Raw genomic sequence first — 55,689 nt, forward strand, 5'->3', positions numbered from 1 at the left:
CTGGGGTCGACATTGTTCGGCACGAAATTGGTCGCGCCCGGCAGGCCGTTGGCGATGGTCGCGGCCGGAAGCGCCGCCGCCGTCGCGCTGCCCGAGGCCTGGGCTTCGTCGGTGGCGGTCCGGCTGGTCTCGGTCAGGATGGCCTTGCCCGCCGCATTGGCCTCGCCCGTGCCGGTCTGTCCGGTGCCGTCGGCATCCTGCCGCGTGACCGCGCCGGTCTTGACATTATAGCATTCGACGCCGTCACAAATGTCGCCGAACTTGTTGGTCGGATCGTTCGCGAGGCCGAGGCCGGGCGAGGTGGGAACGCCATTCGTCAGCTGGCCGTTCTGGATGATCTGATAGGCCGGGTCGGTCGTCGTCACCCAGTGCGTGCCATCCTCCCAGGCGCCGTCGCCGGCCTTGGCGGCGGCATAGCGATAGGGATTGTTGGCGGCGATATAGTCCCAGAAGAGGTAGAGCGGTTGGTAGAAGGACGAGGTGCCGTAGCTGGACGAAGCCTGCGCGTTGTAAAAGCGGCTGCCGCCCGACAGCACGCCGATCACGACCTGTCGCGCAAAGGTGCGATCGAGGATCAGCGGCCCGCCCGAATCGCCGCCCGCCGTCGTGCCTTCGTTGGGCAGTGCCTTGTCGCGGAACAGGTTGAAGTCGAACCGGCTGGCCGACGACGTGCCGCGACGGGGATCGTCGAAGTCGATCTGATAGAGATTCTGCGGCAGGTTCGCGCCCTGGCCGAACAGCCACAGATTGCGGTCGTCGAGCGAGCCCAGCATGCCGATATAGTTTTCCGCGACACGACGGCGGAAATCGATGCCGTTGGTGTCGCCCTGGTTGCCGACGCCGCTGCGGCCATAGCCGGTGACGGTCACGTGATAGCCGGTGCCGCTGTCATTGCTGATCGACGCGGGCGCGGGCAGGGCGGAGAACAGCAGCGCCCAGGTCGGAATGCCGGTCGCGGGCGTATCGAGCGTGGCGAGCGCGACGTCGCCTTCCAGGAAGCCGGTCCGCTGCGACGCGGGATTCCAGCTGACCTGATTGACATTATAGAGCGCGTTGGCGGCCTTGGTCTTGAACTGGTCGGAATTGGCGCGACCGCCCAGCGTGTCGAGCAGCCATTCGCGCACGCCGGTCAGATTGTCGGTCTTGAACCCGAACGAGATCGGCGTGCCGCCGCGCGCCGTGCCATAATCGGCGGCGGCGCGGGTGTTGACGCAATGCGCGGCGAAGATGACGGTGCGCGGGTTGATCAGCGTGCCGGTGCACAGGCTGAGGCTGCCGCCACCTGCGGAGACGAACATCTGTCCGACCCCGTTGACGCCCCCGGCATTGTCGATCGCGCTGGTCGTGGTGCCCGGCTGGGAGATCACGATCTGCGGCTCGTCGGTGACGCGCAGGCCCGGTACGGCCTCGATCGCGTTGGCGGCGCTGGCATAGTCCTGCGCGATCTGCGGGCGCGGTGTCTCGGCCGAGCTTTGCGCCTGTGCGGCGGCGGGCAGCGCCAGCAGCGCGCTCGAAGTCATCAGCGCGCGGCGAAGCCGGTCTGTGGCGGGCAGAGTGAGTCCCTGCATCATCATTATCATTCCCCTGTAGTCCGGCGTCGTCCTTACGCCGCTCCGATAACGGAGTTATTCGGGAAGATGGTGCGATACAATGACAAATGTCTGAAATGACGACATTTTGTTGTCAAGTTCGACGCGTAATTGCCGCGCCAACATAACAAAGGAAAGAACATGTCGAGCCGACGAAAGAAGCTGTGTCTGGTAGCGTGCAAAGTCTTGCCGTTCATTGCGTCATTGGGCGCGGTGCCCGCTGCGGCGCAGGAACGCGCGCCCTTGATACTGGCGGCCGCCAGTCTTCAGGAGTCGATGACCGCCGCCGCCGATGCCTGGGCCAGGCGGGGGCATGTCCGTCCCGTCATCTCCTTCGCGGCCTCCTCGGCGCTGGCGCGGCAGGTCCAGGCGGGGGGCAAGGCCGACCTGTTCGCCTCCGCCGACGAGGAATGGATGGACGTGCTGGAACGCGACGGCCTGCTCGCCGCGCGGACCCGGAGCGCCTTTCTGCGCAATCGGCTGGTGGTGATCGCCCCGGCCGGGCAGGGCGGTCATGTGACGACGCGCACGCTCGGCCGGACGCTGTCCGCCGGGCCGCTCGCCATGGCGGACACCGACAGCGTGCCTGCGGGCAAATATGGCAAGGCCGCGTTGGAGCGGCTAGGAGCCTGGTCCATGGTGGCCCCGCATGTCGTCCGTGCCGAGAATGTCCGTGCCGCGCTGGCGCTCGTCGAGCGTGGCGCGGCCCCCTATGGCATCGTCTATGCCACCGATGCCAGGGCAGCACCGCGTGTCCGCGTGGCCGGGATGTTCCCGGCGGCCAGCCATCCGCCCATCACCTATCCGCTCGCGCGGCTGAAATCCTCGACCAATCGGCAGGCCGAGGGGTTCCGGCGCTTCCTGCTGTCGGCCGAGGGCAAGGCGATCTTCCGACGCTACGGCTTTTCGACGCAATGACGGCATGATGCTGTCGGCCGAGGAATGGGGGATCGTCCGGCTGTCGCTGCTGGTCGGGGGATCGGCGATGCTGGTCACGGTGCCGGTCGCCTTCGTCATCGCCTGGGCGCTGGCGCGGGGGCGGTTTCCGGGGCGGGTGCTGCTCGACGGGTTCGTGCACCTACCGCTGGTGGTGCCGCCGGTGGTGACGGGCTGGGTGCTGCTGCTGGCCTTCGGCCCCGCCGGGCCGATCGGGTCGCGGCTGGCGGCGTGGTTCGGGGTGAGCGTGCTGTTCCGCTGGACCGGCGCGGCGATCGCGGCGGGGGTGATGGCGCTGCCGCTGGTGGTGCGCGCCATCCGCCTGTCGATCGAGGCGGTCGATCCCCGGCTGGAACAGGCCGCGCGGACGCTGGGGGCGGGGCGGTGGCGGGTCTTCGCGACCATCACCCTGCCGCTGTGCGCGCCGGGCGTGCTGGCGGGGCTGGTGCTGGGCTTTGCGCGCTCGATCGGCGAGTTCGGCGCCACCATCACCTTCGTCTCCAACGTGCCCGGCGAGACCGCGACGCTGCCGCTCGCCATCTACTCCGCGCTGCAACGCCCCGACGGCGAGGCGATGGTCTGGCGTCTGGCGGGGGTGTCGGTCGCGCTGTCGCTGGTCGCGCTGATCGCGTCCGAATGGCTGGCGCGGCGGATGGGCCGGGGGCTGCATGTCCTTTGATATCGACGTCTCGATCCGGCGCGGGGAGAGCGTCATCGCGGCGCGCTTCGCCACCGGGGCCGGCGCGACCGTGTTGTTCGGGCCATCGGGGGTCGGCAAGACCAGCATCCTGCAGATGGTCGCCGGACTGTTGCGGCCCGAAAGCGGCTTTGTCCGCGTCGATGGCGAGACATTGTTCGACGGCGCGGCGCGGATCGACCTGCCGCCCGAGCGGCGGCGGATCGGCTATGTCTTTCAAGAGCCCCGGCTGTTCCCGCATATGCGGGTCGCGGCTAATCTGCGCTATGGCATGCGGCAGGGCGATGGCGACCGGGATGGGGTGGTCGCGATGCTGGGCATCGGCCATCTGCTCGATCGCTGGCCGCGCACCCTGTCGGGTGGCGAGGCGCGGCGCGTGGCGATCGGGCGGGCGCTGCTCAGCGGGCCGCGCGTCCTGCTGCTCGACGAGCCGCTATCCTCGCTCGACCGGGGGCGGCGGGGCGAGATACTGGATGCGCTGGTGGCGGTGCGGGACTCGACCGGTATCCCGATCCTGATGGTGACGCACGACCCGGACGAGGCTGAGCGCATCGCCACCGCCATCGTCCGGCTATAGCGTCCGCGTCAGAACAGGGTGGTCAACAACACGCCGCCGACGATCGCGATGCCCGCCAGGATCTGACGCAGTTTCAGCGTCTCCCGGAACAGGCGATGTCCGGCCATGGCGGCGATCGGCGCTTCGATGATGCCCAGCGCGCGGACCGGGGCCGCCGGGGACAGGGCCAGCGCGACGAACCATCCCGCCGAGGCGCAGGCCCCGCACAGCCCCGCGCCCAGCGAGGGCCGCCAGCGGCGCAGCACCTCCGCCAGCACCGCCGGATCGCGCCACGCCAGATAGAGGCCGAGCGCGACCGTCTGCATCGCCTGCACCACCGCGACGCACACCAGTGCGGCGAAGATCGGATGCACCGGGTCGAGCGCCAGCGCGGCATGGCGAAAGGCGTTGAGCGAAAAGCCGAAGAACAGCCCCGACGCCAGGCCCAGCGCCGCTCCGATCAGCGACCCGCGCCGCTGGTCGGGCGCGGGCCAGGACAAGGCGACCAGCCCGGCGGTCGTGATCGCGACCCCGGCCCAGGCGATGCCGCTGATCCGGTCATGATAGACGATCAGGCCGAGCAGCGCGGCGAGCGGCAAGGAGCTTTGCTGGAGCGCGGTGCCCACCGCGAACCCGGCGCGGTCCATGGCGGCGAGCAGCGCGGCGGTGGCCAGCACCTGCGACGCGGCCCCGACCATGGCCGACAGCCAGAAGGCGCCGCCCCAATGCAGGTCGACGCCCGGCATCACGCTGTGCGCCACCGCGACGAACAGCAACGAGAAGGGCAGCCCGAACAGGAAACGCACCAGCGTCGCGCCCCAGGGCCCGGAGGAAGACATGACGCCGCGTTGCAGCGCGTTGCGGCCGACCTGGAAGACCGAGGCGGCGATGGTGGCGGGGATCCAGAGCAAGTTGGCCATGAACCGCTCCTACGCCGTCATGTTGCGACTGCGAAGGGGTTTGTCGCCCGGCCCGCGCGGAACGCGGGCGGGGGCGGTGTCGTTGATAGGCATCATGATGGTTATCGGATGCCTGTCGCTGATCATCCTGCCGCTGCTCGGCTTCGTGATCGGCGGCTATTATGGTGGTGTCGCCATCGGCATCTGGGCGGCACTGGCGGGCCTCGGCCTGGCGATCCTGGCCTGTGTCGTCCCGATCGTGGCGCTGATGAAGGCGCGGCCGTCACGGTAAGGATCACCCGGCCGGAATGCCAAAAGGGCGGCCCGTTGCCGGACCGCCCCTTCGTGCCGTGGCAAGTCCCCGGATGGCATGGGCCATCCAGGGCAGTCGCCATTAGCGCTTCGAGAACTGGAAGCTGCGACGCGCCTTCGCGCGGCCATACTTCTTACGCTCGACGGCGCGGCTGTCGCGGGTCAGGAAGCCAGCGGCCTTGACCGGAGCACGCAGAACCGGCTCGTACTTGGTCAGCGCCTGGCTGATGCCGTGCTTGACCGCACCGGCCTGGCCCGACAGACCACCGCCCTTGACGGTGCAGACGACGTCATACTGACCTTCGCGCTCGGTGATGCCGAACACCTGGTTGATGACGAGACGCAGCGTCGGACGCGCGAAATAGACTTCCTGGTCACGACCGTTGATCGTGATCTTGCCCGAACCCGGCTTCAGCCAGACGCGAGCGACGGCGTCCTTACGACGGCCGGTCGCATAGGCGCGGCCGAACTTGTCCAGTTCCTGCTGACGCAGCGGGGTGGTGTTGACGCGCTCGACGGGAGCGGCGGGGGCTTCACCGGCGACGGCGGCGGGCTGCGCCGAAGCGGCGGCGGCCTGCTGGTTCAGCGTGGCGCCGAGATCGGCGAGCGACTGGCGGTTGTCGGACATTATGCGCCCACCTTGTTCTTGCGGTTCATGCTCGCGATGTCGAGCACTTCGGGGTTCTGCGCGGCGTGCGGATGCTCGGTGCCGGCGAAGATGCGCAGGTTGCGCATCTGCTGGCGGCCCAGCGGACCACGGGGGATCATGCGCTCGACGGCCTTTTCCAGGACGCGCTCGGGGAAGCGGCCTTCCAGGACCTTGGCGGCGGTGATGCCCTTGATACCACCGGCGTAACCGGTGTGCTTGTAGTACACCTTCTGGCCCAGCTTGTTGCCGGTGAAGCGCACCTTGTCCGCGTTGATGACGATGACATTGTCACCGCAATCGACGTGCGGGGTGAAGGACGGCTTGTGCTTGCCGCGCAGGATGTTCGCGATGATGGTGGCGGCGCGGCCGACAACCAGGCCGTCGGCGTCGACGATATGCCACTTCTTCTCCACCTCGTGCGGCTTGGCCGCCTTGGTGGTCTTCATAAGCGCCTTCATGGGCGTGAGACCTTTCGGTTTGAAATGCAACACGCCGCCCTTTGTCTCGGGCGGCGCGGACGAGTGGCCAATGCTGGAGGTGGCCCAAAAAGTCAAGCAAAGCGCGGCTTTGCTGACGGGTATTATGATACCTTGAGGGCGCCGGGGTGGCTGCCTAGCCGGTGCGCGGCGGCGGTCGCGGCGATCAGCAGCAGCGCGGCATTGGCCTGATGCGCCACCGCGATGTCAATCTGGACGCCCGACAGCAGCGTGGCGATTCCCAGCCCGATCTGGACGACGACCAGCACGATCACCAGCCAGCCCGCGCGAAGGGCACCGGCACGGATGGCGCGCGCCGCCATCAGCACGAGCATCGCCGCCGCCGCAAAGGCGAACCAGCGATGGATGAACTGGACGACGACCGGATTGTCGAAGGCGTTGGCGATGGCGGGCGTCGTCATCGGCGTGCCTGCGGGGAACCAGGCATCGCCCATCAGCGGCCAGCTGGAAAAGGCATAGCCCGCATCCAGCCCGGCGGTCAGCGCGCCGAACATCAGCTGCACGAACAGCAGGACGAGCGCGCCCGCACCCAGCGCCGTCAGCCGCGCCGGAGCCGCCAGCCGGTTGCGATGAAGGGCCGCCAGATCGAGCGCGGTCCAGACGATCCCCGCCAGGATGAAAAAGGCAATCAGCAGATGGACGGTCAACCGGATATGGCTGACATCGGTCCGCTCGACCAGGCCCGACGCGACCATCCACCATCCGATCGCGCCCTGCAGCCCGCCCAGCGCCAGCAGCGCGACCAGGCGCGGCTTGTACCCGGCCGGGATCGCCTTCCTCGCCCAGAACCAGATCAGCGGCAGGGCAAAGGCCATGCCGATCACCCGAGCCAGCACGCGGTGCAGATACTCCCAGAAGAAGATCGCCTTGAACCCGGCCAGCGTCATGTCGCGGTTGAAGGTCCAATATTCGGGGATGCGCTTGTAATTGGCGAACTCCGCCTGCCACTGCGCCTCGGTCAGCGGGGGGACGATGCCGGTGATCGGCTTCCATTCGGTGATCGACAGCCCGCTATTGGTCAGGCGGGTGATGCCGCCCACGATCACCATCGTCACGATCAGCCCCGCCACGGCGAACAGCCAGCGGGCAATGGTGCGGGGGCGGGCGGTGATCATGAAGGCGGGGCTCGGCTGCAACATAATGCCATCATAGGAAGCGGCGGCGGCGGCGGATAGTGGACCGAATGCCCTGTTCGCGAAAGGATGCGCGCACCGGCATGACGGCGGACCTTGCTCCCCGTGTCGCCACCACCTAAATCAACGCCATGGCGCATGCGCATCAACATCAGGAACCCGAAGGCGCCGATCTGGCCGTCGCCGCGAAAGCCACGCTGGAACGCGCGGGCGAACAATGGACGTCGATGCGCGCCAGCGTGTTCGAGGCACTGGCCGGGTTCGAAAAGCCCGCCAGCGCCTATGACATCGCCGATGCCATGTCGAAGGCGCAGGGGCGGCGGGTCGCCGCGAACAGCGTCTATCGCATCCTCGACCTGTTCGTCGGCGCCAATCTCGCCCGCCGGGTGGAAAGCGCCAACGCCTATGTCGCCAACGCGCATCCCGACTGCCTGCACGACTGCATCTTCCTGGTGTGCGACAAATGCGGACAGACGATGCATATCGACGACGATCACCTGACCGGCGCGGTGCGCGATGCGGCGCGCGGCGCGGGGTTCCGCCCCGAGCGTCCGGTGATCGAGGTGCGCGGTCGCTGCGCGGACTGCGCCAAGGACTGATCCGGCCCGCTGCTCAGCGCAGCATCAGCCAGCCCAGCCCGGTCAGCAGCGCCAGCGCGTAGAGCCCGCCCTGCGTGCGCATCAGATAGGCCGCCCCCAGCACCCCCGCCGCCGCCAGCGCGCAGGTGGTCGCCGGGCGCGTGCCGATCCGCTCCAGGATCAGGACCCCGCCGACCAGATTGGCACCGGCATGGACCGCGATCCACAGATAGGATGGAAGCACGCCGATCGACCCCAGCAGCGGCATCTTGATGGTGGCATAGCCGCGCATCGTCGTGGGAAACAGGTCGGCCGCCAGGTGGAATCCGATCCCGAAACCCAGCCCCGCCGCCACCGGCCATGTCCGGGGATCGAGCATCGCGATATAGAGCGGCAGCACGCTGTGCACCACCGCGCTGCGATGCTGGAGCCGCAACGGGCTGTCGAGATCGGGAAAGGTCGTGCCCGATGCCGTCGCCAGCGCGACCGTCGCGACCATGGTCCAGGGCCCGCCTCCCCCGGCGAACGCGAGAATTACCGCCAGGAGAAGAAACAGGGAGGCTGCCATCCGTGGCGGCTACCTATTTGTACCCCTTTTGTCCAGCGTGTCGAATCGGCCGCGACTCGGCGGATTACAGCCATTTTCCCATGCGGATCAGCGGCACCGTGACCCCCTCGACCGGCGCGGATCGGACGGGCGCGATCACCTCATAGCCGCAGGCGCGGTAGAGCGGTTCGCCGGCCAGCGTCGCCATCATCTCCACCGAGCGGAAGCCCGCCGCCCGCGCGGCCTCCTCGCACCGCGCCAGGATCGCCCGACCCAGGCCCCGACGAACGAAATCGGGATCGGTGTACATCGCGCGGATACGCGCGGGCTGGGTCGCCGGATCGAGCAGCGCGGCGTCGCGCAGGCCCAGGCTGTGGTCGCCGCCATAAAGCGTCGCGCGGCGGCTCCATCCGCCACATCCCGCTAACCGCCCCTCGCATTCGGCCAGCAGATAGGTGCCGTCGGCGACCAATTGCGTGTCGAGCCCCATGACCGAGCGGCTGGCGCGAATTTCGGCCGGGGAAAGAAATCCGTGCTGAAGCGTTGCGATGGCGCGGTCCATGAGGACCGCAATGGGTTCGAGGTCCTTTGGTTCGGCCCAGCGAAAGGTAAACATGTCCCGTTTCTGGCGCGATGACCGCAGACGTCCATCAAGATCCGGCCGACGGATGCAATCGACACCACCGATTTGCTGCGATAAGCCGGTGTGATGGCAGATATTCCTCAGACCCCGTTGCTTGACACGGTCCACACTCCCGACGATCTGCGTCGACTGGCTCCCGAACAGTTGCGACAACTCGCCGACGAGCTGCGAACCGAGACGATTTCGGCGGTGGGCACGACCGGCGGCCATCTCGGCTCGGGGCTGGGCGTGGTCGAGCTGACGGTCGCGCTCCATTATGTGTTCGACACGCCCGCCGACCGGCTGGTGTGGGACGTCGGGCACCAATGCTATCCGCACAAGATCCTGACCGGGCGGCGCGAGCGTATCCGCACCATCCGCCAGGGCGGTGGCCTGTCGGGTTTCACCAAGCGGACCGAGAGCGAATATGATCCGTTCGGTGCGGCGCACAGCTCGACCTCGATCTCGGCGGCGCTGGGCTTTGCGGTGGCGAACAAGCTGGCGGGCACGCCGGGCAAGGGCATTGCGGTGATCGGCGACGGCGCGATGTCGGCGGGCATGGCCTATGAGGCGATGAACAATGCCGAGCAGGCGGGCAATCGCCTGATCGTCATCCTGAACGACAACGACATGTCGATCGCGCCGCCGGTCGGCGGCCTGTCGGCCTATCTGTCGCGCATGGTGTCGAGCCGAGAGTTCCTGGGCGTGCGCGACGTGCTCAAGAAGCTCGCCAAGCGCTTCCCGCGTCCCATCCAGAAGGCGGCGCGCAAGACCGACGAATTCGCGCGCGGCATGACCATGGGCGGCACGTTGTTCGAGGAGCTGGGCTTCTACTATGTCGGCCCGATCGACGGTCACAATCTCGACCATCTGATCCCGGTGCTGGAGAATGTCCGCGACGCTGAGGAAGGCCCGATCCTGATCCATGTCGTCACCAAGAAGGGCAAGGGCTATGCCCCGGCCGAGGCGGCGGCGGACAAATATCACGGCGTCCAGAAGTTCGACGTCATCACCGGCGCCCAGGCCAAGGCGCCGCCGGGACCGCCCGCCTATCAGAATGTCTTCGGCGAGGCGCTGGCCCGCGAGGCGGCAATCGATCCGACCATCTGCGCGATCACCGCGGCCATGCCGTCGGGCACCGGGCTGGACAAGTTCGCCGTCACCTATCCCGACCGCTTCTTCGATGTCGGCATCGCCGAACAGCATGCGGTGACCTTCGCGGCGGGACTGGCGGCGCAGGGGATGCGGCCCTTCTGCGCCATCTATTCGACCTTCCTCCAGCGCGCCTATGACCAGGTGGTCCACGACGTCGCGATCCAGAACCTGCCGGTCCGCTTCGCGATCGACCGGGCCGGACTGGTCGGGGCGGACGGGGCGACCCATGCGGGCTCGTTCGACGTCACCTATCTCGCCAGCCTGCCCAACATGGTCGTGATGGCTGCCGCCGACGAGGCGGAGCTGGTCCATATGGTCCATACCTGCGTCCATCACGACAGCGGCCCGATCGCGGTCCGCTATCCGCGCGGCAACGGCGTCGGCGTGGCGCTGCCCGAGACGCCGCAGCTGCTGGAGATCGGCAAGGGCCGCGTCGTGCGCGAGGGCAAGAAGGTCGCGATCCTCTCGCTCGGCACCCGCCTGGCCGAGGCGATGCGCGCCGCCGACACGCTGGAGGCCAAGGGGCTGTCGACTTCGGTCGCCGACCTGCGCTTCGCCAAGCCGCTCGACGAGGCGCTGATCCGCCGGATGTTGACCACGCATGAGGTGGCGGTGACGATCGAAGAGAATGCGATCGGCGGCCTGGGCGCGCATGTCTTGACCATGGCATCGGACGAGGGGCTGATCGACGGCGGGCTGAAGCTGCGCACCATGCGCCTGCCCGATATCTTCCAGGATCAGGACAAGCCCGAGGTGCAATATGCGCAGGCCAGGCTCGACGCCGATGCGATCGTCGAGACGGTGTTGAAAGCGCTGCGCCACAACAGCACCCATGTCACCGAAGGCGCGCGGGCGTGATCCGGGGATGGACCGCCGTCATCGTCTTCACGACGCTGGCGGTGGTCATGATGGTGGGCGTGAATGTCCGCATGTGGCGGCGGATGAAAGCCGCCACGGCGGCGGCGAAGGCGGATGCCGAGCGGGAAGGGGAAGGCGATAGGGTTGATCGGGGCGAACCCGCTTCGACCTGACCCGAACCTTCGTTTGGCCTGATCCAAATCGCAGGCCGAGGACATTTCCCAAATGCAACCGTTCCCCGGCGAAGGCCGGGGCCCAGCTTCCACGTCATCGCGGTGGCGCGGGAAATTGGCGTGGGAGGCTATGCGACCGATTGGCATTGCCTCCCACTCGCCGTCTCTATTTCCTCTCGGCTTCACCGAAACTGGGCCCCGGCCTTCGCCGGGGTACCCCGAGTGGTGAGGGATTCCCTTGGCCTTCGACTTCGCTCAGGCTGAACGGTGCGCGGGAGCGAGTGGCCAGCGTTCCTTGTTCCGTTCACGCTGAGCGCAGTCGAAGCGCACGTCCCGCCACCCGCCGTCAGGACCGCCCCAGATAATGCGCTTGCGCCGCGTCGGTCGCGTTCACCGCCAGCACCGCGCGCGCCTCAGAGGGGGGTAAGGGGCCCGAGGGCGTCGGCCGGTCCATGCCGCTCGCCGCGATCACCCGGCCGAGCAGTTCCTGCCCTTCCTGCCACCAACCCAGGCCGCTGGCGGCATTGATATGCCCCTGATGCCCGGCATCGACGAAGTGGCTGCCCCAGTCGACCGCCAGGCTGTGCGCCCGCTCGATCGAGATCCAGGGATCGTCCTGGCTGGCGACCAGGATCGAGGGGAAGGGGAGCGGGGTACGCGGGCTGGGTGCGAAGCCCTTCAGGCTGTCGGGCGCGTCCGGCCGGTCGACATCGGCGGGCGCTACCAGCAGCGCGCCGGCGACCGGCCAGCCATAGGGTTGCGGCGACAATTCCGCCCACCACGCCACCGCCAGACAGCCCAGCGAATGCGCCGCCAGGATCACCGGCGCCTGCGCCTGCCGGATCGCCTCGTCCAGCCGAGTCACCCAGGCGTTGCGATGCGGGGTCGACCACATGCCCAGCTCGACCCGGATCGTGTCGGGCCGCGCCTCTTCCCACAAACTCTGCCAGTGCGATCGGCCCGACCCACCCAGGCCGGGGACGGTGAGGACGGTCGGCTTGCGCGCCTCATAGGATGCGAACGAACCCATATGGCATCTCCTTGGCTCAGGGCCGGGTTGCCGGTGGAGCGATGGGCATCGATCCCACGAGTCCCGATCCTTGGCATCAACATATTCCTATCAATCTAATAGGCAATAGGCTTTCCGCCGGACGGATCGCGGCTTGCGACGGACGGAGGCGCGGGATAGGGGCGCTTATGGCCAAGCAGCGTGTCGACCAGATGCTCGTGGATCGCGGACTCGTGGAATCGCGTTCGCGCGCCCAGGCGATGATCATGGCGGGGCTGGTCTTTTCGGGCGAAACGAAGATCGCCAAGCCGGGCCAGCAACTGCCCGAGGATGCCGCGCTCGACGTGCGTGGGCGCGATCACCCCTGGGTCTCGCGCGGCGGCATCAAGCTGGCACACGGTCTCGACCATTTCGGCTGGGACGTGGGCGGCGTGGTGGCGATCGATGTCGGCTCCTCGACCGGCGGCTTTACCGACGTCCTGCTGCAAAAGGGCGCGGCAAAGGTCTATGCGGTGGACAGCGGCACCAACCAGCTCGCCTGGTCGCTGCGCCAGGACCCGCGCGTCATCGTCCATGAACAGACCAGCGCGCGCATCCTGACCGACGCGCACATCCCCGAGCCGGTCGACATGATCGTTTGCGACGCCAGCTTCATCGGCCTGGCCAAGGTGCTGGAGCGCCCGCTGAGCTTTGCCGGGCCCGAGGCGCGGCTGCTCGCGCTGATCAAGCCGCAGTTCGAGGCGGGGCGCGACGAGGTCGGCAAGGGCGGTGTGGTCCGCGATCCCGCGGTGCACCAGCGGGTGTGCGAGGCGGTCGTCGCCTGGCTGACCGGCATCGGCTGGCACGTCGTCGGCGTGACGCCCAGTCCGATCACCGGGCCGGAGGGGAATATCGAGTTTCTGGTCGCCGCATCCCGAAATTGAACGGTGCTGTGACGCATTCGCGGCAGCTTTTCGTTTACTGTTGTGTGGCACTGCGGCAGACCGACCGCCATCATGGGAAGAGAGGCACGCTTGGGCACGATCGCATCAAAGGAACAGTTGCGGATGTCGTTCCTGCGCTGGGCCATCGTGATCGTGCCGCTGATCCTGCTGCTGGGCTTCGCCTCGGGCCGCGCGGTCCCCTCGGGTAGCGAGAATCCCTGGTATCAGGCGCTGACCAAGCCCGAACTCAACCCGCCCGGCTGGGTCTTTCCGGTCGCCTGGACGACGCTCTACATCATGATCGGGCTGGCGCTGGCGATGATCGTCCATGCGCGCGGCGCGCGGGGGCGGGGCGTGGCGATCGGCCTGTTCGTCGTCCAGTTCGCGCTGAACCTCGCCTGGACGCCGCTGTTCTTCGGCGCGCATCTGGTCGATGTCGCATTGTTCGTGATCGTCGCGATCCTGGCCGTCTCGATCGCCACGACCTTCGCCTTTGCCCGTATCCGGCGCGGCGCGGCGTGGCTGATGCTGCCCTATCTGATATGGCTTTCGTTCGCGGGCGTGCTCAACTGGCGGATCGGTCAGCTCAATCCGAATGCGGAAAGCCTTGTGCCGCGCGCCCAGACGTCCCAAATGCTGTGAAACGATTTTTGGGAATTTGATCATGCAGGCCGACAACAAGCTGTTCGACGATTTCGCCAAGGTGATGAACGGCCTGGCCGGCACCGTGGCGGGCATGGGGCGTGAGGCGGAGGCCAGCGCCCGTTCGCGCGCGCGCGAATGGATCGGCGGGCTCGACTTCGTGAGCCGCGAGGAGTTCGAGGTCGCCAAGGCGATGGCCGTCGCCGCGCGGGACGAGGCCGATGCGCTGAAGGCGCGGCTCGACGCGCTGGAAGCCCGGCTGGCGAGCGCGCCCGTGACCGGGGCGGAATCCTGATCCCGACGGATACCATCGGTTCGCTGCCTGTCCCCAGCGGGCGGGCAGCTATCCACAGTTTTCGTGGGGTCGCTGCTTGCGGCGGGGCCGGACAGGGTGCACCCTGTCACGGTCTGGTTTTGTTCGCAGGAAGCCACGATGCTTGAATCGCACGATCACGAAACCGAGGAATCGGCGCCCATCGACATGCTGGAGGCGTATTTCGCCGCGCATGGGTGGGAGCATGAGCGCCATGACGAAGAGATCGTCGCGACGGTCAAGGGCAGCTGGGCCAGCTATGAGTTGCGCGCGCTGTGGCGCGATGACGACAGCGTGCTGCAATTCCTGGCCTTTCCGGATATCAAGGTGACCGAGGATCGCCGCGCCAGCATCTATGAGGCGCTGGCGCTGGTCAACGAACAGCTGTGGATCGGCCATTTCGAGCTTTGGTCGAACAGCGGCATCCTGCTCTACCGCCACGCGGCGATGGTCGATGGCGGGGACGAGGGCACCATCTCTCTGTCCGCCACCGAATTGCTGGTCGAATCGGCCATCGAGGAATGCGAGCGTTTCTATCCCGTGTTCCAGTTCGTCCTCTGGGGCGGCAAGACCCCGCGCGAGGCCCTGGCCGCCGCTCTTATCGAGACGCATGGCGAAGCCTGAGGAGCTGGGACGTGAGCGGTTTTCCCGACGGGCCGATCTGGCTGATCGGTTGCGGCAACATGGCGGGCGCGATGCTCCGTCGCTGGCTCTCCGAGGGGCTGGATCCCGCCCAGGTCACGGTGATTACACGAAGCGGAACGCGCGCGCCCGGGGGCGTCCGTTCGCTGACCGCGCTGCCGACCGACGAGCGACCGGCGACCCTGATGCTGGGGTTCAAGCCGCAGCAGCTTGACGATATTGCGCCGACCCTGTCGCATCTGCGCCCCCGGCTCCTCCTCTCGATCCTGGCCGGGGTCGAGGAACGGGCGCTGGCCGAGCGCATTCCGGCGGACGCGGTCGTCCGGATGATGCCCAATCTGCCGGTGGCGATCGGGCAGGGGGTCACGGCGCTCTTTACCCGCTCGAACGATCCGGCCGTCCGCACGGCGGCCGAGGCGCTCGCCCGGCCGCTCGGCCTGGCACCATGGATCGAGGATGAGGGGCAGTTCGACGCGGTCACCGCGCTGGCCGGATGTGGCCCGGCCTTCGTGTTCCGCTTCATCGATTCCATCGCGCAGGCGGGCGTGGCGCTCGGGCTCGATCCCGATCTCGCCCGGCAACTGGCGCTGGCGACGGTCGATGGGGCAGGGGCCATGGCGATCGGTGCCGATGCGTCACCCGCCGTCCTCGCCGATCGGGTCGCCAGTCCCGGCGGCTCGACCCGCGAAGGGCTCAATGTGCTCGATGCCGGGGATGCGCTCCAGCGGCTGATGGCCGACACGCTCGCGGCGTCGGAACGGCGCAATCGGGAAATGGCGGCGGCGGCGCGGCGCTGATCTGGGGTTCTCGCGAAGGCGCGAAGCCTCGCTCGCAACACCTTCGCGCGAACCGGAATCAACCGTCGTTGGAACGCAGTTCCTCGATCCGGGCGCGCTCATTCTCGGGGATGAACCCCTCCAGCACCGTCCAGAACCCGGTCACCGCCTGCTGCCCCGCGCGGGCATAGGCCTTGGCCAGCTTTTCGCGCAGCGCGTCGAACAGCTCGGCCTCCATCGCCGCACCCGCCGGGGTCAGCCGCAGCAACCTTTGCCGCCGGTCGCGGTCGCCGGGCCGCGTCTCCACCAGGTCGCGGCTTGCCAGTTCGTTGAGCACGCGCCCCAGCGATTGCTTGGTGATGGCCAGGAGCGACAACAGCTCGCTGACCGTCATGTCGGGCCGCCGCGCCATGAAATAGAGCGCGCGGTGATGCGCGCGCCCCAGCCCTTGCGCGGCCAGGCCACGATCGATGGATCGCACGAGGTGGCTATTGCCGAAATACAGCAATTCCATACCCCTGCGGAGTTCGGGTTCACGAAGAAACTGTGCCGATGCGGACTGGTTCGAGGCAGCCATGTTGACCCGTCTACTCACAGCGCCTAGGCCACGGCAACCCAAAACAGAGAGTTGATCATGGAAGCGCATCAATCCCTTACGTTTCGGTTCGATCCTAGCCAGACCCCGGTCGAGGCGAGCGAGCGGACGGCGCGTTTGGTCGATCCCGGCTTCGGGCGCGTTTTCACCGATCACATGGCCCTGATCCGCTATAGCGACGACAAGGGCTGGCACGACGCGCAGATTACCGCGCGCGTGCCGCTCCAGGTCGATCCGGCCGCCTCGGTCCTGCATTATGCGCAGGAGATCTTCGAGGGGATGAAGGCCTATCGCTTGGCCGATGGCGGCACCGCGCTGTTCCGGCCCGAGGCCAATGCCCGCCGCTTCCAGGATTCGGCGCGGCGCATGGCGATGCCCGAACTGCCCGAGGAGCTGTTCCTGGAATCGGTTGAACGATTGGTCGAGGTGGAGCGCAACTGGATTCCCGAACAGGACGGCGGTGCGCTCTATCTTCGCCCCTTCATGTTCGCCAGCGAGGTCTTCCTGGGCGTGAAGCCCTCGTCCGAATATCTCTACATGGTCATCGCCTCGTCGGTGGGCGCCTATTTCAAGGGCGGCGCGCCCGCCGTGTCGATCTGGGTCAGCCAGGGCTATACCCGCGCGGCTCCCGGCGGCACGGGCGCGGCCAAGTGCGGCGGCAACTATGCCGCCAGCCTGCTCGCCCAGAAGGAAGCGATCGCCAACGGGTGTGACCAGGTCGTCTTCCTCGACGCGGTCGAGCGTCGCTGGGTCGAGGAGCTGGGCGGCATGAACGTCTTTTTCGTGTTCGACGACGGCTCGCTGGTCACGCCGCCGCTGACCGGCACGATCCTGCCCGGCATCACCCGCGATTCGATCCTGACCATCGCGCGCGCGCAGGGCCTGACGGTGCGCGAGGAGCCCTATGCCATCGACCAGTGGCGTGCCGACGCCGCCAGCGGTCGCCTGGTCGAGGCGTTCGCCTGCGGCACCGCCGCCGTCGTCACTCCGATCGGTAGCGTTGCGGAGCCCGCAGGCCGCTTCACCATCGGCAGCGGCGGTCCCGGCCAGCTGACCACCCGCCTGCGCGACCAGCTGGTATCGATCCAGCGCGGCCAGGCCCCCGATCCGCACGGCTGGATGCGCCGCCTGGGCTGACGATTTTCCCCGCATTAGGGGCTTTTCAAGAGCGGCGCGCCCGGTATAAGGCGCGCCTCTCCACTGGGGCGTCGCCAAGCGGTAAGGCAACGGTTTTTGGTACCGTCATACGCAGGTTCGAATCCTGCCGCCCCAGCCAGCAGAATCACTCGATTCGGCTGTAAAGTGAATACCTTGAGCGCGGTCCTACAAAATTCGGATGTGGACGAATGCGGCCTGAAATGGCCTCATGCGGACGCGTATTGTGCCCGATTTGTGCCCGCGTTTTTGTGTCGCTTCGCAGCCCGTGAGGGATTCGAAACGTGGCATCGAGACAGCCTTTCACTCCGGCCAGCCTGGATAATCTGAAGTCCGGCTCGCTCACCGATCCGCAGACGCCTGGCCTCGTCATCGAGGTCGGTGCCCGCGGTAAGAAGACCTGGAAGTATCGCCGTCGCCTTCCGGATCAGGATGTGACGGTGAAGATGACGCTGGGCAGCTATCCTGCGTACCGGATCGGCGATGCCCGCGAATGGGCGCGGCAACTCAATAATAACGTCGAAACCGGCGTCGACCCGCGTGAGGCGCTTCGCGAGGCGGCGGCACGGGCGGAGATGACCGTCGCCCGTGCGCACGCCCTCTACATGACGGCCGCGCGGGAAGGGCGCGCCTCGCGGGCCAAGCGCCTGAACAAGCCGCGCACGATCAAGGACAAGCAGGACATCTACGATCGCGATATCGCACCCATATTGGGTGCGAAGATCATCTACGAAGTGACCGAGAAAGACCTGATCAAACTGGTCTCGAAGAAGGGCGAAACCGCCAAGGTCCGGGCGAACCGGCTGGCCGCCGAACTGAAGGTGTTCTTCGGCTGGGCGGCGGGCTTGCGTGGATTGGTCGTCGGCCTGGAAAACGACCCGTCCCGGCGGCTGGGAGATTTGAAGTTCGTTGAAACACGTCGAACGCGTAAGCTCGACCTCGATGAGATCCGCTGGTTCCTACAGGCCGTAGCGCTGGAGAAACGCGATTTCCGGCGTGGCCTGATCCTATCCCTTCTGACCGCGACGAGGATCAACGAACTGGTCAAGGCTCGTAGCTCCGAGATCGAGAATGGCGTGTGGACGATCCCCGCCGCCCGATCCAAGAACTCGACGGCGCATGCCATCGCCCTGGGGCCCTGGGGGCAGCAACTATTCGCGAGTAATCACGAGTGGGTCTTTCCCGCCGAAAGGGTGGAAGGGCCGCGTACCACCGGCTGGTACAAGGCCAGGGATCGCGTGCTGGCCCGAATGGAGAAGATCGCCGACAGGTCCATTGAACGCTTTTGCCCGCACGATTTTCGACGAACGGCGCGGAGCAACACCAAGAGGCTGAAGATCGACTTCGAGACGGCCGAAGCGATGCTGAACCACCTGAAGGTTGGAATGGAACGGATTTATGATGGATATGAACTCGAAGAGGAGAAGGCAGCCTGGTTTCTCAAGTGGGAGCGTGAGATCATCCAGTTAGCTGAGAAGGCGGGGGTTGCAGCTGAACTCGAAGTCCCGGTTCAGCCGAAGCGAGCCATAAAGGCACCTTCCAGGCGACGCCGTTGTACGTGACGATCGTTGGCCGCTTGAAGCAGTCCGATCGAGCGGGATGCCTAAAGGTCACCTCCGAGTAACCGCTATTGGGTCGTCGCTACCGCGGCAGGTTTCGACCAGAGTCGGTCGTTCAGCCCCCACACGCTCAGCGTCCGGTTGTGCCGAAACTTGCCGTTGGCTTGAGACCGGTTATCTCGGTCGCAACCGCTGACAAAGGAGACATTGCCAACCCGAAGCTGCTCGTTGAAATCCGCCATTCGTTTCTCCGGTTATCGCGGCATTGCAATCGACCGGCTTTGGGATATTCCGGTCCTTCAAGCCGGATGCCCTGACCGACAGCTTGTGGACTAAAGGCCGTCATAAGTGACCTGCCGCTTGAGACAGCCGATCAGCCTTTCGCAATAGCGAGCGCCGGCTGTGAGCGGGGCCTCCTCGATCGACGTCCTATCTTGGCCGCATGCCAGGCGTCCGCGAACCTCGCCGCCGGCTACATGGCGTTGCCGATAGCCGATCGTCCCGTGAGGCATGCCGCGACATCCGTCTGCACCACATTGTAGAAAGCGAACGTCGCGAACAGCGCACCTATGACAGCCACCAATGCAATGATCGCGAGAACGATGCGGTGCCAGCACACCCGCCAACCGAGCGATTTAAAGACGTCGTCGAACTGTTCTGAAATAGCGGCATAATCGCTCTTCAGCTTGGCTTTCTGGCGCGAAATCTCTGTCGAGAGCACGCTTAGGGTGAGCCATTGGTTGATCACCCCGAACATGAGTAGTCCGACGAAGATCCAAGCGCCGGCCAGCACGGCAACGTCCGTCCAGAGGTCCAAGCTACAGGCCTTGGCGACCTTCAGTTGTGACGCAACGATCACGCTCGCCACGGGCAAGCCGAGCAGTTGAGCCTGTATGTCCACGATCGTCTTATGGATCTTGGTGGCAAAATCGATCCGAGCATCTTCCAGCTGACTGCGGATCTTAGCGTAGGAGAAGCTCGAGGCGAACAGGCGATAGCCGTCCTGCACGGCCTTGAGGACCGCGTTGAGATTGGCGACCAGATAGGAAAAGCGGAGCTTATGCGGATGCGCATGCGCTATGTCCATGAGCGCCCCGCCAAGAATCTCGAGCTTTTGTTCCCGGTGTTCGTCTCGGTCGAAGAGATCAAGCAGGGCGTTAGCATTGTCGATGGCCATCATCGTCAACTCGTGCACGCCGTACGTCACGGGCACGACGAACTTGCCGTCCTTGACGAACACGAGTTCGGCACGCGTCTCGTCAAAGTAGGATGCCGCCTCGCCAAACAAGGTCACCAGCTTGAGCATCGTCCGATAGCGCACGATAAGATCCGGAACGGGTGCGTCCCCTCGGGCGAAGTCGACATCTTTGACGTAGTAGGCCTGCGGCTCTGCGATGCAGACCCTGGGTCCCTTTAGTAGATCATCCGTCGTGCGAGCGAACAGGCCGAGGCCGACGCGCGGAGCATCGATGCGCACAAGCACGTCGGCCCCGGGCGCAACCTCGTTCCGCTCCGATCGCAGCACTAGGCCAGTCTCCGCGCCTTCCTCGGGGTCGCCGTCAATCCTAAGAAGCAGTTGCGCCATCACAGCGTCGCCCACGACGACGTGGCCGTCCCGTCCGGGTCCATCGAATACCGTAGCGCGATAGACCGGAATGAGATCGCCGAAGCTAAGCCTCGGCATCGAGACCGAACTCTTGGTGCAGGCGGGCCACAAGCTGCTCAGGCAGATTGCGGATCACGAGCGTCTCATCATCCTCGTTGAAGGTGATCGACTCACTGGTGATGGCATTGCGGTCAAACTCAATCGTCCAATCATCGGTTCGCGCCTTGAACCGCACCAGCGTAGTCAACACGGACACGTTCGGCACGAAACCGTCGGTCAGGTTCCGCTCCGGATCGTTGAGACGCTCGAGCAAATCATCCGGAGCGTCTGGCACGAGTTCGTTGGCCAGTGCCGTGAAGTCGAGTTCGGTTCGAGTGCGAGCCGACCGTTCGCAGATCGACCGTGCCCGACGCATAAAGTCCTCGCGCCCCTCCCCGGTTAGACCCCGGCTGTCGGCAAAATCACGGAAGATATCGACGAGGCCTTGCGTGTCGGCCTTTTCGAGAACCGTCTCCTCGCAGCCGAGCACCTCCTTGAAATACTCGGCCACGTTGCCGCGCCCCTTCAGGAAGCCGATATAGCGCGCCTCGCCTGCTTGCCATCCTGAGATGCCGATCCGACCGGCGAAGCGGAAGCCTTCCATGTCGATGTGCGGTGCTTCGTGCATGTCAAGATCCTGGGTCAGACGGGCGCCCCACTTCTCGTTGACGATGGCGACGAGCAGGAACTGGCGACCCTCGGTCTCGAAGTGAGCGAACAGGACATGTCCCCCGCCGGCATTCGGTCGGGTCCTCGCCCGCACGTCCAGCGTCGTCATCATGTCGCCGGTTAGCGCGGCGAACGCCTCCGCCGTCGTGCCCTCGTCAATGTATGTTTGAATGAAGGTCTGCGTCGGAAACTGTACGACGTCGGCGGCGAAGCGCCCATGAGCTTTAGAACTGCGTCGGCGATAAAGTTCATGCAAATCGTCGACGACCTTCTGCGTAAGACCACTGACCGGAAGCGGCGCCCCTCGAAGCCGGACTTCGAACCCGCCGTCGATCCTGCGATGTTCATGAACCGTAAGATTGATGATGTCGTTCGCCAAGAGCATATCTCCAAAGTCAGCGGCGTATTCTGCCAGAGCACCGCAGACGTAGTCTAGCCTGTTCCATTTCTGTTTCTTTTCCGCAAATCAGGCCGGTGATCGCCAGCAAGCGCCGCCTCGTTGCAGCCGGCCAGCGTTTAATCATTATCGTTTGCCCTGAAATCCTCGTCCGTACATCAATGAAGCCTTGACCCCTATAAAGTTCCATGTTTGTTCGCATTTGAAGTGCATCCTCGAACCCGGGGCGAAACTTATGACGAGAGCTATCCTGATCCCTGTACACGACATGCTTGACACCCTGCTCTTTTCTTGGGAGCCCAAGAGAAGGTGGTGGGGAGAGGGCATTTTTTTGATGCAGAGAGCGCTCGAGCTTTTGAGAGTACGATCCGTAGTCTGTTTTCGGTTTCCGCGAAGGCGGTCTGTCGTATGATCAATATCGCCTTCGAGACGCTTATAGACGATTCATTATCGAATATCACGAATGTCACCCAGCTGAAGGCGCTGTTGAACAAGCGTGTCTTGAGCTTAGTGAATGACTTCGAAGATGGGAAATGGCTCAGCAGTCGATTCCAAAGTTATCTTTGGGACAATATCGCTCAAACTGCCCTTTCTGAGCGGGAGCGATTGGCGCTGGTTGATCAGAGCCATTCGGCCTTGGTAGCTGCGGCTCGGAACCTCAGGCTTACTGACAAGGATGAGGTCGGCCAGGGAAGTGAAATCGCTGAAGTTTTTCTCTATGGAATCATGAAAAACCACTACAAGGCGCTGCCAGTTGTACCCAAGATATTTTATAAACAGAATGTACAGGATAATGCCAAGGGTGCCGATAGCGTTCATATCGTGGTCAGCAAAGATAGCGAAGACTTCACTCTGTGGTTCGGCGAAGCGAAATTTTATAATTCCATCGCCGATGCGCGCTTGGACGCGGTGGTAAATTCGGTTTACGCAAGTCTAGACACTGGCAAGCTGAAAAAAGAAAACGCAATCATCACCAACGTGTCTGACCTTGACCAGTTGGTTCTGGCTCCGGCGCTAAGATCAAAAATCAAGGCAGCCTTGAGCAGCCAAGTTTCAATCGATCATCTAAAGCCGAAGATTCACGTTCCGATCCTCATTATTCATCAGTGCGCCGAGACGGCGAAATGTGCTGAGCTTTCCCAAGAATATCGTAAGGCAATCTCTGCTCATCACAAAGAAAGAGCCGAGGCCTATTTCTCGAAGCAGATTTCCGGATCGTCCAAGGTCCATAAATATGGCGACATTCAATTCCACCTGATCCTCTTCCCGGTTCCGGATAAGAAGGCGATTGTCGACACCTTCTTGGGAGCAGTCTCTTTCTACAAGGGGGCGAAGTGATGGAGGTGTTTGCTGCATGCTCCGAGGTCAATGACCTCATCGAAGGCGGCAACGACCTAGCTGCGCGAAATATACTGATAAGGCTGTTGGGTGATCTAGACCGCAGCAAAACGCCATATCCTCAGGTCTTGAATCAGTTGGTTCGAGCAGCGGGGCTTTTCCCGTATCTGCAGCTTGAGAATGCGTCGTGGGATCAGAAATTCGTCCATGAGGCGTTCGCTGTGGATGTCGGTAACCGAACCGCCACATTGCATCGAGAGCAGGCCACCGTTTTGTCGAAGCTTCTCAGCGGCAAAAGTATCGCCGTGAGCGCACCGACGAGCTTCGGAAAGAGCTTCATCATAGACGCGTTTATCGCTTCGAAGCGACCGGACACGGTGGTGATCATTGTGCCCACTATCGCCTTGATGGATGAAACTCGCCGCCGCCTGTACAAGAAGTTTTCGCGCGATTACGGCATTATCACTGCGCCTGACGCACCTCTAGAAACTCGGAATATTTTGATCTTTCCGCAAGAGCGAGCGTTCGGTTACATTAAGAAGCTTAAGAAAATCGATCTTTTGGTCATTGATGAGTTCTACAAGGCAAGTATTGCCCACGATAAGGAGCGGGCTCCGTCACTCATCAAGGCAATTGTCCAGCTATCTCGCCGGGCTGAGCAGCGTTACTATCTGGCTCCGAACATCAAAAGACTGGCTGATAACGTCTTCACGCGCGACATGGAGTTTCTAGAACTTCTCGATTTCAACACCGTATTCCTCGAAAAACATGAGGTTTACAAGGAGATTGGCGGAGACGCGAAAAAGAAATCTGAAGCGCTTCTGTCGATCATATCTCCGCGAAACGAGAAATCTCTCGTCTATGCCGGAACATATGCCGAGATAAAGAGGATAGCTGATCTCGTTGTGGCTCGAATGAGCAAAGTCGACCGAGTTCATACAAACCATTTCGCTAGGTGGCTTCGCGAGAATTATCAAGAGAACTGGGTACTAGCCGACCTCGTGGAGCGCGGCGTTGGCGTGCACAACGGGCGGATGCACAGGTGCCTCAGCCAGATTCAAGTCGTGCTTTTCGAGCATGAGAAAGGCTTCGACAGCATCGTTTCGACGTCTTCAATCATTGAGGGCGTGAACACATCCGCGCAAAACGTCGTCATATGGAAAAGTAAGTTAGGACAGAACAACCTTAAGGATTTCACATACAAAAACATAATCGGCCGAGGTGGCCGCATGTTCAAGCATTTTGTAGGCCATATATATCTTTTGGACTCACCGCCAAAAGATGAAGATATGCAGCTTCAGATCGAGTTCCCTGACACTGTCCTTGGCGGTCTAGATGAAACCCAAGATCGTGAAAGTTTGAATGAACGCCAGATCGAGAGAATTATCGAGTATAAGCGGCAAATGTCGGATATTGTTGGGGTCGAAAACGTCGCACGAATCAAAAGAGATAACCTACTGCAAGACAGCGACGCGGATTTTTTGCTTCGGATTGCTGGTGATATGAAAGACAATCCTGAAGATTGGAAGGGTTTCGGCTATCTGAACTCGAGCAATCCTTCTGACTGGGAGCGAATGCTCTACAAAGTAATCACTCTTAAGCCTTCCGGATGGGATGCCCCGTACAGCCGGGTGGTGGGGGTGGTTAAAGCGCTAGCGGCGAACTGGACGACCGACATACCGAGGATGTTGCGGCAGCTCTCTGGCAACGGAATTGATATCGAGGACTTTTTTCAGTTGGAGAGGACGATTACGTTCAAGCTCTCGGCACTTCTGAGCGACATTAATGAGCTTCATAAGATGATTGTCAACTCATCTGTCGATATTGGCGGTTTCATTGGTAAGGTTAGTCACGCATTTCTGCCACCAGCAGTGCACAACTTGGAAGAATACGGCCTTCCGCGAATGATCTCGCGCAAGCTGCACATGGCACGCTATATAGATTTTTCACAGGCGGACCTTGATCTCCGGAACGCGTTGAACCTTTTCCGCCGCAACGGTCTCGAAGCTGCTCTCGGGATCGAAACCTTGACGGCGTTTGACCGCTACATTCTTCGGTTTTTCTTCCACGGTATCACGCCCGACGAGGTCGCTTCGGCACCGGCGTAGTTCTGCAGCTTCTTTCTGCGTGGCGTACGTGGGTCGAAGAGAATCATTGCCTTGCCGCATCCGAACGTCTGCTGTTGCCTAATCGGCACCAATAGCGGCCTTTCGGAAACGTCCAACATCGTGGTCATTCCCAACGTCGATGGCCAACTTCGGCTTTCGGCAATACCTGCCGTTGAATCGTTGGGGTACGGTCGGCAGGTATGTCCCAATAGGCCCTTTATGCATTCCAGAAGCCGCTCTTTCGTCCGTGGCGAGCCTTGAGACCAACCATATAGCTTTGATGGTCGGCGTGCTCGCCGTAGTCATAGATCTTGCTGTCGAGATGGGTGCACGTCTGCAAATGGCGGGCGGCATGGGGGTATCGCTTGTATCGGGCCTTATCGAGCGAGAAATCGATCATTGCTCGCAGAATCAGCGTCGCGGCCAAGGGATGACGTTGTTCCATCGCCTCCGCGGCTGAGCCCAGAAGCCAGTAATGGTCGCCGTTCAGTTCGGCATGGCGGGCGAGGATCATCCGGGCCGCGTCATCGATCGCGGGCCATTCCACCAGGAACGACAGCGCCTGATGGAAATCGGGAAACCGGGATGCATAGGCAAGGGCTTTCGACTCCGCCTCAATGTCGTCGAAGTCCGGCAGCCGCTTGATGAAGGCTTTCAGATATTCCTTGTTGAGGTTCCGCTCGAACGTCTGCCACCGTTCGTGCTGCGCATCGCCGATCCTGCCCGACGCTTCCAGCGCATCGATCCGCACCCTCTGCCATTCGGGCCAGTGGCCACCCACACCCATCCCGACCTCGGCGCGCATCAACGCTGCCAGCGCATCCTCGGGTCGGCCGGACGCCAGAAGCCGTTCGGCAATTCTTGCCGCGATCGCTGGATTGGCCTGGTCCGCCTCCGAGTGGAGAGCGGCATAGCCATCGACATCTCCCATTGCGTCGGCAATGTCGGCAAGCGCGCTATGGACAAGGCGAGCCTGATGCCGCGCGGCATAGTCGTCCTTGAACATCGCGCCGCGCGGGCCGATGGCAACGACCTTGCGACTGTCGTTGTCGGAAATGGCTGGCGGTCTTGCCGCAAGCTCTTCGAATTTCGCCTTCAGCATGGTCAGGCCGTCCGTCCCGAGGGCCTCCGCCATCAGCGGGATCAGACCATCGAACTGGCCATAATCATTGGCGCAGAGCGCTTCGTGAATGCGGTCGGCCAAGCGAACCGGGTCGAGCCGGGCCTGTGGGGCGATGTCGCCGATATCTTCCAGGGCTTGGCTGAAGACGCTACCGACCGTTCCATTGCTGTCGTCGCATCGGTCGTAGATGGCTGGCGCCATGTCGATCAGGCGCCAGAGGAGTTCGAACGCCTCTCCCGGATGCGCTGGCGCGACATGGGTCATGATGGCTGATCGCTGCGTATCGAGGTCCTGCGCCAACGGACGAACCTTGTTCCAGTCGAGGAAGGATTTCGATCGGGCGATCGACGCGAGGCGCTTGCGGATTTCCGCGGCAACATCGGTGCCGCCCGTCTGGCTCGCCAGTTCGAGCCGCAGACGCCGCTTCATGGCGGCATCTCCCTGCGCCAGTTCCAGAAGCAACTCGGCCAGCCTGGCGGCTCCCAGTGCCGAGAGGTTCGTCGCATTCAGCGTCTTCGGTGAAGCCATCATCCGATTTTGTGAAAGCCTATGCCCCGGTCAATCATGAATGCAGTTTTGCGGCTTGCGTACTGCACGCCTTATCCCAGCGACCGTCGGCGACCAATCGAAGTCATTCAGCCAAGCAGTTTCGAAAGACCGCTTTTCACAATAACTGCCGTTTGCTTAAGCGTGCCTGCCTGCGACAAATCCGTCACGGCTTGACGCCGTAGCGCTCAAAGTCGGCTTGGATATCCGGATCGATTTTTGCAGCAGCGGCAGCGTCGCTTTCAGCCTTCGCGCGATCACCCTTACGCGCCCAGGCTACTGCTCGGCCGAACAGGGACGACGGGATATTCGGACTCTTGGCGAGCGCCCGGTCATAGTCGGCTATAGCGTCATCGATTCGACCTAGCCGGAGCAAAACCAGGCCTCGACTGTCGAGATATCCGGCCATGTCGGGCGCTTTTGCGAGTGCCGCATTACAATCAGCAAGCGCTGATTCTAGCGCCACGCCGGCAGTCGCCTTCGCCCAACACATATTGTTGAGGATCACCGGCTCGGCCTCCTTCCCTCTCGCCCGCTGGAAGTCAGCGTCAGCATAGGCAGCTTCACCCGAACGAGCGTAAGCGATGCCACGCCCCATAAGAAGCGCAAGGTCATCTGGAGACTTCTCGAGGGCGGACGAATAAGTCGAGATCGCCCCAGTGAGGTCTCCGCTCTCCGCCTGCAAATCGGCCTTCTGCGCAATGGCTTCGGTAAGATTTGGCTCAAGCTTCAGAGCAGCATCGAGGTCCGCCCGGCGACCCGCCAAATCGGACTTCGGCCTGCGGAGGCTGCGATTCAGGTAGACGTACGCCTCGGGCTTAAGCGCGATAGCCTTGTCGTAGGCGCGCATTGCCTCTGCGTCCTTATGGAAAGCGCTGTAGATGTTAGCGGCCACGACATGAGCGTAGCTGTTGTCTGGATTGGCAGCGGTGACGGCCTTGGCTTCAGCAAGCGCTTCGATCTCTCTGCCCTGGCTACGCAAGACATTCGCTCGCAACAGATAGAGCTCAATCCATCCGGATTGCTGCTTGATTGCCGCGGCCGCATCGCGAAGGGCAGCCTCGTTATCGCCCGCCGCGCGAGCTGCCTCGGCGCGATGACCCAGCGCAAAGCCGCTCGACGGCTCAAGCTGCAAAGCCGAAGTGTACGCCGCGATCGCGTCGCGCCATGCCCCCTTTTGCTGCGCAATGAGACCACGTGCGCGGAACACAACGACGTTTTTTGGGTCGATGGCAAAGGCGGCATTCAGGTCGGTCGAGGCGGCTTCTAGGTCTCCCTTCCAAGCACGAGCCATCCCCCGATCCGCCAGCGCCATGGCATTTTTGGGTTCAAGCGATAGAGCTTTGTCGAAATCCTTAATCGCGTCATCGAAGCGCCTGATGTCCAGCATCAGGTTGCCTCTATCGAGGTACGGAGAAGCGGCGTCGGGATTGGCCGTCACGTCGGCATCCGCTTTCGCAGTACGGTCTGCGATTGCTTTGCCTTGATCGCCTAGTGCAGCGTACGCGGCAGCTCGCTGCGTCAGCGCGTAACCGTTGCCGGGTTCCCGCTGAAGAGCCTTTGTGTAGGCGTCGATTGCATCCTTCGAACGATGCTCGACGTCAGCCAACATGCCCCGGCCAATGAAGATTTGCACATAGGTGGGGTCAAGCGCCTCAGCCTTGTCAAGATCGGCGCGTGCGCCAGCTAGGTCGCCTTCCTGAACCCTTGTGATGCCGCGATTTGACCAGGCCCAGACGTTAGTCGGGTCGAGTTCGATGGCCTTACTGTAATCCGCCAAAGCCTCCTTCCGCATGCCCTGGTCGATGAAAAGACCGGCTCGCCTGCCATATTCGAACGCATTCGATGGGGTGTTCGCGCGGGCAGCTGCGACCTCTTTTTCGGACGCTTCATAGCCAAGCGGCTTGCGCAGGTTGGCGGGATGATCCGCGAGCGTATGTAGCGCTGCTTGGGCTGCCTGCGCGTCCTCGGCTGGGATCTCAGGCGTGACGCTGCGCTCCGTCTTCTCGATCGTGAAAACATCGTCCTTGATCGTGGCGTGCCTGCGATATTGTATCCCTGCGGTGGTCTGGTCTACCTCGAGCCCTGTTCCCAATTTGAAATCGCCGCGCCCTTTCGGGAGGACGATGGTCTCCGTCGTACGAGTAAACGTTGGGTATGGGACAGCAAATGGTGCGTCTCGGTCCGGGCCTGGATCACGACTGAAATCGGCCCGGTAACCAACACTCGTGCCGTCGGTCTGGTAGGAGCCGCCCGACCAATCCATCTTGGCGGTGCCTTCCATAATCAGGTGCTGCTCACCGGTTTTCGGATCAAATGTGGCGCTTGTAGTTTTTACGTCGATGAAGTCGTACTGATTTTTCCAATAGTCCCTGAGTGCTCGATCTCGTGCCTCTCCAGCGAGATTCGCCAGAGCCACGCTAGTTCCGATGGCGTCGTCCCCGCGCAAGATGGTCTCGATCTTCGTTGGCGCGGGCACGGAGATGCCAGCACTCGCATCGATCCGAATGGAAGTGTCCTGTGTCGGCACTGCCAACGGCGTGGGAATCATTCGGACGAGCGCCGCGCTCTTGGTGACCAGTGGAAGACCCCAACCGAAATTGGGTGTGGTCAGTCTGTCGAGGCTTGTGTCGCCCGTCCTGGTACCATCCAGCCAGTAAGTGCGTCCGGTCACGGATGCTCGAACCAGCACATGATTGAACAGCCCCACCATGGGTAAACGTGCGTCAAGGCCGTCGCCGAAGGTCGTACTGACCGCGACTGGTTCCGCCTCGATCCCCATGGCGTGAAGAAGTGCGAGTAAAAGGGCTGTCTTGCCCTTGCAGTCGCCATACCGGCGCGACCACGTCGTCTCGGCGTCGGCGGGAACGTAGCCGCCCGCTCCCATCGCGAGCGCGACGTAACGCACCCTGTCTTGCACCAGTGCGAGCGCTGCCTCGGTGCGGACCTTTGGGTCGGACGAGAGGCTCTGTATGCGCTCCAACTCTGACCGTAAGGAACCTTGCGCCGGGATCGCGGCGGCCTTCTCATAAAGCGGCGCCATGAGCGCCCCCAAATCGGCCCAAGAGGCGTAATCGGTCACCTCAACAAGGCGCCCGATGCGGTAACGAGCCGGCGCTCCCTTTGGCGGAATGATCGGCTCCACGTTGTCGAGCGAGAGCTCGACAGTGGACGTGTCGCCTATCTTCGTTGGCTTCAACGCGGGTAGGGAGGCCGTCTGCCGGAGGCGCGCTCGTAGGCTGGTCGGCCACTGCACACGGAGATGCGCCCGTCCGATTGGAAAGCCGTTCCAGGCTCCCGCGATCTGCTCGACGTGCCCCTTTAGCGTCGGGTCGCTTGACGAAACTGACGCCGCGAACTCTAGCGTATCGCCGACCTGCAAGCCCTCGGGCTGGATATTGGCCGTGAGGACGCCATCCAGCGTCGCGCTCTCCAGATTCTGTTCACGCCTGAGAACCGTGAACGTCTGGCCAGACTTAAGCACGTCGACGGTCTGGTCGCCGCGACGGATCAGAAGTTTGTGGACCGTAAGCACGTCGGTCTCGGGGCGCCACGGCAGCGATATGTTGCCGGCGGCTAGGCCTTGCGGCGTCTGAATCTTCAGCGATGTTTCGGAGTAGACGGTCTGCCGTCCGGGTTCCAACGCGACCTGCTGATCGGACAGCAGGATGCGAACCGGCGCTTCGTCCGCCTTTACGGGCACCGGAGGTGGAGTAACAGGCTTCACCCAGGAAGGCGCCGGGCCAATCACCGGTTTATCCGCAGCGTACGCTACACTCGTAAGCGCACTCGTGGCGACGAGCGCGGAGAGAAGAACTTTCATGTACCCCACCCGTTAGTGGGAACACTATAACGTTCCGAAGACGTAATTCCACTGCTGATGAGGGTAGGAAGGACGCACAGCAGCCAGCTGCTCGTCCTCCGATAGCCGGCGTCAGGTGCATTTCAGCACCGGTGCGGCCATGAACGACCGCATCTCCCAAAAACGGTCGTCCGAAGTAGGCGTAGTAAACGACTGCATTGTCCCACGAAGTGGCATTCGGGGATCGACCATCTCGCGTACACGCTGGCGAAAGCTCCGTGGGCGCTTCCACCCGGATGAACTCAGCCCTCGGCAACCATCACTCCCAGTTCGTCAAGGTGGAGATCGTGTTCTAAATCGTGAAGCGTGTCGCCGCAGATATGTCCGATATGATGTGGATAATTTGACTCCGCCTGCATCCTTCCAACTATATGTGCGGCGAGCTTGTTCGTGGACATATTTACCATAACAGCCGTGAGTTTAGCCAATCATCGACTTCGCTCAACTTAAATCGTGGGCAGCGCTTGCTGCCAGTGCCGAAGTCAAATTCTCTTGGAAATCCGGGTGTCTTACGCTGGCGCAACCTTCGCAGCTGTCGAGCAGAAAGGCGCGCCTTTCGAGAAAATTCGGCTACCGTGATCCAGACCTGATCTTCAGCCAAGGCTCCCCTCCCTTGAATACGGGCGGCGCGGTTGAATGCCTGAGATCAGCTTGGGGCACTGTTCATCAAGCGACTTCGACCACCAATGTCCGGGATAGGATTGGCCCCGGAGGATCCGATTGGAATCGCGATCGCTGATGAAGCCGGCAAACAAATTCATGTCGGCCTGCGGATATGCTATCATCCAAAACCGAAAGGTAAGGTCATGAGTGACGAAGAGGACTTGGTCACGGATCTGGGCGAAGCCAGCCCGCTCGAGCCTTTGCGAGCTTCTGATTGGTTTTGGCACCCTTGGTATGCAAAGGTGTGGTGGGCAGCCATCGCGTCTTATTGGGTGGGGCGTGCAGCGTCGTTGAAAGCGCCCATGCTTGCGCCGTTCTTCGCCACGTTCGTCGCAAACTGCCTTGCGCTCATCTGTAATCCGTTCATCCTTTTCCTTTTTCTTGGGTTTGGCTTCGTGCGTGGGAAGCTTGATCGTGGCGATTGGATTCTTGGGCCAGAGGCACCCCACTGGCACCCGCGTAGACCAGGTGAGATGTTGGACCCGACCCTGGATCCAAGCGACCCGCGATCTGGAGTACGCCACCTCCGCCACATCGGCGTACTGAAGGACGGAATTCACTGATCTCTCCGAGTCTTGAATGCTGAATCGCCGTCAGTCAGCCCACCCTCGGGATGCATTGACATGCGCCCAGTCCTCAGGATCGACGACTGCTCGAACGACGTGATAGGCGCCGATGGATCGAATGTGCCCCGGGCCGCGTCAGCTTGCTCGATGTATCGATTTCGAAGTCCGCCCGGGCCGAGAACTTGGCGGCTAAGCTCCTGTGTGAAAGTCATCGCCGGGCTCTTTGACCTAGCCGCGGCAGACTCCGCTCCGGCGATCGCCTCGCGAACATCGTAGTTGAGGATGTCCAACGTAGCACTGGCTATATCCGTTGTTGCGCCGCGGTCGATGCTTTCCATTCCAACGGTACCAGAAATCTGGCCGACACGCTGTCCGCCAGATCCTGATGGCACGCTTCCGCCCGAAGTGCCTCCCCGCAATGTCGACGCGCCAAGGCCACCCGAGATGCTTGTGCCAAATGATGCGGTATGATCGGCCGAGCGATTTACACCTCGCTGCCACCCGGTTTGAGCCATGATCGCAGTCACATCCCGCTGGATGGTGTCGGCAACCTGCGGCTTAAGCCGCCAGTTGCCATTCCGGTCCATCTCGAACCCGCCGCGCAGCCAGTTGGCCATCGCGGCGTGACCCTCGGCGCCGCCTCCGAGGAAATGCTCGATCGTATCGGGCCCCGCCTGCTTGCCAGCCTCGAAGCGCGTGCTCGTATCGGCGCGCGCCGAGCGCGAGAAGCCGGTGCTGCTCGACACCAGCAAATCGTTATGCGCGAAGCTGAAGCGCGCGTGGCCGCCGCCGGCGATCGCGCCGAGCTGACTCTCGTTGATCAGCCCCGCTTTCCACATCGCCGCCGCGGTCTGCGGCGTCAGGTTGAGGTTGAGATCGCCATTCTGATCCATCGCGATCTGTCGCTTCGACAGTTCGATCCCATGCTCATGGAGGAGACCCTGCATGCGGGTCAGCCGCTCGTTGTCGACGATCCGCGTCGTCCGTTCGTTGCGCGCACGGTCGGCGATGCCGCCGGCGCCACCCTCAGCCATGTCGACCTGATTACCCGCCGTGCGAGTGAGCGCCTGGATAAAGCTGTCGAGCCGCGCGGCCTCGCGCACCGAGACGCCAGCGGCGGCGGCACCTTCAGCGAAGCCGGCATTGTCTGCCTGTCGCCGCTGCTCCCCGATCCGCGCGGCAGATCGGGTGCCGTCATGACCGACTTCGCGTTGTGCGTCGAGCTTGCCGGCGCGTTCGGCGACGTCGTAGCCAGCCGTGTCACGGGTCCGCGTATAGACGCTGCTGCCCTCGCGTGTGACCTCGGCGGTCGCGCCGTCGGCGGTACCGACTTGCGTAGCGGCGGTGTAGGTCTCCAGCGCCTTGAGCACTTGCGCCTCGTTACGTCCGGTCGCCCGGCCGAGTTGCCCGATCGCAGACGCGCGTGCCTCTCCCGATAGAGCGGTGATGAACCCGATCCGCCGGGAGGTTTCCTCGAGTGGGAGCCCGAGCATGGCGGCGGCACGGCGCTGGCCGGCATTACCACCGGTACGCCACGCCTGTTCAGTCGCGACGTTGCCGCGTTCGGTCGCGGCAACATGAGCGCCAGCCTGATCGCGCCGCCCTTCCATCGCCCCGGCGTTCACTTCCGCTCCGGTCAGGTCATTGCGCAGCATGGCCTCCTGCTCGAAGGCGTTGGCGGTCAGCTTAGCGAAGGTGGGATCGGCGGACGCCTGGGCAATCACGGTCGATGCCTTGAGCGCGGCATCTTCCGGCGAATAGCCGGCGCGTTCGAAGTGCCGCTCGGCACCTTGTCGCATCATGTCATAGGCGCGGGCATCGCCGAACGCCTTCCACTGCGTCATGCCGTGCGAGAAGGCGGCGAATGCCCGCTCGCCCGCCTGGCCCGGACCGAAATAGGTCGTGCCGAGACGCCGCAGCGCGTCCTTGTCGGCGAAATTGTGGATGGCCGTGGTCGCGGCGTTGGCCCGAACCGCTTGCGCGACGGCCGGGGCGCTCGGGTCGCGTCCACGCAGGGCAGGGGATAGACCGCCCAGTTCGCGAGAGGCGTCGAGGCCGCCCATGCCGAAGGCCGGGACACCGGGAACGCCGCCACCATGTTCCCCGAGAACCGTGTCGGCCGCACCGAACGCCCGGCTTGCGACGAAGGTCGACCGCTCGCCGAAGTCACCGAAGCTCGACACGGCGGACCGCCGCGCGAACGTACCGCCCGCCGATGCCTGCGCCTCGAGCGCCGACGCATAGCCTTCGCTGGTCCCGACGCCCGCCGCCGCGCTGGAACCCTGCACCTGCGCCTGAAGCGAGCCGCTGGTCAGCGCAGTGAAGACATTGCCGGAGAAGCGGAAGACGGTGAAGACGAAGGCACCGGCGAGGCCAGCGGCCGCGGTGCGGAAGCTGCCGAAGACCGCCAGCGCCTTCATCGCCGCCGAGGGCGCGAGGATCCAGGCGTTGGCCCCGAGATGGTTCGCCCGCATCTCGGCAAGTGTCGCCATCGCGCGGCCGAGGGTCAGCTGGTACAGGCCGGCATCGATCACGCCCCACAGCGCCACGAAGACGAACAGGCCGAGCGCGAAGCTGGCAACGCGCATGTTGATCGGCGTCAGGATGAACAGCATCGCGATCGGGACCATGAACAGCATGATCGCGAAGACGGTGGCGCGGATGGTCGGCATCCATTCGTTGGCGACCGACATGGTGGCGAGGCCGCCGGAGATTATTGCACGATTGGCCATCGTCCGGGCTGCCGCCGCAGGACTGTCTTCGAAGAGCACATCGCCGACGGTGCGGCCGAGCAGCACGTCGGTGAGGAAGCCTTGCAGCGACAGCGACGTCCCCATCATCATCCCGCCCACCTGCCCCAGTCGCTGGCGGCACCGGGCAAGCTGCCCGGCGTTGGCCACGTCGTAACCGGTGCGCTGGCAGATCTGGCGGACATAGTCGTCGAACAGTCCGGGCTGGCTCAACCGGTTGGCAATATGGTCCCAAGCTTCGGCGCAGCTGACGGTCTGGCCACCCTTGTCGGCGGCCGTATAGACGGTCGAAAAGGTCGCTGGCCCTGCCATGGCGGCAAAGGCCGAGGGCAGGTCCGTCGTCGTCCGGAATAGACTATCGTCGTCGACGCCATAGGCTGGTGACACCCGCGCGACAGGATAGCAGCGCCGGACATAATCGCGGATCGTCGCGTCGAGGAAGCTGTCGGTCATCGGCGTGACGGGCGAGACAGCGTTGAGGAACAGGTCGAAGCTGTGACCGCCGGCGCCCATCTCGAGCTTCGCATTCGGATCGAGCGTATTGTCGTCGATCACTTCGGCCAGCGCGCGCTCCAACAGGTTGGTCGCGCCCGCGACGAGGACGATGAGATTGGGAACGTCGCCGACCGGCTGATAGGCGTTGCGGACCCGGTCATAGACATGGACCGTGCCGGTGGTCGCGATCAGGCCGACGAACAGCCCGATCCCGACCAGCATCTGGAAGCCATAGGCGACAAGGCCCATGCCCTGACCGCGCACGCTGGCGATCACCGCGCCGAGCGAAATCCCGACGACGCCCACGATGAGCACGAGCGTCATATAGCGCGGGTCGGCGAAGATCATCGCGACAAGCCGGAACGCATCGACCGTCTCGGCGAAACCGTCCCAGGTGTGGAAGCTGGCGTTCATCGCGGTCAGCGCCGCGCATCGGCGCCGGCCGCGTCGCGCGCATCGCGGTCGCGCTGGCGGACAAGGCCGGCATAATTGGCCGAGAGGTTGGCGGCGCCGAGCGCTGCGACATAGCTCTGGCGCATCTGTGCACGCTGGCGCAGCACCTCGTCGCGAAGGCTGCGCAACTGGTCCATACCCTTTGTCAGGATACGCGTCTGGCAGAGATTGGCGCTGGCGGCATCGACCGCGCCGGCAGCGTCGGCGCCGCGCTCGGCGTTGGACAGAGCGAAGTCGATCGTTCGGGTGAGGTCGTTGAGCATCTGATAGGCCAGCGTCAGGGCGACGAGTTCGTCGGTATCGCCAATCACGGAGTCCGAAACGCCTTCCCGCACGCCCCATTCGAGCATGCGGTAGATCGGCAAGGTGCGGACGTTGGCGACGAACTGGCGCTCCTCGCTGGTCAACGCCGTTCGGGACCGGATCTTGGTCGCGATTCCCTGCATGCGTTCGCGCGCGAGGACGAGCGCACCACGACCCGATCCGTCGGGCACGCAGTCGTTGGCGGTTGCGGGAATGTTGAGGGCACGGCGCTGGACGCGCCCGGTCAGGAAGTCGTCGGCCGATTCACCGTCCTGACGCGGGCAGGCCGGGATGGCGGCGAAGACCGGCACCTTGTCGGTGTCGCTCCAGCGCATGTAGACGTCGCCCACCCGCGCACGCATGATCGCCGCCCAGTCGCCGGCACCGACCCGCGCCGCGGCATGGGCGAGGAGCGAGCCGGTGCGAAAGATATCGGTGACTTCGCGTGGGCAGTTGACGAGCGCGTCCTTCAGGTCCTCGGTCGGGTTGCCCTTGTTGGCCTGGATTTTCTCGCGGCTCTGCTGCCAGCTCTTGGCGAAGCCCTGACGCACCGACCGGTAACCGGTCATCTCCTCGATCACGCCCGACATATTGTCGTCGCCCCTGGCGATCTGGACCATGCGGTTGGCCAAGCGACAGTCGTTGACCTGGATCGAGTTCAGATAGTTGGTAGCCGCCTCCATCTTCGAGATGACGTTGCCCATCTTCTCGTCGAGCGTTTCGAGCAGATACTGGAACGCGACCGCAGGTGCCGCCTGCAGGATCGTCTCGAGCTTCTGGACGAGGTAATCGGGATCGAGGAACGACATGCCGCCGAGGAACATGTCGATCCCGCCGCAGCCGGCCTTCACCTTGGGCAGCGTCAGGCTCATCAGATAGTCGTCATGGACGTCGACCCGGCCGGACATGCCGCCCGCCGTCACATAGCCGCGCGCCTGATCCTCGAAACTCCCCGGTTGCGTATAGGTGACATTGTCGAACCAGCTCTCCGCCCAGCTCTGCGCACAGGCCGGGGCGGCGACACCGCAGGAGGCGAGGGCGAGTAAGGTGGTGATGACGAGGCGGGCAAGACGAGGCGGCATCGGATCGATCCTTGTCGGGGCGGGGGGGGCGGCATGTCAGCGGGCGGCATGTCAGCGGCGGGCGGGAATGGACGGAGAAGAAGAGGCGGCACCGACGATGCCGGTGAACTTCGCCATGGCGCGCAGGCCCGTCTGTGGGCTCAGGCCCGACAGCATCCGCGCGGCCAACCACGCATTGCGAGCGAGATTGGCGTCATGGTCGGTGCCGATGGCGATGGGGACGATCCGGGTCGGATCGGCGATGGGTCGTACCCAGATCACCGGATGACCGACCCAGGGCAGACCGAGCCTGCCAGATCGCAACAGTGCCTCGTCGCGACCGATCACGCGAACCTGCCAGCCATAGCGGGCACGGAAGGCGGCGAGCCTGGCCCAGGCATCGTCACAGGGCACGCAACCAGGCGCGGTCGTCATCTCGATCGTGAATAGCGGTGCCTGTGCGCGCAACGATCCGGCGAAGTCCGGCGGGAAGGCGCGGGTCACCGGAACGCGGGCCAGCCAGGCGCGCATGTCGACCACGGTCCCGACCGGGTAAATGGCGGCTTCCCGCGCTGCATCACCGGAGGACGGTTGGGCGGCAGCAGGCACCGCAACGGAGAACGCCACCGCGGCGAGGACAGCCCGGCACATCATGGCACGTCTCCGCCTGTCGCCGTATCGCCGCTACCGGCGCTCACCGGGCCATTGGCGAGCGCGTCGAAGAAGCCGCCCTCTTCGCCGGCACCGGTCAGAAACTGCTGGGGCCGGATATCACCGGTGAGGAGCTTGACCGCCTGGTACGCGGTCTGAGCGAGGCCGGGATAAGCTTCAACCCCGGTGGCGATCACCATCCGTTGGGCTGAATCGCGACGGATCACCATGGTCGTCGGTGTCACCGACACGCCGAACCGTGCGGCGAGATCGGGGCGGCGGTCGATGTCCATGAGCGTAACCTGCCAACCGGTCTCCTCGCGGAAGCGCTCGAGGATCGGCCACTGGACGCGGCAATAGCCGCACGAACTGCGCGAGAACATGACGAGCGCGAAGCCGCCGGCATGCGCGCGCAGATAGGCGAGCCGGGCCGCATCCTTCATCGCGCCCATCCGGTCGCGCGCCTCCCCGACGAGCGGATTGGCGCTACGCGCGTTCAACTCGGGATGTTGGAGCATCGCGACCTGCGTCACCCCGGCAAACGCGCGGGCCTTGCGCCGCGCGAAATCCTGCAGCCGCCAGAAGTCGGCGACAGCATCGACCGTGAGGACCGTTGCGGCATAGTCGCGCTGGGCCTCGATGAGCTTGCGAATCCTCGGCGGCGTCCACGTCGCGAGCTCCGCCATCGGCGGGATGTCCGGTTTGACGAGCTCCTCCGGCGCGTCCTTGTCGGGCGTGGACTTCGGCGGCGCCTGATACCACCAATAGCCGCGCTGACCCGCCTGCGTGCCGGCCTCAGCGCTGGCGATCCCGGGGGTGATAACGCAGAGCATCACGGCGGCGATGCCACGCCCGCGCGGCGTCACAGGACCCGCTCCATGCGCGTCAGCCGCGTTACCGCGACCGGACCGTAATAGCGGCTGTCGAAGCCGCTTTCGTGGGCGGAACCGACATAGATCATGCCTGGCGGGATACGACCATTTTCGGGGTGCCAATGATCGAGCCGGCGCCCGTCGTGCGCGCGGGCCTTGCTGATGCCGAGCAGTCGGCCATTGCAATAATACCAGCCATCAATGGCACCGGCGGTCATCGACGGCTTCTCGATCATGGCGATCCGGTCGCCCGGAAAGCACAGCGCATATTTGGTGACGTCCACCGGCCTGGGACCGGCGATCGGGTGCGAGAGGCGGAAAGACACGAGGTCGCCGCGCCGGATCGGGGCGGGCGCGGCACGCACCGCCCAAGCGTCGATCGACGGGCTCATCACCCATGTCACCTGCGGGATCGCCCACCAGGCGGCCGCCCCCACGGGCAGGATGATCGCCATCCCCTTCCACAACCGGTCCGGCCGCGGCGGTTCGCCAAGACCCGAACTGCCGAGCGCAACGGCAGCGCGCAGCGGCAGCATCCTTGCTTCGGACCAGAGCGCCTTACCGGTTTTCCAGACGGCGACGAGCATCGCGTACCTCCAGGTTTCCGCCGAGGCGGGCAAATTCATTGAGCAGGCCGGAGAGCGCGGCGTCGCCGTAGACGACCTGAGGGCTGCGCTGGCTGCCCTCCTCGCGCTCGCAATAGGGTTGGGTCGGATCACCGGGGATCATCGCAAGGGCGGGCACGCGGGCGATGCCATGCTGGCGAAAGACGAGCGGATCGACGATGACCTGAACGCTGCGCATCGCGCACGACGGACCGGTGCAACCGGGATCGCGGCGCAGGATCTCCGCCGACAGCTTGGCCATCGGCGCGACGCGGGTCATCCCGCCGGGCATGCCGCGGAAGGCGAGGACGCCTCCGACCCGTTCGAGCTGGCCGGCATAGGTGCGCAGGGTCGCGACCGGCATCGACGAGGAGACGAACAGCACTGGCACCCAGCCGTCCGGGGCCGGTACGACGATGCCGGCAACCGCAGCCATCTCGGGTGCTTCGAGCCCGAGCGCCTGGCCAAGCCGCTTCGCCATGGCATCGCGCTGCGCGGCCAGGCTTTCGTGGCCGGTCGTGACCCCGGCCCGTGCGCGCGCTTCCATGGGTGGCGATCCCGCGCGGCGGCGCAAGGCATCCGCGGCGCGGCGTCGAACGGCGCCATCGGGCACGGCTGGGATCGTCGGACTACGAGCCGCTTCCGCCTTGCGGCGCGCGGTCGCCGCCCGCAGCCGCTCCATCGCTGCATCACCCTCTTCGGTAACGCGGCTGCGCGCGTCGGTCCGCGGTGACGGTGCGGTTTGCGCGACAGCGCTACCTGCAAGCAGCAGCACGCTACCTGCCCATCGTGCGAGCATAGGCATCGATCCGATCCTTCATGTCGGCCTGGATCTGGCCCTGCGCGCGAGCCTCGATCTCGGTGTAATATTCGGAGAGGTCCATCCGGCTGAAGTCGAGCGCCTGGAACTCTTCGGCGGTGAAGCCGCGGCAGAAGGGCTTCTTCGGTGTGCCCCAGCCGATGCCGGCGAACGCCTTGAGCTGGGGCCGGCCCTGTTCCTGGATGATCCGGCCGAGCTTGGTGTTGAAGCAGCACTGGCCACGCGCTTTCTGCACGCAGACGCCGAGGATCTTCGAGGTGCAATAGCTGCCGACCTCATGGCACATGCCCGATCCCTTGAGCATGGCGGTCTCCATGTCCTGCTGGTCGCAGGCCTGCAGCAGCACCTCGATCATCAGGTTGATCGCGACACTGATCGCGAGGCTGGTCGGATCGATGCCGATGATCAGCGCCCGTGCGCCGGTCGACGCCGCTTGCGTCGCCGTCGCTCCTGCCTGAAACGCGGTGTAGGCGGCCTTCATGCCGGTCAGGACGCCCTTGGCGACCGCGACCGTCGCGCCCGCCGACGAGAGCGCGGAGCCGTTCCCGTCGCGGACGACCTTGCCCTTGTCCTTGCAACAGTTGCTGAAGGTGGTGCCGAGCCCGGCCGTCCGGCACCGCACCGCGCGGCCCGAGAAGATCTGGATGGTGCCGGTGCAATTACCGGCCGCATCGATGGGGCCGTCCGCAGGCGTGCCGGGGTCATCGACCACGGGCTCCTGTTCAATGCCGCCGTTGGGCGCATCGGGCGCGGTGCAGGCATGCGGCGAACAGCTGGGTTCGCTGCCTGCCTCGGTAACGCCGCAGGGGAATTGCTGACCGAGCGGGCATGCATAATCGCCGGACGGTTCGGCGACGCAGGCGACACGGTCGATCGGGCACTGGCTGCCACCATCCGTGACGGCATCGCAGCGTGCGGTCTCGCCTTCGTCGGACGCATCGCCATTACCGTTGCGATCGGCAGCGCAGATCTGCGCCCGGGCCGGTGTGCATGCGATGACCGCGGTGAAACCCGACAGCATGAGCAGCGCGAGCCGGTGGGGCAGGAGCCAGCGGGTCATCGCGGCGAACTCGTGCACACGAGATCGGCCCCGCCCAATCGGACGGTCTGCATCATCACTGCGGCCTCCGGGAAGTCGTCGAGGCAACCGCAGGGAGAGACGATCTCTTCGCCGGGACCGGCCGGGCAGACATTCTCGGCGGTGCAGGCGTGGTAGAAGGTCTGCCAGCCCGTGGGATCGACCTGGCGGCTGCCGACGACGCCGTCCGAAGCGGCCGCCGTGTTCACGCTGGGCGCACGGGTCTTGCACAGCGTCTCGCACGTCGGCACCGCGGCGCGCTGCGGGAGCCCGAACGCGCGCGTCGTTGCGCTGGTGCTGCCATCGGAGTTTCGCGTTCGGTCCGCGAGCATCGTCTCGGTCGAACGGTCGATGATATAGGCCGCCCGGCCGAGATCGGGTTCCGGCGTGAGGCCGGTGTCGCTCGTGCAGGTGTAGCGACGATCCTTGGCGAAGAAGTCGCGTGTCAGGCTGAGCGAACATGCACCCGACCCGAAGTCGCGCCTTTGGGGCAGCGGTTTCAGCCCGGTGACGACACCGTTCCTGATCGTCACGACATCGTCGATGCGCTCGTCAGTGAGCCGGCAGGCTTTGTCGGCGGCATAGCCGGCACACAGGTCGATCACGCGCTCGGACGATTGGCAAGCGAGGTCGAGCGTCGCCGCGACTTCGGCAAATGCCTCACCCTCACCGCCGACGGCAACGCGCAGCCAGATCTCGTGGTCGCCCTTGGTCAGATAGGGTTTCAGATCGAGATCGGGCGCGCCGTACCAGGTCCGTCCGCGTTCGCATTTTTTCGCTGGCGTGCCGCCCCCGGTCCAGTTCCCGGGATCGCTCAGCACCAGACGACCATCGACGCGAAGCTGCATCCAGTCGTCCATGAAGTAGCGCGACAGGCGCAACTCGCGGAGCCGATCGACATCGCCGACCCGCAAGGTCATGCGGAAGTCGAACAACCGGCAGCGTCCGCCGCTGAGACTGTCGTCGCGGGGCGACCCCAATTGGAACAGCCGCGTTTCGGCTGAAGGCTCGACCGTCGCGTAGCCGCCGGCGACGCGTGCGATGATATCGTCGCTGTTCACCTCCGCGAGACGGACGTCGCGCTCCACCGTGCAGGCGCGGGTCTGCTCGACCTTGCCGCGTCCTGCCGCCGAGCCGGCCAGCTCCTGGAAGACGCTGTTGGTCCGTGAAAGCACGAAGGCATCACCCTGGATCGCGCTCGGATTGGCGCGGTAGGTGGTGGCGGCGAGGTCGGGCGATGGGGTGCAGGCGGTCGTGACGGCGCCGGTGTAGCGGATCGAGGGACCATCGATGCTGGCCTCGGCGACGCCAATGCGGGGATCGGCGCTGGTCAACGCGCCGACCACTCCGCCGCCGAGGTCCTTCAGCACCGACGGCAGATTGCCCATCACGAGATTCGCGCCGCAGCTGGCATTGACGCAATAGCAGCTGGCCAGCGCGCTGAGCGGGACATCGGTCAGCCCGATCGCGCCGCCAACACCCGCATCCCAGCGAAAATGACGACAGCCATTCCAGGTGCCGGGCTGGCAGGCGATCACGCCATTGGCGCAGATGCCCGAGATGGGCGCGGGCGCGGTGAAGCTGCTATCGAAGCGGCCGTCGAGATCGGCGTCGCGCGACACGATCAGGCGGCCGATATCGCCGGTCACGGCCGGCTGGACGATCAGCTCCAGCATGGTTGCCGACCGCTTGCATGCGATGTCGGGTGTGAACCGGGTCCGCGCGTCGACCGTCGCCACCGACTGTCCCGCAAGGCCGGGCGTCACATAGTTGCGGCGCAGCGCATCGCTGTCGCCGGAGCGCTGACGGGACGCAGCAGCGGCGGCACGGGCGCGATCCTCGACGGTCTGCGCGGCGGCATTCATACTCGAAAGCACGAATCCGGCGCAGCAGGCCAGCACGAACGGCAGACAGTGCAGGGAGGGGGATCCCACCGCCGCCGGCCGTGCTGGTGGAACGACGCCGGGGCGGGGGAACCCCGGCGCCGCTCCGTCTCCGCGCACGCGCCGACAGCCACCATGGCTGTGGCGGGCAGGCCCGGGCACATCCGGCACGCGCACGAAGAAGGAGGGTGATCGCCGCTCAGGGCGTGGAAATGCCGGCACAGCAGATCACCTTTTCGAAGAGCATGAATTGGGAATTGTCATGTGCCGGCGCGTGCTTGGCGCTGGTCCACAGGGAACCGGGTCGACCGATGTTGACGCATTGGCCGCCCTTGACGGGCTCCATGAGCTGAAGCTTGTACCGGGACTTCGTCCAGATCGGCTGCGGCCGGAAGGAGCAGCCATCCTCCGACGATATGGTCAGCGCGCCGAGCCGCCCCATGAGGAAGGTGCCGCGGGCGGCAAGTCCGGCCCAGGCTTCGACGGAGTCGCCGAAATGGATATCGCCCGCGAGGGGGTAGGTCGCACCCCATGACCCCATGCACCAGAACAACGGATCGATGACCTTGCCGGCCGCCGCGGCGGCGCTGTCGGCCATGCAGGCAAGTCCCGCGGCCGGATTGCCGAACAGGATCGCCTCGGGCTGGACGATCGCACCCAGTGTCGCCGACTGCCAGGTCGGCAACAGCTCGGTCATCATCGCGACGTCGAAGCCGTCGTCTTCGATGCACGGCAGGTCGGTGAACATGTCGAGCATCTTCCAAACCGGCGCGACATAATAGTGCATCTGGGCGAACAGCTTGCGGGTGTTGGTCCCGTCCGACAGGCTTGTCTGGCTGCCCTGGAGGCGGCCATGCGTCGCCATGATGTCCGCGCCGAGCGCCATCATGCAGCCCGGCTCGGTGACGACGTCGACCATGCGATTGGGCGACCAGAAGCTCACCTTGACGCCGAAGGTGAAGGTCGCCCCCTTGCGGCAGGCGCATAGCGGCTTCGCCGCGGTCTGCGCGTCGAGCGCCTTGCCGAGCGGGTCCGACGGCCCGACCTTCACCCCGCCGATGGTGATCGGGAAAATGCACGTCCAGCGCACCTTGGTGATCGGATTGAAGGCGCCGCTTTCGCACTTCGAAGCGTGCGCGGGCGTAGGCTGCGCGAGCAGCGCGAGCGCAATGCCGGCGGCCCCGGTGGGAAGCAGATGGGAGAGCCGGATCATCGCGTCGCTCCCGAGCGATCCCGCCGCACTTCGGTCAGTTCCAGCGCCTGACCCACCTGGCGAACGATCACGGGCGCGACGGTGAGACCGAGCCGCTCCTTGACGCGGGGCTCGAGGAGGAAGATCGGCCGCTGCGCCTTCTCGGACAAGGCGATCGGATCGGCATCCTTGCCGGCGGCAAGCAGGATATAATCGGTCGCCTCGGCCGTCGACAGCGCCCAATCAAGATCGCGCGGCGTGACGACGATGAGCCGTTGCGCCAGCGTGACATAGGCGAGCGGGTTGAACGTGAAGCCCCTGGGATAGACGATTCGGCCGTCGGCACCGTGGATGTCGAAGGCGAGCGTATGGAACGGGACCACGCGGCGCACGCGCGATTGCGGGGCAGGAGCCAGGCTCGCGCCTCGCATCGCGGACCACCGCTCGCGGGGGCCAAACCGGCTCGCGATATTCGCCGGCTGGCGACTCACACGCGCCTCGATCTCGGCCAGTGCATCGGGCTCGGCAATCGGCCAGGTCCGGCCGACCGTCGCGGTTTCCGCATGGACGGTATCGCCGAGCGTCGCGGCAAGCGCGGCGGCGCCGACGAAGCGCAGGATCACGTTCGGTTCAACGCGCATCGCGCCGCCTCCAGGGATGATCGTGATCCGCCCCGTCGCCGACCAGCGCACAGATCAGCGCCGGGGCGGCGATCACCGTCGCCAGGGCCGCGATCAGACGCGGACCGCAGGCGTCGACGCCGCCCCATGACGTAAGGATCGACTGGACCAGCAGCAGGCCGTGACTACCGACAAGCAGGCGGATCGCACCCTGTCCGGGCTGCTGGGAGAAGAGGCCGCTCATCGCTGCACCCGCGCGATGATGACCGCTGCCCGATCGAACAGGTCTGGCCGACGGAGTAGGGCGAGACCGGGGATCGCTGCGCCCGCGCCGGCAAGCAGGGCGGTTGCGACGATTGCGCCCCCGCTGAGGCCGATTGCCATCGCGGGCAGTACCGCGAGCATGGCCGCGGCAAGGACGCTGGCGACAACGACGATCCGCAAGCGTCGACGGGCAACGAGCCGCTCCGCCGTCAACAGCGTGCATGCACGCTCAGCCAGCACACCGAGCACATGCAGGTCTTCGCCGAGCGCCCTGAGATCGCTGGCGAGGGTCGCGCCGGGGTCGCTGTCGTATTGCCCCCGTTGCGGGCGCATCTGCGTCGCGCTCATGCTTTCCTCCATCGGCGGTAGCGAGCGACGATGAGGCTGCTCGCCGCGGACAGGCCGATGAGCAGCAGGCCGCTGGCGAGACAGGCCAGCATGACCCCGATCGCGGCATGGACGACGCGGGCGGTCGGCTGGTCGAGCGTGATTCCGGCGGCCGCCACCATGACGCCCATCATTACGGTTTCCACGCAGATCAGGCGGAACCGCCAGTGGATCGCCTCCCGTTCGGCACGGATCGCGACGCGGGCGGCGATGATGCGCTCCATCTGCGCATCCTTGCTCCAGTCGAACATGATCTGGTCGGGATGAGGTTTCCGGAACATCAGCGGGTCTCCCCGAGGATCGCGGCTGGGTCGACGCCGGCCAGTTCGCAGATGGCTTCGAGCGGCGAACGGCCGGCACGGGTCAGTGCCTCGAAGGCCGCGACTTCAGTCGGGGCGGAGGTGTTGATCCAGTAACTGAACGGGTCGACCACCAGGCGTGCGACACCGAGCCCCAGCGGCGAGTCGATGAAGACCTCGCTGTAATGCGGCTTGTGGTTCCGGACCGACTTCAACAGGTCGAGGACGAAGCCCGAATAGTCGATGATCTTGTTCTCGACCGCCTTGTCATAGGTCGAGCCCTGCAGAAGGAACCGGGTTGCCGCATTCTCGAGGATGACCTGGCCCGTGCCGCCGAACAGCAACAGGTCGTTCAGCGACTGGAGGACGACCCCGAAGCTGCCCTGGTATTTGCGCGCGCGGCGGTAGCCTTGCGCAAACGCCTCGGCGAGACGCGAGAGATCCTGGCCGTCGCTCCGCGTCATGAATTGCGCGGCCTCGTCGCACAGGACGAAGCGCGGCCGGTCGCGGGCCGACAGGTAGAGTTCCTGCGTGACCGCGTTCACCACCACCATGACGATGACGTTGAACAGGTCGGGCATGGCCTTCAGCCGCTCGAGCTCAAGCACGACGAACTCGTCGGCGGAGATGTCGAACGTCGATGGACCGTTGAAGAAATGGCCATAGGCGCCGTCCGAGCCGAAATCGCGCAGGTTGAAGGCCAGTTCGCGCGCGACGGGCACGAGGTGATCGACGCGATCGAGATCCGAACCGGCGAACTCGGGGTAAGCGCCGAGCCATGCGCGAACCGAGTCGATACCTTCCTCGGCATGGTCGTTGTCGATCGTCCACTGCACCGCGGATTTGAGGAGGTTCCATTCCGACGTTGAGACCCCCTTGCGGGTCGCGGCATTGGCCATTTCAGCGACGATCGCGACGGCCATCGCGATCGCCGACTGGCGGTCGTCGCCGTCGAGCGCGAATCCCATGTCGAACGGGTTCAAGACGAGGCGCTCTTCGCCGATATCGATGTAGCGGCCCGAGCAGAGCGTGCAGAGCTTGCGGTACGACCCGCCGATATCGATGATCCGGACGAGCGCGCCTTGCGCGAAATACTGTTGGCATAGGTTGTTGAGCAGGAAGCTCTTGCCGGCGCCGCTCTCGGCCGAGACGATGAAATTGTAGTTGTTGATGCGTGGGTCGAAGAGGTCGAGCGTCACCAACTGGCCCTTGCGACCGGCGTAGAGGAGGGCCGGGCGCCCGCCGCCCCGAAAATCGGCCTGGACCGGCGCCATCAGCACCGCGGCTTTCACCGGCATCTTCAGATCGCGCTCGAGCAGGCGCAGCGTGCGCTTTTCCGGATAGAGGCCGAACGGCAGGCTCATCGGCAGCAGGACGGGATTGAGGTAACTCTCCTCCTGCATCATCCAGGGCAGCGGCTCGGATTCCCAGAGGCGCCGCGCCCGCGCCGCCATCTCGCGGGCGTCGGCGCGCGTGCGGCCGAACACCAGCATCGTCGGGATGACGGTCATGAAGCGGCTGTTGCCCGCTTCGTCGAGAACCCAGCCGATCTCCTCGACCTGTTTGGCCACCTCGACCGCGAAGCTGCCCGCCGCCTTCTGCGCCGACAGCACCTGCGCGCGCTTGTGTATCTCGAATTGCGAATGGTCGAACAGGAGGTTGAGCGTCAGCAGGAACGGTCCGCCGATCTGGTCACTGTCCTCGCTGCTTCCCCGCATGCCGCCCATCAGCCGGTTGGCCCGCTCGGCCGTGATCCGCCGTGCCGGCGCGCACGGCGTTAGGCACCGTGCCACCTGGTTGCCGAGGAACATCTCCGGCCCGTCGAACCTCAGCGCCGGCCCCGCATCGATGATCTGCTTGCGGATCGGACGGCCTTGGCCGCTCTCGTCGGCGAAGACCCCTGGCGCGGCTGCGAAGACGCCGTTGAAGATGCGGCGGTAGAAGCTGACGAGTGCCTCGGGCGCCAGGCGGCGAATGCCGAGGCGGGAGAGTTGCTCCTCGATCTGCCGCCGGAGGTCGGCGCCGAGCGGCGCGCGGGTCTTCACCGACAGGAAGACACGGAAGTTGCGGATCGGAATGGCGTTCAGCGCCTTGAGACCGGCCGTACCGGCGCGCAGGTACTCGGCGGTACGGCGCGCCGACGCCTGGATCAGCGGATCGGGCCGCGTCTTGAGATCGAGATAGGCGTCTAGCGCATCGTCGATCAACGGATCGGCGAAGGCATGAAGCTGCACCACGGTGTTCGACGCAAACGCGATGTTTAACAGGCCGACCAGCGCCTGGTGGACGTGGGCGAACATATAGGGCGTCGGGGTCAGCTCCCAGGCATGGCCCCAGCCATCATCGATGCACAGGAAAGCCTCGGTTTCCGGCTCCCAGGCGACCAGCGGCAGGAAGTCCGAATAACGATCCCGCGCGACCGACCGCTGCAAACCGGCAACGGTCAGCCCCCCGCCGGTACGGGTGCCGGGCGCCTTCACTTGTCGTCGCCCGCGTTCGGGGCGACCGGTACCGGCGCCGCGTCGTCGACCGCCTTGTCGCGGACCTGGCCGAGGACAGGAGCGCGCGCCGCGGCACTGACGGGATTGACGAGATAATCGCCCACCACCCATTGCGGCGCATCGAGCACCGAATAGACATAGCGCGGCATGTAGAGACGGTCGGGCCGCTCACGATCGGCATAGGGCAGGATCAGCGTGCGGATCGTACGACCCGGGCGCAGCATCGGCGTCACCGGCCGGTCGACCAGGCCCTGCAACTCGCGATAGACGCTGTCGCGATAGCCCTGATACGCCGTCTTCGCTGGCGGCTCGGACTTGCGCCAGGCGTGACGCGCCGGCTCGACCGGAGCGTCGCCAAGCAGCGCCTTGTCGCGGGTGACAGCAGGATCGGAGCGCGGCGCGCGACCCGCGACGGCATCGGCATAGGCCTTGTCCGGCGCAATGCACTGGCCGTGGTCGCTGTTCTTGCACGAGAAGTTCTCGGCATAGGGCGACAGCGTATGGCCGAGCGACGCGCAGCCGCCGAGTAGCGGCAGGAGGATGAGTGGCGACCGCAGCGCGATCCGGCCAAGGGACGATGAGAGCATCACATTGTCTCCGATGGAAAAGGGCCGGCGCATCAGAACTTCACCCCGGCGCTGGCCTTGATTTCGAGGGGCACGCCCTCCTGGATGACGACGACGACGTCCTTGGCGGCGCCGACCTCGACGATGGGACCAGCCTGGCGCGCAAGGTCGAGATAGAAGTCGGCCAGCTTGTCCGACGCCTTGCCCAGGCCGCCGGCGATGCCGCTCTTGGCTGCGTCACCCGGATCGAGCGTGCGGACATTGCCGAGTGCCGAGGTTGCGGTACTGCCGAAGGTGCCCTCGACGGTCTGGCTGATCCCGGCAATGGTGCCGGCGATGAAGGTTCGTGCGAGGCTCGCGCCGGCGCGGGTCACGACCTTCCCCGACAGGCCTTTCTTGCCGTCGGTATCGACGAAGAAGCCCTTGATGGGTTGGTCGACCACCGAGCGTTCGTCGAAATCGACGCACGACAGCGAGACGAGCTGAACCTCGACCCGCTCCTTGGCGAGGCTGCCGGTGGCGTTGCCGACCACGAAGCAACCAGCCAGGTTCGCCTTCACGTCATTGGGCAGGACGGCCGGGGCCTGGACGCGGGCGATCAGCGGCTCCGGGTTGGACGTCGCGTCGCGGCTCGCCAACGCGTCGATCCCGGTCAGCAGCCGCGCCTTCATGAAACCAGGCGGCAAATAGATCGTGCGGCTCTTTTTTTTGGTGTCGGTTGTCGCAGCGCCGCCTGCCGCGGTGATCGGACCCGTCGCGCTGCCGATCCCGCCAAGCGTCTTCTCGACCGGCGGCGGCGGTGGTGCCGCCGGCGCGGTGCCACCGGGTGGTGGCGGCAGTGTGTCGCCCTTCGGTTCGACTGCCGATGTGTCGGGTGGGGGCGGGAAGGCGGGGGCGGCTCCCGGCAACGCGGGCGGCAAATCACCGTTGTTCGTGTCGTCGCCAAGGTCCGATGGCATTCCGCTCAGACCCGGCTTGGTGCCGGGCACGACACGGCCTTCCTCGATGGCGCTAATCCGCTCGCCCAGCATCGACTGACCGTCGAGGACCTTCCTGAGATCGCCGCGCAGCTTCAGTTCGAGGCTGTCACCGCGCAACCCTGCACCCATGTCCATCTTCGATGCGGGATGTGCGGTGTCGGGAGTATGCTTCGATCCGGCCGACGCGGTGTAGAGCCCATAGCCGAGCACCGCGACCGACGCGGCGACGGCGCACTGCATGGCACGCAGCCTGGCCTTGGCGTCCATCGTCGCCCAGCGAGCCTTGACGTCGAGCAGCGCGAGGCCGCGGTCGACCGGCTCCGGCACGGGCGTCGTCTCATCGGGGCCGCTCACCGGACGTCTCCACGCCGCACGACGATGATCCGCGCGATCTCGCCGGGCTTCAGGGCGAGCCGATCTGCGCTGACCGCAAAGATGCGCGCGCCGAGCCGGCGGTCGAGCAGCAGGCGTTCGTCGAGATCGAGGACGCCGTTCGCCGTCACGATATATTCGGATGCGGACAGGCCGGCCCCATCGATCTCGACACGCCGTCGCTCGCGCAAAAGGGCGCCGGGCAGGCCGGCGAGCGTGAAATCGCCTGCCTCCGGTGCGACGACGGTAAAGCTCGCGGGAACCCGGTCCTGCAGCATCGCCAGCGTCACCGACACGGCGCGTTCTTCCTCGACCAGCGGCCCGAGCAGATCCTGATTGGCCCGTGCGCGTTGGGCCGACCCGGGCACCAGCGTCACCGTCTGGGCGGGGATGTCGGCAGGTTCGGCATAGAGCGAGTAGATCGCGCCATTGCAGGACACGAAGAACTCGCTGGGAGTCGTCACATAGGTCCGCGTGACGTGTCCGGCGTCGTCGGTTTCCCTGACCAGGAACTTGATCCAGGCGTCCGAGCCCGCCTTCTCGACCGCAAGGCCCTTCTCGGCCGAGAATTTGACGTCCTCGACGTCGCCGCCCGCACAAACGATGTGGTTGATGTCGCGATTGGAGAGGCGGATCGCGCTGCGCTGATCGGGCAGTGCCGTGATCGTCTGCGCGAGCGCCGGCGATGTCGCCAGCACGGACAATGCTGCCGCGGATGCGCGCAGCCGATTACCGGGCATCGGCATTGAAGTTCTCCTCGGTGAGGCCAGTCAGCCAGAAGCGGCCGTTGTCGATGGTGAAGCGGATCCGGAGAGTGCCGCGGAACTTGCGGATCACGCCGCCGATCACGCGGACCTTCTCGACCGGCACGACGATGTCATGATCGCTGAACGTGACCGGCTGATCCGTGCAGATGTAAGTCGCGATCGACAGCGTCGGATTGTCGGCGAGTTCGTCCAGGATCGCGTTGAAACTGTCGCGCAGCGAATTGAAGGCGGTCGGGTGCGCGATGGCGAGTAGCGCCTGGAACTGCGTGTCGGCGGAATAGGCCGAATAGGTGCCGGCGAGCGCGACGATGTTGCGCGTCATCGCCTTCAGATAATCGGCCGAGGGCTTGGACCCGGTGACGTAGAGGTCGCCTCCGGCCGCGAACGGTACGATCACGGTCCGGCGGTTCTGGTCGGCGCTGTAGACCACTGCACCCAGGACCGTGGTGATCCCGAACAGGCCCAGAACCGCGAACTTGAGCAGCCGATTCTCCTCGAACAGGTTCGAAGACCCCTGCAGGTAGCGGTGGATGCCGAAGCTTGCCGGCTTGCCGCTCAGCGGATCGGTGTCGGGCATAGCGTGACGTCGGAAGCGCATGGGGCCGCTCACTCGTAGAAGCGGGTCTGTGTCGGACCCGGATAATGGGGGAAGGAGACGAGGCCCCAGCGCCAGGCGAGATGGGGCAGGAAGCCGCGTGGCTTCGTCCTCTTCCAGGGGATGAAAAAGAGAAGGGCGCCGAGCAGCGCCCAGCCGATCAGGCCGCCGACGATGACCGCGACGAAGATCGTCGCCATCACCACGAGGAACTCGTCGGCCCCGAACCAAAGGATTTGGACCGGCCGGTGGAGGTATTGCGGCAGGCGTTCGTCCATCGCCCTTCTCCCCTGCTTCATCACCCCGCGAGCGGGGCGGTTTTCCCGGGGCCACGATCGACCCCGAGCAGTTTGGGCAGGGCGCCGACCGGCACCCCGCCGATCGACATCAGACCACCATGCCGAAGGTCTGGAGGATGGTATCGGACTTGATCAGGCAGACCGCCGCGACGATCGTCGGGATGCCGACCATGATGTTCGAGAACAGGCGACTGACCCCGAAGAGGAAGGCCGCGACGCCGGCGACGAAGCCAAGCGGCCCCTTCACGCCCTTGTTCACCACGATGTCGTAGATGTCGTATCCCAGGTCGCCCGCCGCAGGCGCGGTGAAGGCGTGGGCCGCGCCAGCGGTGAGGGCGAGGCCCAGCGCCAGCGGGACGCCGACATTCGCGTAACTCACGACGCGCTTGCCGATCTTTCGAACCATGATCCTGTACTCCTTGAGAATGGGACCGCCCGAGAGTGCCTGCCGACAGCGAGGGGAACCCGATGGCGGCCGGCGGGCGCGTCGGGCGGCCCCGCAGGCCCGCGCCCCCCGGCATTCCGTGCCGTCCGGCGCGTGGCCGGGCGGCCGCCACGAAAGAGGCGATCAGCGGCTTGCCGCCGCTGCCTTGCCAATGAAGGCTTCGAGCTCATCCTGGCGAAAGCCCGAGACGATCTTGCCGTCGACGACGAGCGTTGGCGTTCCGCCGATCCCGAGAGCGGCGACCTGATCGGTATGTGCTGCGACAGTCGCCTTGCCCTTGGGGCACGTCAGGAGCGTCTTCGGCGCCGCGCCGGCATAGATCGCCGCGAAAGCCGCCGCCGGGTCGGGTGAACACAGGACATGTTCGGCCTTGGCAGCGGCATCGGGGTGGATGCCGCTGACGAAGAATACGAGCCTTCGCACCGGCTTTCCCTCGGCGGCCTTGGCCGCCCAGAAGCGATCCAGCGCGCGGCAATAGGGACAGTCGGGATCGGTGAACTCGATCACGGTCGGCGCACCCGCCGGTCCGATCGCCAGCGCCTGCGACGGATCGATCCGTCTCAGGCGCTTTGTGGCGGCGGCTTCCTGTGCCAGCGCGGTTACATTGACACCGCTCCTGTCGTAGATCGTGGCGAACAACAGATGTTCGCTCTTCGGGGCGTAATAGACGATGCGACCGCCCGCATTGGCCTGGTAGATCGGCCCTTCAACCGGCGCGGGTCCGAAGTCCTCGAACTGGAGGTTGGTGAAGGTCTGGTGGAGTTGCCGCTCGGCAGCTTCCGCTTCTCGGACAAGTTCAGACGACGGCGCTGCTGGACTGCTCTGGGCTTTTCCCGCTGACGGATGTATCGTCCACATTCCAAGAACAACCACGGCGGCGCCGGCCATTATCGCAGCCCGGCTCACCGCCCGATGCTCGGGTTGGCGCCGAGACGGGCGTCGAAATATTGGCTGGCCACCTGGACTGTTCTGCCCATTCCTAGTGAGCGACCCAGCGGTGCCGCAAGTCGCGCAGTGATAAAAGTCCCGCCGTTCAGCCGGGTGATCGTCGGGCGCAACGGAGAGGCGGCCGTTCGCGCGATGGCGGCCGGGCTGTCCGATCGGGGAAATGGAGCCGCGTCGGGCGGCATGGGGGCAAGCAGCATCGGGCGATACTCCTCCTGTCCGGAAACACGCGGCCTACGCCGCCTCCGGAGGTGATGGATTGTCGATCTTCGGATGACGATGCGATCGCTCGACACCGCCGCGTTCCCGTCATCGGAACCATGCTTCGATGGCCCATGCCCGATCGTATCGCAATGGACAGGGCATTGACGTTCCGAGTCAGGAATGAACGATCCGATACCGGAACATCAGTTCCGGTTTGGTGACGGATAAGGGAGGGGCGGAAGGTAGGTCACTTGGACCAATGCAGGTCAGACACGCTGGAGAAATGTCGTGGCACGCCAAACTTCACGAACCTACAAGCTGCAACTGTCAGGAGCAGGGCTGGCTTGCTTCATCCAATGCCATGCACGCGTGGCGACACTTGCCGGGGCACTCATCCCGTACGGAATGACGCTGTTCACCGCTCTGACTATCCTGTCTCGCCTTGATCCGGCCGATCAGATGGCTGCCTATCAGGATTTGGAGTGCCGCCGACTATGGGGCCAGGACGTTCATTTCGTGGGTGCCGCATCGACATTGCGCGACCTAGTCGAAGATATCATCGGCAGTTTGGAGAGCGGTGATATTCGGACTTTAAAGGCCAAAGTTTCCGTTATTTACGTTGCGGCATTGCGGGCCTGCCATGAGGCGGAAAGCGACACGCTGCAGGCTGCCTATCTAACGATGATGGATACCGCGCGGCCGAAGAAGTGAAATTACCTATCGGCTGTCGCAGCCAGACCTTTACCGCAGCAATTGATCTAATTTCAAAATGAAGGCGAATTGGCTTGCGGTGTGTTGTATAAAACAACGAGACTCCGACAAATTCTTGCAGACAGAATCTGCTCATGTGTCAGGAAGGTCCTGGACATGCCAATGCGTGCGCACCGCCGCATCGGCTTTGCCGATCGGCTTGCTGAAATGAAGCTGCTATCGGGATGGTGCATCGAGCGTAGACGCCAGCAATTGCACGTTGCACAGGAGCGTCTCGCTGACGACACGCGGATCACCAGCCGTTGGATTCGCGAAATCGAAAGCGGTAACCCGAGGACGACGCTCGACGACCATCTAAAATGTGCCGCCGCACTGGATCTTCCGGTCGGCTGCGTCGCCATTCCTCTCCTCTTCCTCGAGCGCAGCCTACGATTTCCTCGCGAACTGATTCTCACCGAAACCGAGACATTGGAGGACAGGTGCATCAACGCCGTTTCCGATCAGATACTCGGTCAACTTCGCCGAACGCTGGGCCGAGATCTGGCAGCTCACGAGGCGAGCGATTGACAGCAGCATGCCGACAGTGGGCGTGCCTCTCGCAGACAAGGCCAAGCAGATGTTTCATAATGGAGGCGTTTCGATCTCGACTCCTTTGTCGGCGAGGATCAAATTGGCCAGCGCTGTAAGTAGGCAGCAAGAGGAGGCTATCATGAAGAACGATGAGAATCTCAATAACGAGCTTGTGACCGAACTCGGCGCCGCCACGACCGAAACCCAGGGGGCAGGGACTCTGATCCCCGAAGACGTCGGCGGCCGGAACGCGATGGGCATCTCGGAGGATTGATTTCCGTCGCTAGGTGCACCTGGCGGGCTTTGCCAGCCAGGTGCACAGTTACAGGCAAGAAGGCCATGACGTGCTTGAGGAGAACGTCACATATTGCTTGATGCCAAACTGCGCCATCTTCCTTGATGTGCGTCGTGATGCATATTTTGCTATAGATACAAAAGAAAGACCTTCATGGAACTTGGTGTTCCTAGGAAATGAGCCGCTATCTAGTGCGCCGGACCTGATGCGAATGCTGCAAGAGCGGGGATTGTTGCGCGCCGGTCAGACCGATGATCGGATTTTGTGCGACATAAGACCGGTTGCGGCGAACGACAGTCTTCTTGAACGCGGATATTCTCGTCGTCCCGTCAATCCGCTGGGGCTTATCGGTGCAATCATAGCCTTCGCATGGGCTAGGCGCCGAATTCGGGCAGGACGTTTGGAGCAGGCGCTTCGCGAGTTGCGCGATATCTCTCGACTCTCTCGTAAGTCGCAGGCGCAATGTATCGACGCGTCCCGCAGCTTTCACGCTTGTCGGCGATTGGTTCCAGTTCAGCCAAGGTGCCTTGTGGACTCCCTTGCGCTACGCATGTTTCTGGCACGTCGCCGACTCGACGCTGACTTGATCTTCGGCGTCCAGAATGAGCCGTTTCTAGCGCACTGCTGGGTTCAGTCGGGCAGTCTCATCCTCAATGACGCCCTACACCATACGCGGTCGTTTGTGCCGATCAGGTGTAATTGATGCAGCGTTACCTTATCGCGATCCCGCGGCCGGGAGCGGCGCCAGCGGACCTTCAGATGGCTAGTGAAGGGCTGATCGCGGACAGGGTCGCCTCCACATTCTTCGGTGCGATCCAAATTGTCCGAACGCCGGAAACACACTTTCGCGATGTCGGAAGTGGAAGATTTGTTGTCGGACGTCTTGACGGCGAAGCCAAGGCGAGAACTCATGGCGATGACCGCGACCTCGCACATTGGTGGGGAGAGATCGTCACCATTTCAATCCGCAGCGA

56 protein-coding genes and 1 tRNA gene (2 of these 57 cut by a window edge) are annotated in these 55,689 nt (G+C 64.4%); 23 read left to right on the forward strand and 34 right to left on the reverse strand.

The genetic code is table 11. The features are described from left to right. On the reverse strand, positions 1-1,574 hold the 5' end (the start) of the coding sequence (locus ABIC44_RS03030) for an autotransporter domain-containing protein (protein WP_354293538.1). The gene continues 1,843 nt to the left of window position 1, outside the view; the window shows 1,574 of its 3,417 coding nt (coding positions 1-1,574); its start codon is at positions 1,572-1,574; the stop codon falls past the left edge of the window. 156 nt (positions 1,575-1,730) lie between these two features. Here ABIC44_RS03030 and modA point away from each other — a divergent pair, with 156 nt between their 5' ends. Genes modA through ABIC44_RS03045 form a run of 3 tightly spaced genes read left to right on the forward strand, consistent with a single transcriptional unit; the run spans position 1,731 to position 3,799 of the window. Further along, positions 1,731-2,507: a molybdate ABC transporter substrate-binding protein gene (gene modA, locus ABIC44_RS03035; protein WP_354293539.1), complete on the forward strand. Its 777-nt coding sequence runs from the start codon at positions 1,731-1,733 to the stop codon at positions 2,505-2,507. A gap of 7 nt (positions 2,508-2,514) precedes the next feature. Beyond that, positions 2,515-3,204: a molybdate ABC transporter permease subunit gene (gene modB, locus ABIC44_RS03040; RefSeq protein WP_354293696.1), complete on the forward strand. Its 690-nt coding sequence runs from the start codon at positions 2,515-2,517 to the stop codon at positions 3,202-3,204. Beyond that, positions 3,194-3,799 carry an ATP-binding cassette domain-containing protein gene (locus ABIC44_RS03045; protein ID WP_354293541.1) on the forward strand — a complete coding sequence of 202 codons (606 nt, stop codon included), beginning with the start codon at positions 3,194-3,196 and terminating at the stop codon, positions 3,797-3,799. The genes modB and ABIC44_RS03045 overlap by 11 nt, the downstream gene beginning before the upstream one ends. A gap of 8 nt (positions 3,800-3,807) precedes the next feature. Here the strand turns inward: ABIC44_RS03045 and ABIC44_RS03050 are convergent, their stop codons facing one another. Continuing rightward, the gene (locus ABIC44_RS03050) at positions 3,808-4,698 is read right to left on the reverse strand and encodes a DMT family transporter (protein WP_354293542.1); all 891 of its coding nucleotides are present in this window, start codon (positions 4,696-4,698) and stop codon (positions 3,808-3,810) included. 94 nt (positions 4,699-4,792) lie between these two features. On the opposite strand from ABIC44_RS03050, the gene ABIC44_RS03055 reads away from it, so the two are divergent. Next, positions 4,793-4,969: a hypothetical protein gene (locus tag ABIC44_RS03055; RefSeq protein WP_354293543.1), complete on the forward strand. Its 177-nt coding sequence runs from the start codon at positions 4,793-4,795 to the stop codon at positions 4,967-4,969. Positions 4,970-5,071: 102 nt separating this feature from the next. Here the strand turns inward: ABIC44_RS03055 and rpsI are convergent, their stop codons facing one another. From rpsI to ABIC44_RS03070, 3 genes are all read right to left on the reverse strand, one after another. Beyond that, positions 5,072-5,617 carry a 30S ribosomal protein S9 gene (gene rpsI, locus ABIC44_RS03060; protein WP_309694698.1) on the reverse strand — a complete coding sequence of 182 codons (546 nt, stop codon included), beginning with the start codon at positions 5,615-5,617 and terminating at the stop codon, positions 5,072-5,074. Beyond that, positions 5,617-6,096, reverse strand: a complete 480-nt coding sequence (gene rplM / locus ABIC44_RS03065; protein WP_037568175.1) for a 50S ribosomal protein L13 — start codon at positions 6,094-6,096, stop codon at positions 5,617-5,619. The genes rpsI and rplM overlap by 1 nt, the downstream gene beginning before the upstream one ends. 122 nt (positions 6,097-6,218) lie before the next feature. After that, positions 6,219-7,274 carry a COX15/CtaA family protein gene (locus ABIC44_RS03070; protein WP_354293545.1) on the reverse strand — a complete coding sequence of 352 codons (1,056 nt, stop codon included), beginning with the start codon at positions 7,272-7,274 and terminating at the stop codon, positions 6,219-6,221. A gap of 125 nt (positions 7,275-7,399) precedes the next feature. On the opposite strand from ABIC44_RS03070, the gene ABIC44_RS03075 reads away from it, so the two are divergent. Then, complete coding sequence (locus tag ABIC44_RS03075; protein ID WP_307098104.1) at positions 7,400-7,867, forward strand: Fur family transcriptional regulator; 468 nt, start codon at positions 7,400-7,402, stop codon at positions 7,865-7,867. Between the two features lie 13 nt (positions 7,868-7,880). On the opposite strand, the gene ABIC44_RS03080 is transcribed toward ABIC44_RS03075, so the two are convergent. Beyond that, positions 7,881-8,414 (reverse strand): hypothetical protein, encoded by a 534-nt coding sequence (locus ABIC44_RS03080; protein WP_309703297.1) that lies wholly within the window; start codon positions 8,412-8,414, stop codon positions 7,881-7,883. 64 nt (positions 8,415-8,478) lie between these two features. Further along, positions 8,479-8,955, reverse strand: coding sequence for a GNAT family N-acetyltransferase (locus ABIC44_RS03085; RefSeq protein WP_354293548.1), 477 nt, complete (start codon positions 8,953-8,955; stop codon positions 8,479-8,481). A 147-nt stretch (positions 8,956-9,102) separates the two neighbouring features. On the opposite strand from ABIC44_RS03085, the gene dxs reads away from it, so the two are divergent. Both dxs and ABIC44_RS03095 read left to right on the forward strand, forming a co-directional pair. Next, the gene (gene dxs, locus ABIC44_RS03090) at positions 9,103-11,028 is read left to right on the forward strand and encodes a 1-deoxy-D-xylulose-5-phosphate synthase (protein WP_354293549.1); all 1,926 of its coding nucleotides are present in this window, start codon (positions 9,103-9,105) and stop codon (positions 11,026-11,028) included. Then, positions 11,025-11,201, forward strand: a complete 177-nt coding sequence (locus ABIC44_RS03095; protein WP_354293551.1) for a hypothetical protein — start codon at positions 11,025-11,027, stop codon at positions 11,199-11,201. Before dxs ends, ABIC44_RS03095 begins: the two co-directional genes overlap by 4 nt. A 346-nt stretch (positions 11,202-11,547) precedes the next feature. On the opposite strand, the gene ABIC44_RS03100 is transcribed toward ABIC44_RS03095, so the two are convergent. Beyond that, positions 11,548-12,231, reverse strand: coding sequence for an RBBP9/YdeN family alpha/beta hydrolase (locus ABIC44_RS03100; protein WP_307098115.1), 684 nt, complete (start codon positions 12,229-12,231; stop codon positions 11,548-11,550). A gap of 167 nt (positions 12,232-12,398) precedes the next feature. Here ABIC44_RS03100 and ABIC44_RS03105 point away from each other — a divergent pair, with 167 nt between their 5' ends. The 5 genes from ABIC44_RS03105 (at position 12,399) to proC (ending at position 15,527) form a co-directional block, all read left to right on the forward strand. Beyond that, positions 12,399-13,133 carry a TlyA family RNA methyltransferase gene (locus ABIC44_RS03105; RefSeq protein WP_354293552.1) on the forward strand — a complete coding sequence of 245 codons (735 nt, stop codon included), beginning with the start codon at positions 12,399-12,401 and terminating at the stop codon, positions 13,131-13,133. A gap of 123 nt (positions 13,134-13,256) precedes the next feature. Then, positions 13,257-13,775 (forward strand): TspO/MBR family protein, encoded by a 519-nt coding sequence (locus tag ABIC44_RS03110; RefSeq protein WP_354293554.1) that lies wholly within the window; start codon positions 13,257-13,259, stop codon positions 13,773-13,775. 22 nt (positions 13,776-13,797) lie between these two features. After that, positions 13,798-14,070 carry an accessory factor UbiK family protein gene (locus ABIC44_RS03115; RefSeq protein ID WP_307098121.1) on the forward strand — a complete coding sequence of 91 codons (273 nt, stop codon included), beginning with the start codon at positions 13,798-13,800 and terminating at the stop codon, positions 14,068-14,070. Between the two features lie 138 nt (positions 14,071-14,208). Then, on the forward strand, positions 14,209-14,712 hold the full coding sequence (locus tag ABIC44_RS03120; protein WP_354293556.1) for a type III secretion system chaperone family protein: 504 nt from the start codon (positions 14,209-14,211) through the stop codon (positions 14,710-14,712). Positions 14,713-14,723: 11 nt separating this feature from the next. Continuing rightward, a complete protein-coding gene (gene proC / locus ABIC44_RS03125) occupies positions 14,724-15,527 on the forward strand; it encodes a pyrroline-5-carboxylate reductase (RefSeq protein WP_354293557.1) in 804 nt (267 codons plus the stop codon). A gap of 58 nt (positions 15,528-15,585) precedes the next feature. Here proC and ABIC44_RS03130 read toward each other — a convergent pair whose 3' ends face one another. Then, a complete protein-coding gene (locus tag ABIC44_RS03130) occupies positions 15,586-16,083 on the reverse strand; it encodes a MarR family transcriptional regulator (protein ID WP_307099192.1) in 498 nt (165 codons plus the stop codon). 57 nt (positions 16,084-16,140) lie between these two features. Between ABIC44_RS03130 and ABIC44_RS03135 the strand changes: the two genes are divergently transcribed. From ABIC44_RS03135 to ABIC44_RS03145, 3 genes are all read left to right on the forward strand, one after another. Next, positions 16,141-17,238 (forward strand): branched-chain amino acid aminotransferase, encoded by a 1,098-nt coding sequence (locus ABIC44_RS03135; protein ID WP_354293558.1) that lies wholly within the window; start codon positions 16,141-16,143, stop codon positions 17,236-17,238. Positions 17,239-17,302: 64 nt separating this feature from the next. Beyond that, positions 17,303-17,377 (forward strand) — tRNA-Gln (locus ABIC44_RS03140). 163 nt (positions 17,378-17,540) lie between these two features. Next, positions 17,541-18,818 (forward strand): tyrosine-type recombinase/integrase, encoded by a 1,278-nt coding sequence (locus ABIC44_RS03145; protein WP_354293560.1) that lies wholly within the window; start codon positions 17,541-17,543, stop codon positions 18,816-18,818. Positions 18,819-19,287: 469 nt separating this feature from the next. On the opposite strand, the gene ABIC44_RS03150 is transcribed toward ABIC44_RS03145, so the two are convergent. Next, the gene (locus ABIC44_RS03150) at positions 19,288-20,499 is read right to left on the reverse strand and encodes a hypothetical protein (protein WP_261270555.1); all 1,212 of its coding nucleotides are present in this window, start codon (positions 20,497-20,499) and stop codon (positions 19,288-19,290) included. Beyond that, a complete protein-coding gene (locus ABIC44_RS03155) occupies positions 20,486-21,508 on the reverse strand; it encodes a nucleoid-associated protein (protein ID WP_261270554.1) in 1,023 nt (340 codons plus the stop codon). Before ABIC44_RS03155 ends, ABIC44_RS03150 begins: the two co-directional genes overlap by 14 nt. A gap of 426 nt (positions 21,509-21,934) precedes the next feature. Here ABIC44_RS03155 and ABIC44_RS03160 point away from each other — a divergent pair, with 426 nt between their 5' ends. Both ABIC44_RS03160 and ABIC44_RS03165 read left to right on the forward strand, forming a co-directional pair. Further along, positions 21,935-22,864: a HamA C-terminal domain-containing protein gene (locus ABIC44_RS03160; protein WP_261270553.1), complete on the forward strand. Its 930-nt coding sequence runs from the start codon at positions 21,935-21,937 to the stop codon at positions 22,862-22,864. Continuing rightward, on the forward strand, positions 22,864-24,972 hold the full coding sequence (locus ABIC44_RS03165; protein ID WP_354293698.1) for a DEAD/DEAH box helicase: 2,109 nt from the start codon (positions 22,864-22,866) through the stop codon (positions 24,970-24,972). Before ABIC44_RS03160 ends, ABIC44_RS03165 begins: the two co-directional genes overlap by 1 nt. A 217-nt stretch (positions 24,973-25,189) precedes the next feature. Here ABIC44_RS03165 and ABIC44_RS03170 read toward each other — a convergent pair whose 3' ends face one another. Together ABIC44_RS03170 and ABIC44_RS03175 are read right to left on the reverse strand one after the other, a co-directional pair. Then, complete coding sequence (locus ABIC44_RS03170; protein WP_354293563.1) at positions 25,190-26,626, reverse strand: DUF6880 family protein; 1,437 nt, start codon at positions 26,624-26,626, stop codon at positions 25,190-25,192. A 181-nt stretch (positions 26,627-26,807) separates the two neighbouring features. After that, the gene (locus tag ABIC44_RS03175; protein ID WP_354293565.1) at positions 26,808-30,464 is read right to left on the reverse strand and encodes a tetratricopeptide repeat protein; all 3,657 of its coding nucleotides are present in this window, start codon (positions 30,462-30,464) and stop codon (positions 26,808-26,810) included. 845 nt (positions 30,465-31,309) lie between these two features. Here ABIC44_RS03175 and ABIC44_RS03180 point away from each other — a divergent pair. Beyond that, positions 31,310-31,729, forward strand: coding sequence for a hypothetical protein (locus tag ABIC44_RS03180; RefSeq protein WP_354293567.1), 420 nt, complete (start codon positions 31,310-31,312; stop codon positions 31,727-31,729). Here the strand turns inward: ABIC44_RS03180 and ABIC44_RS03185 are convergent. From ABIC44_RS03185 to ABIC44_RS03285, 21 genes are all read right to left on the reverse strand, one after another. After that, positions 31,723-35,391 carry a conjugal transfer protein TraG N-terminal domain-containing protein gene (locus tag ABIC44_RS03185; RefSeq protein WP_354293569.1) on the reverse strand — a complete coding sequence of 1,223 codons (3,669 nt, stop codon included), beginning with the start codon at positions 35,389-35,391 and terminating at the stop codon, positions 31,723-31,725. The genes ABIC44_RS03180 and ABIC44_RS03185 overlap by 7 nt on opposite strands. A gap of 5 nt (positions 35,392-35,396) precedes the next feature. Beyond that, on the reverse strand, positions 35,397-36,815 hold the full coding sequence (locus ABIC44_RS03190) for a conjugal transfer protein TraH (protein WP_354293570.1): 1,419 nt from the start codon (positions 36,813-36,815) through the stop codon (positions 35,397-35,399). A gap of 51 nt (positions 36,816-36,866) precedes the next feature. Then, positions 36,867-37,448 carry a hypothetical protein gene (locus tag ABIC44_RS03195; RefSeq protein ID WP_354293572.1) on the reverse strand — a complete coding sequence of 194 codons (582 nt, stop codon included), beginning with the start codon at positions 37,446-37,448 and terminating at the stop codon, positions 36,867-36,869. Then, positions 37,445-38,278, reverse strand: coding sequence for a conjugal transfer protein TraF (locus ABIC44_RS03200; RefSeq protein ID WP_354293699.1), 834 nt, complete (start codon positions 38,276-38,278; stop codon positions 37,445-37,447). Before ABIC44_RS03200 ends, ABIC44_RS03195 begins: the two co-directional genes overlap by 4 nt. Positions 38,279-38,307: 29 nt before the next feature. Then, the gene (locus ABIC44_RS03205) at positions 38,308-38,904 is read right to left on the reverse strand and encodes a S26 family signal peptidase (RefSeq protein ID WP_354293574.1); all 597 of its coding nucleotides are present in this window, start codon (positions 38,902-38,904) and stop codon (positions 38,308-38,310) included. Continuing rightward, complete coding sequence (locus tag ABIC44_RS03210; protein WP_354293576.1) at positions 38,876-39,697, reverse strand: type-F conjugative transfer system pilin assembly protein TrbC; 822 nt, start codon at positions 39,695-39,697, stop codon at positions 38,876-38,878. Before ABIC44_RS03210 ends, ABIC44_RS03205 begins: the two co-directional genes overlap by 29 nt. Position 39,698: 1 nt before the next feature. After that, complete coding sequence (gene traN / locus ABIC44_RS03215; RefSeq protein WP_502959813.1) at positions 39,699-40,802, reverse strand: conjugal transfer protein TraN; 1,104 nt, start codon at positions 40,800-40,802, stop codon at positions 39,699-39,701. Continuing rightward, on the reverse strand, positions 40,799-42,685 hold the full coding sequence (locus tag ABIC44_RS03220; RefSeq protein WP_354293578.1) for a hypothetical protein: 1,887 nt from the start codon (positions 42,683-42,685) through the stop codon (positions 40,799-40,801). The genes traN and ABIC44_RS03220 overlap by 4 nt, the downstream gene beginning before the upstream one ends. 217 nt (positions 42,686-42,902) lie before the next feature. Then, positions 42,903-43,916: a TraU family protein gene (locus ABIC44_RS03225; protein ID WP_354293580.1), complete on the reverse strand. Its 1,014-nt coding sequence runs from the start codon at positions 43,914-43,916 to the stop codon at positions 42,903-42,905. Further along, on the reverse strand, positions 43,913-44,536 hold the full coding sequence (locus ABIC44_RS03230) for a conjugal transfer protein TraW (protein ID WP_354293582.1): 624 nt from the start codon (positions 44,534-44,536) through the stop codon (positions 43,913-43,915). Before ABIC44_RS03230 ends, ABIC44_RS03225 begins: the two co-directional genes overlap by 4 nt. After that, positions 44,526-44,759, reverse strand: a complete 234-nt coding sequence (locus ABIC44_RS03235; protein ID WP_354293583.1) for a hypothetical protein — start codon at positions 44,757-44,759, stop codon at positions 44,526-44,528. Before ABIC44_RS03235 ends, ABIC44_RS03230 begins: the two co-directional genes overlap by 11 nt. Beyond that, positions 44,756-45,127 (reverse strand): hypothetical protein, encoded by a 372-nt coding sequence (locus ABIC44_RS03240; RefSeq protein WP_354293585.1) that lies wholly within the window; start codon positions 45,125-45,127, stop codon positions 44,756-44,758. The genes ABIC44_RS03235 and ABIC44_RS03240 overlap by 4 nt, the downstream gene beginning before the upstream one ends. After that, the gene (locus ABIC44_RS03245) at positions 45,124-45,447 is read right to left on the reverse strand and encodes a hypothetical protein (RefSeq protein ID WP_354293587.1); all 324 of its coding nucleotides are present in this window, start codon (positions 45,445-45,447) and stop codon (positions 45,124-45,126) included. The genes ABIC44_RS03240 and ABIC44_RS03245 overlap by 4 nt, the downstream gene beginning before the upstream one ends. Continuing rightward, a complete protein-coding gene (locus ABIC44_RS03250; protein ID WP_354293588.1) occupies positions 45,447-47,945 on the reverse strand; it encodes a TraC family protein in 2,499 nt (832 codons plus the stop codon). Before ABIC44_RS03250 ends, ABIC44_RS03245 begins: the two co-directional genes overlap by 1 nt. After that, complete coding sequence (locus ABIC44_RS03255) at positions 47,942-48,553, reverse strand: TraV family lipoprotein (protein ID WP_354293590.1); 612 nt, start codon at positions 48,551-48,553, stop codon at positions 47,942-47,944. The genes ABIC44_RS03250 and ABIC44_RS03255 overlap by 4 nt, the downstream gene beginning before the upstream one ends. Before the next feature lie 32 nt (positions 48,554-48,585). After that, positions 48,586-49,866, reverse strand: coding sequence for a TraB/VirB10 family protein (locus tag ABIC44_RS03260; RefSeq protein ID WP_354293592.1), 1,281 nt, complete (start codon positions 49,864-49,866; stop codon positions 48,586-48,588). Next, positions 49,863-50,630 (reverse strand): type-F conjugative transfer system secretin TraK, encoded by a 768-nt coding sequence (locus ABIC44_RS03265; protein ID WP_354293593.1) that lies wholly within the window; start codon positions 50,628-50,630, stop codon positions 49,863-49,865. The genes ABIC44_RS03260 and ABIC44_RS03265 overlap by 4 nt, the downstream gene beginning before the upstream one ends. Further along, the gene (locus tag ABIC44_RS03270) at positions 50,614-51,249 is read right to left on the reverse strand and encodes a TraE/TraK family type IV conjugative transfer system protein (RefSeq protein ID WP_354293594.1); all 636 of its coding nucleotides are present in this window, start codon (positions 51,247-51,249) and stop codon (positions 50,614-50,616) included. Before ABIC44_RS03270 ends, ABIC44_RS03265 begins: the two co-directional genes overlap by 17 nt. Positions 51,250-51,257: 8 nt before the next feature. Then, positions 51,258-51,524, reverse strand: coding sequence for a type IV conjugative transfer system protein TraL (locus ABIC44_RS03275; RefSeq protein WP_354293595.1), 267 nt, complete (start codon positions 51,522-51,524; stop codon positions 51,258-51,260). Between the two features lie 109 nt (positions 51,525-51,633). Then, positions 51,634-51,951 (reverse strand): hypothetical protein, encoded by a 318-nt coding sequence (locus tag ABIC44_RS03280; RefSeq protein ID WP_354293596.1) that lies wholly within the window; start codon positions 51,949-51,951, stop codon positions 51,634-51,636. 162 nt (positions 51,952-52,113) lie between these two features. Next, positions 52,114-52,878 carry a DsbC family protein gene (locus tag ABIC44_RS03285; RefSeq protein ID WP_354293597.1) on the reverse strand — a complete coding sequence of 255 codons (765 nt, stop codon included), beginning with the start codon at positions 52,876-52,878 and terminating at the stop codon, positions 52,114-52,116. 549 nt (positions 52,879-53,427) lie between these two features. On the opposite strand from ABIC44_RS03285, the gene ABIC44_RS03290 reads away from it, so the two are divergent. From ABIC44_RS03290 to ABIC44_RS03310, 5 genes are all read left to right on the forward strand, one after another. Further along, the gene (locus ABIC44_RS03290) at positions 53,428-53,850 is read left to right on the forward strand and encodes a hypothetical protein (protein WP_354293599.1); all 423 of its coding nucleotides are present in this window, start codon (positions 53,428-53,430) and stop codon (positions 53,848-53,850) included. Between the two features lie 156 nt (positions 53,851-54,006). Next, the gene (locus tag ABIC44_RS03295; RefSeq protein WP_354293601.1) at positions 54,007-54,417 is read left to right on the forward strand and encodes a transcriptional regulator; all 411 of its coding nucleotides are present in this window, start codon (positions 54,007-54,009) and stop codon (positions 54,415-54,417) included. Between the two features lie 142 nt (positions 54,418-54,559). Beyond that, positions 54,560-54,694 carry a benenodin family lasso peptide gene (locus ABIC44_RS03300; protein WP_354293602.1) on the forward strand — a complete coding sequence of 45 codons (135 nt, stop codon included), beginning with the start codon at positions 54,560-54,562 and terminating at the stop codon, positions 54,692-54,694. Between the two features lie 232 nt (positions 54,695-54,926). Next, entirely contained in the window at positions 54,927-55,418 is a 492-nt protein-coding gene (locus tag ABIC44_RS03305) for a lasso peptide biosynthesis B2 protein (RefSeq protein ID WP_354293702.1), read from the forward strand. Then, positions 55,418-55,689, forward strand: partial view of an asparagine synthase-related protein gene (locus ABIC44_RS03310; protein WP_354293604.1) — the beginning only. Its footprint extends 1,417 nt past the window's final position; only the first 272 of its 1,689 coding nucleotides appear in the window; its start codon is at positions 55,418-55,420; its stop codon lies off the right edge, out of view. Before ABIC44_RS03305 ends, ABIC44_RS03310 begins: the two co-directional genes overlap by 1 nt.

Origin of the sequence: Sphingomonas sp. 1185 (genome assembly GCF_040544655.1) — a bacterium.
Lineage (GTDB): Bacteria > Pseudomonadota > Alphaproteobacteria > Sphingomonadales > Sphingomonadaceae > Sphingomonas.

Excerpts from the sequence above, each read along its gene's own strand:
- ABIC44_RS03100 (WP_307098115.1), bottom strand. The coding sequence starts at position 12,231 with ATGGGTTCGTTCGCATCCTATGAGGCGCGCAAGCCGACCGTCCTCACC.
- ABIC44_RS03225 (WP_354293580.1), bottom strand. The coding sequence starts at position 43,916 with ATGATCCGGCTCTCCCATCTGCTTCCCACCGGGGCCGCCGGCATTGCG.
- ABIC44_RS03195 (WP_354293572.1), bottom strand. The coding sequence starts at position 37,448 with ATGATGTGCCGGGCTGTCCTCGCCGCGGTGGCGTTCTCCGTTGCGGTG.
- ABIC44_RS03050 (WP_354293542.1), bottom strand. The coding sequence starts at position 4,698 with ATGGCCAACTTGCTCTGGATCCCCGCCACCATCGCCGCCTCGGTCTTC.
- ABIC44_RS03190 (WP_354293570.1), bottom strand. The coding sequence starts at position 36,815 with ATGCCGCCTCGTCTTGCCCGCCTCGTCATCACCACCTTACTCGCCCTC.
- ABIC44_RS03280 (WP_354293596.1), bottom strand. The coding sequence starts at position 51,951 with ATGGTTCGAAAGATCGGCAAGCGCGTCGTGAGTTACGCGAATGTCGGC.
- ABIC44_RS03245 (WP_354293587.1), bottom strand. The coding sequence starts at position 45,447 with ATGTTCCGGAAACCTCATCCCGACCAGATCATGTTCGACTGGAGCAAG.
- ABIC44_RS03200 (WP_354293699.1), bottom strand. The coding sequence starts at position 38,278 with ATGCTCTGCGTTATCACCCCCGGGATCGCCAGCGCTGAGGCCGGCACG.
- ABIC44_RS03080 (WP_309703297.1), bottom strand. The coding sequence starts at position 8,414 with ATGGCAGCCTCCCTGTTTCTTCTCCTGGCGGTAATTCTCGCGTTCGCC.
- ABIC44_RS03105 (WP_354293552.1), top strand. The coding sequence starts at position 12,399 with ATGGCCAAGCAGCGTGTCGACCAGATGCTCGTGGATCGCGGACTCGTG.
- ABIC44_RS03285 (WP_354293597.1), bottom strand. The coding sequence starts at position 52,878 with ATGGCCGGCGCCGCCGTGGTTGTTCTTGGAATGTGGACGATACATCCG.
- ABIC44_RS03205 (WP_354293574.1), bottom strand. The coding sequence starts at position 38,904 with ATGCTCGTCGCCGTCTGGAAAACCGGTAAGGCGCTCTGGTCCGAAGCA.
- ABIC44_RS03110 (WP_354293554.1), top strand. The coding sequence starts at position 13,257 with ATGTCGTTCCTGCGCTGGGCCATCGTGATCGTGCCGCTGATCCTGCTG.
- ABIC44_RS03160 (WP_261270553.1), top strand. The coding sequence starts at position 21,935 with ATGATCAATATCGCCTTCGAGACGCTTATAGACGATTCATTATCGAAT.
- ABIC44_RS03255 (WP_354293590.1), bottom strand. The coding sequence starts at position 48,553 with ATGCTCTCATCGTCCCTTGGCCGGATCGCGCTGCGGTCGCCACTCATC.
- ABIC44_RS03165 (WP_354293698.1), top strand. The coding sequence starts at position 22,864 with ATGGAGGTGTTTGCTGCATGCTCCGAGGTCAATGACCTCATCGAAGGC.
- ABIC44_RS03170 (WP_354293563.1), bottom strand. The coding sequence starts at position 26,626 with ATGATGGCTTCACCGAAGACGCTGAATGCGACGAACCTCTCGGCACTG.
- ABIC44_RS03265 (WP_354293593.1), bottom strand. The coding sequence starts at position 50,630 with ATGCCGATGCCCGGTAATCGGCTGCGCGCATCCGCGGCAGCATTGTCC.
- traN (WP_502959813.1), bottom strand. The coding sequence starts at position 40,802 with ATGACCCGCTGGCTCCTGCCCCACCGGCTCGCGCTGCTCATGCTGTCG.
- ABIC44_RS03295 (WP_354293601.1), top strand. The coding sequence starts at position 54,007 with ATGCCAATGCGTGCGCACCGCCGCATCGGCTTTGCCGATCGGCTTGCT.
- dxs (WP_354293549.1), top strand. The coding sequence starts at position 9,103 with ATGGCAGATATTCCTCAGACCCCGTTGCTTGACACGGTCCACACTCCC.
- ABIC44_RS03185 (WP_354293569.1), bottom strand. The coding sequence starts at position 35,391 with ATGAACGCCAGCTTCCACACCTGGGACGGTTTCGCCGAGACGGTCGAT.
- modA (WP_354293539.1), top strand. The coding sequence starts at position 1,731 with ATGTCGAGCCGACGAAAGAAGCTGTGTCTGGTAGCGTGCAAAGTCTTG.
- ABIC44_RS03055 (WP_354293543.1), top strand. The coding sequence starts at position 4,793 with ATGATGGTTATCGGATGCCTGTCGCTGATCATCCTGCCGCTGCTCGGC.
- ABIC44_RS03075 (WP_307098104.1), top strand. The coding sequence starts at position 7,400 with ATGGCGCATGCGCATCAACATCAGGAACCCGAAGGCGCCGATCTGGCC.
- ABIC44_RS03220 (WP_354293578.1), bottom strand. The coding sequence starts at position 42,685 with ATGAATGCCGCCGCGCAGACCGTCGAGGATCGCGCCCGTGCCGCCGCT.
- ABIC44_RS03045 (WP_354293541.1), top strand. The coding sequence starts at position 3,194 with ATGTCCTTTGATATCGACGTCTCGATCCGGCGCGGGGAGAGCGTCATC.
- ABIC44_RS03130 (WP_307099192.1), bottom strand. The coding sequence starts at position 16,083 with ATGGCTGCCTCGAACCAGTCCGCATCGGCACAGTTTCTTCGTGAACCC.
- ABIC44_RS03135 (WP_354293558.1), top strand. The coding sequence starts at position 16,141 with ATGGAAGCGCATCAATCCCTTACGTTTCGGTTCGATCCTAGCCAGACC.
- ABIC44_RS03085 (WP_354293548.1), bottom strand. The coding sequence starts at position 8,955 with ATGGACCGCGCCATCGCAACGCTTCAGCACGGATTTCTTTCCCCGGCC.
- ABIC44_RS03230 (WP_354293582.1), bottom strand. The coding sequence starts at position 44,536 with ATGCGCGTTGAACCGAACGTGATCCTGCGCTTCGTCGGCGCCGCCGCG.
- ABIC44_RS03270 (WP_354293594.1), bottom strand. The coding sequence starts at position 51,249 with ATGCGCTTCCGACGTCACGCTATGCCCGACACCGATCCGCTGAGCGGC.
- ABIC44_RS03305 (WP_354293702.1), top strand. The coding sequence starts at position 54,927 with ATGCTGCAAGAGCGGGGATTGTTGCGCGCCGGTCAGACCGATGATCGG.
- ABIC44_RS03070 (WP_354293545.1), bottom strand. The coding sequence starts at position 7,274 with ATGTTGCAGCCGAGCCCCGCCTTCATGATCACCGCCCGCCCCCGCACC.
- ABIC44_RS03175 (WP_354293565.1), bottom strand. The coding sequence starts at position 30,464 with ATGAAAGTTCTTCTCTCCGCGCTCGTCGCCACGAGTGCGCTTACGAGT.
- modB (WP_354293696.1), top strand. The coding sequence starts at position 2,515 with ATGCTGTCGGCCGAGGAATGGGGGATCGTCCGGCTGTCGCTGCTGGTC.
- ABIC44_RS03150 (WP_261270555.1), bottom strand. The coding sequence starts at position 20,499 with ATGCCGAGGCTTAGCTTCGGCGATCTCATTCCGGTCTATCGCGCTACG.
- rplM (WP_037568175.1), bottom strand. The coding sequence starts at position 6,096 with ATGAAGGCGCTTATGAAGACCACCAAGGCGGCCAAGCCGCACGAGGTG.
- ABIC44_RS03120 (WP_354293556.1), top strand. The coding sequence starts at position 14,209 with ATGCTTGAATCGCACGATCACGAAACCGAGGAATCGGCGCCCATCGAC.
- ABIC44_RS03115 (WP_307098121.1), top strand. The coding sequence starts at position 13,798 with ATGCAGGCCGACAACAAGCTGTTCGACGATTTCGCCAAGGTGATGAAC.
- ABIC44_RS03300 (WP_354293602.1), top strand. The coding sequence starts at position 54,560 with ATGAAGAACGATGAGAATCTCAATAACGAGCTTGTGACCGAACTCGGC.
- ABIC44_RS03180 (WP_354293567.1), top strand. The coding sequence starts at position 31,310 with ATGAGTGACGAAGAGGACTTGGTCACGGATCTGGGCGAAGCCAGCCCG.
- ABIC44_RS03235 (WP_354293583.1), bottom strand. The coding sequence starts at position 44,759 with ATGAGCGGCCTCTTCTCCCAGCAGCCCGGACAGGGTGCGATCCGCCTG.
- ABIC44_RS03240 (WP_354293585.1), bottom strand. The coding sequence starts at position 45,127 with ATGAGCGCGACGCAGATGCGCCCGCAACGGGGGCAATACGACAGCGAC.
- ABIC44_RS03275 (WP_354293595.1), bottom strand. The coding sequence starts at position 51,524 with ATGGACGAACGCCTGCCGCAATACCTCCACCGGCCGGTCCAAATCCTT.
- rpsI (WP_309694698.1), bottom strand. The coding sequence starts at position 5,617 with ATGTCCGACAACCGCCAGTCGCTCGCCGATCTCGGCGCCACGCTGAAC.